Below are 57,671 nucleotides of genomic sequence, written 5' to 3'. Positions count from 1 at the left end.
AAAACATACAGGAACAGCAAATCACAAATCCCGCCATTATCGTCATCGGTGATATTGTAAACGTTCAAACACACAGCTGGTTTGAAAGCAAACCATTCATCGGGCAGCATATGATGGTAGTCACTCATAACGAAGATGAGCATACACTGGCAGACAAGCTGCGCGAATATGGAGCCGATGTCATCGAATGGCCGAAATGGCGAACTGAAAAAATGCCTGTCAACGGGGATATTCTAGAACAGATCAGCACCTTCGAGGATATTTTCTTCACATCACGCCGTGCGGTTTGCGAATTTTTTCAAGTCCTCGCATCCAAACGAATCGACATTCGCCAGCTGACCGCACGCCTGAGTGCAGCGTCAGAAGCAGGAAAGGCAGAGCTTGCAAAACGTGGCTTCATCATATCCGAGCACCATCACAATTCACCTAAAAAGTTGATTGTCGGCAGCCGTCATTCAGTAGAAGAAATGCTGAAATCAGAGTCCTGTTTGTGCTATATCACCCATGAAAACGTCATAGATGAGCGATTCACCCGCATGACCGAGCGTACGATCAGTGAGTCTCCTCTGCACATGATCATTTGCCCCAGCAAGCTGTCCGCTCAGCAATTGATCAGCGCGGGAGAAGAAATCGGCATTTCAACAGAACCGTCCGCAAGCCGCCCCCCTGTCATCTGTATAGGCGACGACACGCCCGCCGCTGCATACGGGTTTACTGCCGTACAAGACCATAAGCAATTATTTGCGTTTATACAAAATGAGCAAGTGGAGAAAAAGCTCCTCCACAGCTGATGAACAGCCTTTTTCCAAAAGGCTGTTTTTATTTATGAACCAATTTTTTGTGGTGGGTGGAATACATCGCCATATTTTCCGCCTGAGGGTCCAGATAAGATTTCGCACTGTTGACGGCAGTCGGGCCTTCTGTAAAACCGCCGGCAATCAATCTGAGCTTGCTTTCATAATAAGCCGCGTCCCCCGCAACAAACACGCCCGGAAGATTTGTCCGCATATGTCTGTCAGCTTTAATCCGGCCTTCTTCAATCTCGAGACCCCAATCCTTCATCGGGCCGAGATCAATTTTAAACCCGTGATTAATAATGAGCTCATCAAGCTCGATTTCCTCGGGATGTCCAGACGCCGCATGACAAACGGTGACGCTTTCGATGCGTTCATCTGTGCCGCTAAGATGTTCAAGCCGATAAGGAGTAAGCACCCGCACAGATGACTGCTTCATTTTCGTCACGCTGCTTTCCAGTCCGCCGAATTCCTCTCTGCGATGCACGACAGTAACAGACGCCGCAATCGGTTCCAGCTCATTAGCCCAATCGACCGCAGTATCTCCCCCGCCAGAAATCACGACCCGTTTGCCTTTAAACGCATCAAGCTTCTCCACTTTATAGTGAAGATTTTTTCCTGCATACCGGCTTGCATCCTGGCTGTCAAACTCATTGACCTCCAGCGTGCCCATGCCGACAGCCAAAATAACGGTTCTTGTATAGTGCTTCTCCCCCTCAGAGCTAGTCAGCACCATGGTTCCGTCATCCAGACGCTCAAATCCGGTCACTCGCTGATTCAGCACAATATCAGGGTCAAACGTCGCCGCCTGCTCCTTCAGCTGTTCGATCAGCTGCTCCCCGGCAATCCCCGGTATCCCGCCAATATCGCGAATCATCTTCTCAGGGAAAAATAAAGACACCTTTCCCCCGAGCCGCGGCAAAAACTCGATCACTTTCGTTTTCAGCTCCCGCATGCCGCAGTAAAAAGCCGTAAACAGCCCGATCGGTCCCCCGCCTATAATCGTGACGTCATACACCTCTTGATTTTCAGCCATCCGTCCTGCCTCCCGTTCCAAATCTATCATTAACGTTATAACGTTTAATTGAGAATGAATATCAATACAAAGTATATCATATTTCTAGAGTCCGTGTTCAACCATTTCGTCGGCCCTGAGTAATAATTCCCGCAGTTCACTACGTCACTGGATTTCTTAGAATCCTAAACAAGGTGAAACGATCCTTCCTCCTCTTCCGTCAAACAATCAGTGCCTTTTTTCGTGATATAATCAGAGGCAGCTTACCATGAGCGGAGGTTTTATTGTGACAGCACAATCGTCTTTTCTTCAGCTGAATTCTATTTTTATCAGTATTTTAATAGAAGCCATTCCGTTTATTCTGATTGGCGTCATTCTGTCCGGAATCATTCAAATGTTTGTTTCTGAAGAAATGATTGCAAGGATCATGCCGAAAAACCGGTTTCTCGCAGTCTTATTTGGTGCGCTTGCCGGCATCTTATTTCCCGCCTGCGAATGCGGCATTATCCCGATTACGAGGCGGCTTCTGCTAAAAGGGGTTCCCCTGCATGCGGGCGTTGCTTTTATGCTGACCGCTCCTATCATCAATCCCATTGTTTTGTTTTCTACGTATATTGCGTTCGGGAATAGATGGAGCGTGGTCTTTTACCGGGGCGGGCTGGCGCTGGCTGTCTCGGTGATTATTGGCATCATCTTATCCTATCAATTTAAGGATAACCAGCTGTTAAAGCCCGATGAAGCCGGGCATCACCATCATCATCACCACACCCTGTTTCAAAAGCTGGGAGGGACCTTGCGTCACGCCATTGATGAATTTTTCTCCGTGGGGAAATATTTAATTATCGGCGCCTTTATCGCAGCCGCGATGCAGACGTACGTCAAAACATCCACTCTGCTTGCGATCGGCCAGAATGATGTATCTTCTTCCCTCGTGATGATGGGTCTGGCGTTTGTCTTGTCGCTTTGTTCAGAAGTGGATGCATTTATTGCGTCTTCCTTCAGCAGCACATTTTCTTTAGGCTCGCTCATCGCCTTTCTCGTCTTCGGTGCGATGGTTGATATTAAGAATCTCTTGATGATGCTCGCGGCCTTCAAAAAACGATTTGTTTTCCTGCTGATTACGTATATTGTCGTGATCGTCTTAGCGGGATCACTACTTGTAAAGGGGTGATTGGATGTTTCGTCTATTGGTGCTGATGGGATTTACATTTTTCTTTTATCATCTGCATACCTCAGGAAATCTAACAAAATATATCAATATGAAATATTCCTATCTGTCCTTTATTGCGATCTTCCTGCTGGCCATTTTGACAGCTGTTCAAGCGTATTTGTTTGTCAAATCGCCTGAAAAAGGCGGGCATCATCATGACGATGATTGCGGCTGCGGCCATGATCACGAGCATGACCATGAACAAAACAAACCATTTTATCAGCGGTATTTTATTTACCTTGTTTTTCTTTTCCCTTTGGTGTCAGGCATCTTTTTTCCGATTGCGACGCTTGACTCATCTATCGTCAAAACAAAAGGGTTCTCGTTTAAGGCCATGGAAAGCGGAGACCACTACTCTCAAACCCAGTATCTGCGGCCTGATGCCAGCCTTTATTATGCGCAAGACAGCTATGACAAGCAGATGAAACAGCTGTATAAAAAATATTCTGGCAAAAAAGAGATTTCTCTGACCGATGATGATTTCTTAAAAGGCATGGAAACCATTTATAACTATCCAGGCGAATTTCTCGGACGGACGATTGAATTTCATGGATTTGCGTATAAAGGAAACGCGATAAACAAAAACCAGCTGTTCGTATTGCGGTTTGGCATTATTCACTGTATCGCTGATTCCGGCGTGTACGGGATGCTTGTGGAGTTTCCGAAGGACATAAACATCAAGGATGATGAATGGGTTCAAATTAAGGGCACTCTTGCCTCAGAATATTATCAGCCATTCAAATCCACCCTTCCTGTCGTGAAAGTGACAGACTGGAACACCATTAAAAAACCTGATGATCCGTATGTCTACAGAGGATTTTAATTGAAGACGAAACCAGTACAAGTACTGGTTTCTTTTTTATTTCTTTTTCATCAGCATCAAATCAAGATAGAGCTGGCATCGCGTTCTGAAATCGCTTAAATCGATGGATGTCATCTCAAGAATCTGCTTGATGCGGTAATTTAATGTGTTTTGGTGAATAAACAGCTGTTCCGCGGCTGGTTTTGTTTTGCAGTTGTTGAGGAGATAGATTTCCAGCGTCTTCAGCAGCTCGGTGCTGCTTTCTTGGTCTTTTGCTTTTAGTAAAGCTAAATCCTTATTCTCGTATTCCAAAAAGTCATTTTTCTGTTCAATGCTTTCTAAATAACGATAAATACCGAGCTTCTCATATTCATATGGAATGTTTTCCTGGTTGCCGGTTATTTCTGCGGCTTTAATGACTTCCAATGCTTCTGTATAGCTTTTGCCGAGCTTTAAGATGTGGTCATATTCGTTTCCGATACCGATATAGATAGGGGTAGGAATTTTTTGAAAGTGAAAATGTGTTAACAGCTTGTTAATGAATTCAACAGCTGCTGAGGAGGCGGAGCTTTTTTGGGAAAAACTCGCTACGACGATGACAATATTTGATTCTATCGTTAAGACATGACTGACTTTATCCCGCAAATTCAGGTAAGACCTGATATTTTCCTTTAAATCTTCCACCGCTTCCCCATCCCCATTCGCGGCGTGCAGGATGACAACTGAAAACACAGAAGGCAGCACGGTGTTAATTCTCTCAGCTTCCCGCCTGAGCTCCTTTTCAGAAATAAATTGCTGATAGATAGCCCGTTTGATGAGGTCCTCAGCTCTTTCTTCCTTTTCCTGTTTCAGCTTGTTCGCTTTATAAATAATTTTTCCGACATGGAAGGAGGTCTCGTACAAAAAGTCGAGCTCTTCGTCTGTCAGATCACGATCCAGTTCCTGAATCCAGATGTAGCCCATGACTTCCCCTTTATGCTTTGCACTCACGACTACCCTCTGATTTAACCCAATGCTCTCAATTTTATTGACGCGAAAAGGCTCAGGTTCTGTTTTCAGCTTTTCAATGATCCCGTCCTTCAAAAACCTCTCAAAAATCTGAACTGGACATTTTTTTGAAAAAATAGTCTGCTGGTTCGCAGAATCAAAATGGTTAATATAGTAAGAATTGTAGGCTAACAAAAAGAAATCCGCGCTTTCCAGTATCACTGGTTTTTGCAGCTCATAGCTGATAAAGTCAATCAGCTTATCAACATCTGAAAATGAAAAAACTCTCTCTAAAAGCTCTTCCATACCTTTTTCTCCTATACTTTTTTTTACTTTAATCATATCCATACGGGGTCTTTTTGTATAGAAAAAAATACGTTTGTTTCCAAAAGAAAAAACAGCGGTCTTAAAAGGAGAAAAGAGGAAAAAGGGACATCCCCTTCCTCCTCCTTTCGATCTTTATTGTGACATCGTATCTTGATAGTCTTTAAACTGTTCTGTAACATCTTGTGACGGAGCCTGCGTCAATACACTGACGATATAGACAGATAATAGACTCGCAGCAAAACCAGGTATGATTTCATACAGAAAGTCCGAAAGACCGGCATTCGCCCAAATGATTACAGTTGCTGCTCCCACAATCATGCCGGCGAGTGCCCCCCATTTGGTCATTCGTTTCCAAAACAGACTGAGCAGTACTACCGGCCCGAATGATGCACCGAAGCCCGCCCACGCGTAGCTGACCAACCCAAGGATGGTATTGTTTTTCTCCCAAGCCAGAACTAACGCGACAATTGAAACAGCCAGCACAGCCAGACGGCCCAAAAACACCAGTTCTTTATCAGAAGCTGAGCGCCGGAACATCGACTTATACAAATCCTCTACCAAGGAGCTTGACGTAACAAGCAGCTGTGAAGAAATTGTACTCATAATGGCCGCTAAAATCGCAGAAATTAGAAAGCCTGTAATAATTGGGTGGAATAAAATATTTCCTAATTGGATAAATATAGTCTCCGGGTCCTTCAATGACATGCCCCGCTGATGGTAATAAGCGATTCCGCCCAAACCTGTCAGCACTGCGCCGACTGCCGAAAGAATCATCCATCCCATTCCGATTCTGCGTGCTCTTTTTATCTCTTTGACAGATGTAATCGCCATAAAACGCACAATGATATGCGGCTGGCCAAAGTAGCCCAAGCCCCAGGCAAACAGTGAAATAATGCCAAGAACACTGGTTCCTTTAAAAATATTAAACATATCAGGGTCCACAGAGCGGATCTCAGCAGTTGTTTCACCTATTCCCCCGGTGTGGAAAAACGTAACGATAGGAACGAGAATAAGCGCTGCAAACATAATGATCCCTTGAACAAAATCTGTCCAGCTGACAGCCAGAAAGCCCCCAAACAGGGTATACGCCACAACAACACCTGTCACCACCCACAAGCCGGTGTGATAATTCATTCCCAGGATGCTGTTGAACAAGACACCGCCGGACACCATTCCGGACGATACATAAAATGTGAAAAAGACTAAAATGACAATTCCCGAAAACAATCTAAGGAGCTTTGTTTGATCTCCGAAACGATTTTCAAGGAATCCGGGAATCGTAATTGAATTCCCCGCTTTTTCAGTATATGTTCTCAGCCGCGGTGCGACGTAGAGCCAGTTCGCCCATGCACCAAGGCAAAGACCGAACACAATCCAAATACCGCTCAGCCCAGTTGAAAACATGGCGCCCGGAAGCCCCATCAGCAGCCAGCCGCTCATATCGGCAGCTCCCGCACTGAGAGCGGTTACAGCCGGACCTAAGGAACGTCCTCCCAGCATGTAATCCGTCAGGTTTGACGTACGTTTGTAGGCAAAGTAGCCGATCAGCAGCATCCCCGCCATATAAATACAAATCGAAATAATCAGCTGTGTGTTTTCTATAGCACTTCCTCCTCTTTTTTATAGTATATGGATGAAATGGACACCCCCGCAGGGAGGATGCCCATTTAGTCCCGCTTTAGAACATTTCACTGATTGTTTTTGCCTGCATGTGCAGTGCCAGGTAATCCGGACCGCCGGCTTTTGAATCCGTGCCGGACATTTTGAAGCCGCCGAATGGATGGTAGCCAACGATGGCTCCTGTACAGTTGCGGTTAAAGTACAGATTTCCAACATGGAATTCTTGTTTTGCACGCTCAATGTGCTTGCGGTTGTTTGTGATTACCGCTCCCGTTAAACCGTACTCAGTATTGTTCGCCACTTCTAATGCTTCATCAAAGCTTGATACTTTTGAGAAAGCGACAACAGGCCCGAAAATTTCTTCCTGCATGAGTCTTGCTTTCGGATCAAGGTCAGCGAAGATCGTCGGTTTGATGAAGAATCCTTTTGAATCGTCACCAGTACCGCCGCTTACTAATCGGCCTTCCTCTTTTCCGATCTCGATATAGCTCATAATTTTATCATAAGAACCCTGGTCAATGACAGGTCCCATGTAAACATCTGCGCTGTCAGGGCTTGCCGTTACTTTAGACTCTGTGATTTCAATAACGCGCTCTAATACTTGATCATACACTTTTTCATGAACAACAGCACGTGAACCTGCAGAACATTTTTGGCCCGCAAAGCCGAATGCAGATGTAAAGATGGATTGAGCCGCCAATTCAATGTCCGCATCCTCATCGACAACCACCGTATCCTTACCGCCCATTTCAGCGATAACACGCTTTAAGTGCTGCTGGCCTGGCTGAACTTTTGCCGCGCGTTCGAAGATTCTCGTACCGACTTCTCTTGATCCCGTAAACGTGATAAGGCTTGTTTTTGGATGGTCAACAAGGTAGTCACCGACTTCCGCTCCGCTTCCAGGAACAAAGTTGACAACGCCTTTTGGCAGGCCGGATTCTTCAAGAACCTCAACGAATTTCGCAGCAATGACAGGCGTTGCGCTCGCAGGTTTAAGAACAACTGTGTTACCGGTAACGATCGGCGCTACTGTTGTTCCCGCCATAATCGCGAACAAGAAGTTCCAAGGCGGAATAACGACTGTTACACCAGTCGGCGTGTATACATATTGGTTTTTCTCGCCTTCACGGCTGTTGACCGGTTTGCCTTTTGCCAGTTCAATCATTTGGCGTGCATAATATTCCATGAAGTCAATCGCTTCAGCAGTATCAGCATCTGCCTCGTTCCAAGGCTTCCCTGCTTCTTTCACGAGCAAAGCGGAAAATTCATGCTTTCTGTTGCGGACTTTGGCAGCCGCGCGGAACAGGACAGCCGCTCTTTCTTCCGGAGACGTGTATCTCCACTCTTCAAAGGCTTTAGCCGCCGCTTCAATGGCTTGCTCAGCGTGCTCTTGAGAAGCTTTTGAGACTCTGCCGACAACCTCTTCTTTATTAGCCGGGTTAATGGAAACGATCTTCGCTTCTGTTTCCACTCTTTCACCGTTGATGATAAGCGGATAGTCTTTTCCTAAATATTCGTTTACTGTCGCAAGCGCTTTTTTAAACGCTTCTACGTTGTTTTGGTCTTGGAAATTTGTGAATGGTTCATGTTTGTAAGGTGTTGTCATTGTAATCTCTCCTTTTTTACTTCTTCGTCATTCCTTTGAAAGCAAATGCAATATTTGACGGACGTTCTGCCAGGCGTCTCATAAAGTAGCCGTACCAATCCTCTCCGTAAGGCAGGTAGACTCTCATGTTATAACCTTCTTTTACGAGGCTGAGCTGGGTTTGCGACCGCATGCCGTACAGCATCTGGAATTCAAACATGTCATTGGAAATGCCGTTTTCCCTGGCAAGCTGCTTTGTATAATCGATCATTTTATCGTCATGTGTCGCAATCGCTGTGTAGTGACCATTTAAGAGCTGCTTTCGGATGATTTTTTTGTAGTTCTCATCGACATCGCTTTTTTCCGGAAAAGCCACTTTTTCTGATTCCTTATATGCTCCTTTTACAAGACGAAGGAACGGTTTCAAAGAATCCAAATCGTCAATATCGTTTTCCGTGCGGTACAGATAGGCCTGCAACACCGTGCTTACATACTCGTATTTCCTTCTGAAGTCCTTGAATATATCAAGCGTTTTCTGGCATCTGACCTCGTCTTCCATGTCTATGGTGACCATGACTTTATGCTTCTCGGCCGTCTGGACGATTTTCGTCATATTTTCATACACCAGATCCATATCTATATCGAGACCTAAAGACGTCATCTTTAAAGAAACGTGTGAGTTCAGCCGCTGATCCGCAATGGTCTCAATGGTTTGGATGCATTCTTCCGTGCGTTCCCTTGCGACCTCGGCGCTGTTCACAAACTCGCCTAAATGATCGACAGTAACTGACAAGCCTTGGCTGTTAAGCTGTCGAATTGTCGGGATTGAACTGTTAAAATCATTCCCGCCGATAATTTTACCCGCTGCTACCCGGCTTCCCCAGTTTCTCGCCATCTTATTGAGAAAGCCGCTTTTGGATAAAAACAAGAAAAAATCTCTTGTGATCACTTCCAACCTCAACACCCCGCAATCTAAGAAGTATTTGTATGAGTTTATTGTAAATGGACAAAACCTCCGTTCACAATATTCTCAAAATACAAAGATTCTGATTATTTTTGTGGGTTTCTCACAATCAGATAGTTAGAAAGTCGGGGGACTTCCTGTCGAAATATGGAGAGAGGAAGCGACATGAAACATCAGCTTCCTCCATCATTCCACACTTCTTCAACAGTATTCAAAAGCAACCGATTCAGCTCAGGCGTGATATCTTTTTTGATGATCTTCAGTGTTTTGGCCGCCTCCATAATTCTTTCAATCTCCGTTTCAATGAATTCGTGAATGACTTGAATTCTTGCTTCAAGATCAAGCTCTTCGCCTCTTCTTTTCCGTTCAAGCAAAGTTTCCATTTCTGCCTTTAGCTCAGGGTCAGTAACAAGTTCATTCATCAAAACAGTAAAATCCATCGGCGGAATGGTTCCGTGCTTTTCAATCCACTTGCACGCCAGTATCGGCCGCAGCACGTAAAAATACTTTTTGATTTTCACCTCTTGCCCCTGCAGGTAATCCTTGACGTTTCTTTTTGCCATATTGATATAGTGATACACATTGGCTTCAGGCTTAAACGCTGTGCTTCGCAGCTTTCTCAGCTGCTCTGCGGTCGTAAAGGCTTCGTAATACACAATGTCTGAGGACAGCCACTCAAGCAGCGGAGGGTTTGATTTTTTGAATAGACGCAGCGTTTTTCTCAGTTCCCAGCCGCTGATGTCCAACAAATCGTGGATCGGCTCTTCAATGACATCCCGCTCCTGCTCAATTGAAAAATACCACTCCTTTTTCGGCACATAAATAAAGCGGACATCATAATCGCTGTCTTGCGACGGGAATCCCCAAGCACGGCTCCCTGATTCAACGGCATACACAATTTTAACGCTGTACTCTTGCTCAATCCGTTTTAGTTCATCAATGATTCTTTGTTTCATATATATTCGTCTCCCGTCTTTTCTCATTCCGGCTGTTTGCAGAAAAAAACCGCCCGATGATGCGGCGGCTCTTCGCGTCTGTCAGCCTTTAAGATGCTGCTTAAAGAAGGCAAGCTTTTCCGTTTGAAAGGCAGGGATATACTCATGCCCAAAGTAGCGGTACACCTTCAGCTCTTTTTCTGTCTCCAGATGGTTATATGCCGCAAACACAGTAGAAGGCGGCGTAATCTTGTCAATCAGCCCGATCGACATCAGTACAGGCACCTTCACCCTGTCAGCCAGATTCATAATATCGAAATACGTTAGTGTATTCATGGCCCGCTCTTCTGTTTCCGGGCTGCCATTTCTTCTGAAAAAGGAATTGATTTCGAGATACGGCTGTTCAAGCGCCACATCGATGGCTCGCTCGAAATTGCTTAAATAAGGATAATCAGCAACAGCGGCTTTCGGAATATCTGACAGAGCAGCGGCCGCAATGGTTATGCCTCCGCCCTGGCTTCCGCCTGTCACGCCGATTCTCGTTTCGTCGACTTCATCAAAGCTGCTGATGACTTCAAGCGCGCGGACGGCGTCCAAATAAACTCCCCGGTAGTAGTATGTATCTTTATCAAGAATTCCTTTCGTCATCCAGCCCAATGCGTGTCCGTGCGGAGAAATACTGGTGTCCTCGCTGCCCTGCTGGCCGCGGACAAGCATGCCGAACGCAGCGTATCCGTGCAGCGCCCAATTGACCATTTCATGAATGTCTCCGTCATAGCTTGCATTGTAGCCGTGATATTTGACGATCGCCGGATGCGGGCCTTCTTTGTCAGGCACCGCATACCATCCGGCAATGCTGGCATTTCCAAAACTTTTATATGTAAGGCGGTATACCTTCACTCCATCAGCAGGATAATCAACCGGCTGTAAGTCAGGAACTGCTTGAACTTCGGCAAGCTCATTCAAAGAGGACTTCCAAAACTCAGAAAAATCTTTTTGGGCAGTTTTGTCAGGCTTATACGTTTGCAATTGGTCGAGCGGCATATCGAATAGTTGCATTTCCGATTATTCTCCTTTGTTTAATAAGATTTAGTTTATTCTATACTATCACGTTTTGAACCTATTTTCTAAATTTTTTAACATCTAATTTCTGATTCAATCCCTCGATGTGAATTCGTTCTTGTGATGAATAGGCTTCTATCCTTGAACACCATACTCACTCTTCTTGATCAAACGTTTGTTTAACCGATTCCCGGCTAAATTCCATAAAGGCCTGTGCGGTCAGACTGACATAGCGGTTTTTTAAAAATACAAAAACAAGAGTGCGTGAAGGCGCGGATTGAAGCGATAAATAGATGACACCCGGATCTTTGTCCCTTTTGACCATATTTGGGCCAGTGTTACCCCAAACCGTTTGCGACAAGGGATTGCGCGATTTTGATGTGCTCGTTTTAAACGCGGCGTTTGGCTTAAAGCCGCTTTCCGCACATAGGTCAAGTACCATCCGGCGAAAACCGTATGCCTCCATCTCAAGCAGCACGCACGGCTTCCGGCTCCCCTCACCTTCCAGCGCTTTATCAATCAGTGCAGTCATTTCGAGCGGCATCCACCTTTGTTTTTCCTTTGATACGGCAAGAACGATCGGCTCAGTCAGCAAGGGTTCAATGGAGAGCCTCACATCCTCAATCGGCAAGGATAACCTCTCCCTTTGCCGTTATCTCCTCTAAGGCAGCCGGGTCTTTTTCAATAAGCTGAACCTCCACATGGGGATAATGCGCCCAAAATTGCTTCAGAAGCGGGGGAAAGATATATCTCCCTGTTACTGCGGGAATCCCGATCGAAAGCTTGTCCCCCAGTCCTTGCCTGCATCTTCACCAGCAAATCACCCTTAATCGAATGATGTCCTCAGCCTTTTCAATGAAACGGCGGCCGTGCGGTGTCAGCGTAACAGAGCCGTGTGACCTGTGAAAAAGAGTAAGCCCCAGCTCCGTCTCCAGCTTTTTGATTTACTGGCTGAGAGAAGGCTGGGCGATTGGAAGGTGCTCCGCCGCTTCGTCCAAGATATAAAAATGATCATAACAGAAATTGCTAACATCATCCATATCATAACAAACAAAAATGAAGGAGCTGGTTCATTTGGCCAAACGAAACTCCGTTTTCGAAAAACACTGAGATGTATCGTGATAAGAAGGTATTTGCTGAGGGGAGATTTAGCGATGCTGATCAAATTTGCGGAATGCCGTGCAGAGCAACAAGTGCTTGATGCGGAGCGGGAGCGGGCCATACGGTGCTGGCATTTGCCCCTTATGTCCAAGAATGCATCGGCATTGATGCGACGCAGGAAATGGTTGACGTTGCTTCATCTTTTGCGGAAGAAAAAGCCGCTGCCAATATATATATACACTTTCAGAAAGGGACAGCGTCTGACGAAGGCCCATAGACACAAAACGGAAAGCCTAATCCTTTAGCTTAAAAGCGATATTCATCCAAGGTGTAAAGCGATAAAAAAAGCCGTGCATCCCGCACGGCTTCTACATTGGCTGATAAAGATCCCAGCCGATTTTTAGCGTCTCCACAATGTAATCTGCAATCTCTTCGGGAGCAAGGTTGTCTGTTTCCACTTTTGAATTGTGCTTATCATAAATGACTTTTCTCTCGTTAAACAGCTGCTCCATTTCGTCCATTGACCGATTATGCAGCACCGGGCGGCTTTCGATCAGCAAATTCGCGCGCTGCTTCCAGTTCTCCCAAGACAGATCAAGGTGAAGCACCAGACAATGTTCGAGACAGCACTTTCTGATTTCCTCTTGTTTAAAAGAGCCTCCGCCAAGTGAGACAATTTTAAATCTTGTATGATGGCATAAATTCAGGATATATTCTTTTTCTGTTTTCCGGAAAAAGTCTTCACCTTTTTTTTCAAACATCTCAGGGATCGACATGTTGAAATCCTTTTCGATTTCTTGGTCAATATCGATAAAATCTCTATATAATTTCTTAGCGACCAATTGGCCGATTGTCGTTTTTCCTACACCCATGAATCCAATCAGGACGATATTTCTTTCTCTTACTGGGATGGCTCGTTTAGCGTTCATCTTCGGCGAAATCCTCCTAAGGAATGAAAGTTTATCTTCATTATATGCTGATTTTGCGAATATTTATATAGGTACCGGCTCGGGCTTTCTCTATTTCATCGTCATCCGTTCAAGCTTTCCTACAATAAAACATGAGAAAACGCAATGGACGAAACGTCGTTTTTGAGCAGCCGGCTCCGTTTCTTTTTTGCGTCCAACCTTCTTGGTCGAATGTAATTCATTGTACAACATTTTCAGACATAATTTAATACTTCGACGCAAAAAAGCATTAAATGATTAAAAACGCCCTTCCTCTATCTGCGTTTATCCGTTTTTCATCAGGGAAAAAGATGACGGGAGGGATTGAGATGAAATTAAGCTTTTGTACAACCGGGTGTAAAAAGCAAAATATAATGGACGTCATTTCCTTTGCGAAGGAGCAGTCCTTTGACGGGATTGATTTGTGGTACGGCCACATCGAACAGTATGAACAAGACTTCGGGCCGCTGGACGGCCTTTATACACTGCTGCAGCAACATAATTTGAAGGTGCCCGCGGTCAGCTTATACACCGATTTTGTGACACAAGGAGAAGAAGAGACAAAAGAAGCAGTGAGAAAAGGGCTTCGGGCGGCGAGACAGCTTCACAGCCCGCTCATTCGCGTATTTGCCGGGAATCAGGCGTCAAACAGAACGTCGCCAGAAAAATGGCTGCGTGCGGTTGAGCAATTTCAGCAGGCTGTGCAAATAGCAGACGGCTATGAGGTAAATATCGGTCTGGAAATTCATTACGATACGTATGCCGATACACCTGAAGCTGCTTTAACATTTTTGAAGGATGTCGCCCATCCGAGACTCCGAACGATTTTTGACGGGTCAAATCTGCACGTGAACCGAATTGACCAGCTGCCGGCTTTAGAAAAAACCTTTCATACGATCAGCCATATCCATTTGAAAAACTATCGCTGGAATTTTGAGAACTGGTATCTAAGCGAACCCACTCCGATTTTTCAAGGAGATCTTGATCAAAAAGCATTTTTAAAAGAACTGATAAACAGACAATATGATGGTTTTGTTTCTCTTGAGTATTTTGGAGAACATGCCTTCACGCATATAAAAGAATCGCTCCGCGAATATACGGCTGTTTTTTCCCGCTGACTCTTCGATCGAAGGGTCTTTTTATGTATCATAAACAAAAAGGGGGAAATCACGATGATCGTGTGGATAAACGGGGCGTTCGGTTCCGGAAAAACACAAACGGCGTTTGAACTGCATAGAAGGCTGAAACCGTCATACGTATATGATCCTGAAAAGATGGGGTTCGCGATGCGTTCAATGATACCGCCGGATATCGCTGAAGACGACTTTCAAAGCTACTCGCTGTGGCGGGAATTCAATTACAGCATGCTTTCTTATTTGTCAGATACATATCAGGGCATCATCATTGTGCCTATGACCATTACGAACGATCAATACTTCGATGACATTATTGGAAGGCTGAGACAGGACGGCCGGACAATTCATCACTTTACCCTGCTGGCTTCAAAGGAAACATTGCTGAAACGCCTGCGCACCAGAGCGGAAGGAAAAAACTCCTGGGCCGCAAAGCAAATCGACCGCTGCATCAACAGCCTGTCTGATAGCCTTTTCACAGAACATCTCCACACAGACCAAATGTCTATTCAGCAGGTCGCAGAAACGATTGCTTCCCAAGCTAATCTGCCGCTTGAGCCTGATTCGAGAGGCAGCCTGCGAAGGTTCACTGACAGATTAATGGTGAAGCTGAATCATATCCGCATCAAATAAAAGACGTTTTGAAAATTGATACATGTAAAGGAATCAATAAATAAAAAGCCCACTCCGAGAGTGGGCTTTTTATCATGTTATTTCCACCAGTCATCAAACATAGAAGCTGGGACCTGACGCTTATGCTCCGTCATGCTGTAGCGTTTCTCCAGCGCTTCTGACGCTTTCGCCGATACTTCTTTTCCTTCGAGATAATCGTCAATTTCATCATAGGAAATGCCTAGCTCAGTTTCATCGGACTGCTGCGGCTTTTCATCCAGCAGATCGGCAGTCGGTTCTTTTAAGTATAAGCGTTCTGGTGCACCCAGCTCTTTCAGCAGGCTTCTTCCCTGACGCTTTGTTAAGCCTGTCAGCGGCAGAAGATCTGCGCCTCCGTCACCGTACTTCGTAAAGAAACCAGTCACGGCTTCGGCCGCATGGTCTGTTCCAATCACAAGAAGGCCTTCTTGCCCGCCGATCGCGTATTGAGCAATCATTCTCGTTCTCGCTTTTACGTTTCCTTTATTAAAGTCTGTCAGCTTATCGCCTGTCTCTTGCTGATATTGATCTGCAAAAGCGCTGACTGTTGATTGAATGTCAAATTTCCATGATTTATCCGGCTTGATAAACTTCAGAGCGAGCTGGGCATCATCTTCATCCTGCTGTGTGCCGTGCGGAAGACGGACCGCGATAAATTGAGCGTCTCCGCCCTCCTCGCGAATGCTTTCCACTGCAAGCTGAGCCAGTCTTCCCGCAAGTGTGGAATCCTGGCCGCCGCTGATGCCAAGCACAAGTCCTTTGGCGCCGGTTTTCTTTACATATTGTTTTAAAAAATTGACTCTGTCCTCAATTTCTTGCTTTGGATCAATTGAGGGCTTCACATGTAATTCACGCATAATCTTTTCCTGCATGCTCATCCCAATCATTCCTCCTGTACATTATTGCTTATTTACTGAATCATTTCCCTAAATCGATGAAAATGAATCATGACTGTTATGTATCCATATTAACTATAGCACAGGTCTTATTTCATAGTGAATAAGTGAGATCAGCTGACTTCAACCCGTATGGACGTCACACTGTCGCCATTGCACTTTCCTTTTTCAATCGGACACGAAGAAAACGCGACAATCAAATCCATCTCCGCCCTGAGTCTGACGTAATCCCCGGCATTTGACAGCGGCGTTTCCACAGACAGGTTCCCCTTTTCATCTAAAACAGTATTCATAAAAATCGCAAACGGATAATGCATATGCGGCTTCGGCACGCCGAACTGCTCAAGCGCCCGGTTCATATTGTCATAACACGTATCCTGGAACTCGTCCTTTTGTTTTCCGTATAACAGCCTGTTCATGTCAGGACGGCAGGCGGGCAGAAGCAGGTCATGCTTGCCGACCGTATCCTCAATGAGCGTCAGCATCGGTTTATACAAATTAGAGTAAATATGATCGTTGACCTTCACATGAATGGAATGATTGGCATCAATGGTCGCTCCCTGGTCAAGATGCTCATAAAAATCCTTTGCATGGTACGCCACAAAATCAGCAACCTGCTGCCCCTCTACATCAACCACCTTCAAAATCTGGCCCTTTTTCAGCTTCAGGCCGAGCCCTTTCTTCGGCTGAACGATATATTGCTTTGTCATCCGCTTCGCTCCTTTTTTTTATTAGTATGAACGTTTGCCATCGCCTCCATGTAAAAAGAGGCAAAAATCCGATGCATATAAGCCTTGCGCGGGTTGCAATCTAACCTTAGATAAAAGGGGTTGAATGTAAATGAGTCAAACAAAAAAAGACCAAGAAAAAGGAAATCTGGCTTGGTGGCAGCTTTCATTAATCGGGATTGGATGCACAATCGGAACAGGATTTTTTCTCGGTTCCAGCATCGCAATTGTAAAAAGCGGATTTTCCGTTCTATTATCATTTCTCATTGCGGCGATCGGCACGTATTTTGTATTCGAACAGCTTGCCAAACTATCGGCAAAACACCCTGAAAAGGGCTCATTCTGTTCATATGCGAGAAAAGCATTCGGAAGGTGGGCCGGCTTCAGCAACGGCTGGGTGTACTGGTCATCTGAAATGCTGATTACCGGAAGCCAGCTGACGGCCATTTCGTTATTTACGAAGCATTGGTTTCCCCAAGTGCCGCTGTGGGTATTTGCCTCCATCTATGCTGTACTTGGGCTTCTCATTATTTTTACCGGACTTTCTGTTTTTGAAAAAACAGAAAACGTGCTGGCTGTTATCAAAACTGCCGCTATCTTCATGTTTATCGTTATTGCCATTCTGGCTTTGTGCGGCATATTGTCAGGCGGAAAGCCGGAGGTGCAGATTCCGAATGAGACAAAAGAATTTTTCCCATTCGAAGCTATGGGGCTGTGGACAGGCCTTATTTATGCATTTTACGCGTTTGGCGGAATTGAAGTTATGGGGCTCATGACGGTTCATTTAAAGAAGCCGGAGGAAGCCTCAAAGTCAGGCAAGCTGATGCTGGCAACGCTGGCGATTATTTATATCATTTCAATCGGGCTCGCTTTGCTATTAGTTCCTTTACACAAGTTTACAGAACAGGACAGCCCATTTATTACGTCTTTAAAAGGATTTCATCTCGAAGTGATTCTTGATATTTTCAACGGCATTTTTATTATCGCGGGCTTCTCGACCCTTGTCGCTTCACTCTTTGCTGTGACAACATTGCTTTGTACGATGGCCGATGACGGCGACGCGCCGAAATGCTTTACTCTAAAAGAAGGCAAAAAAATATGCTGGCCCGCGCTCGGATTAACATTTGCGGGGCTTATCGTGTCTATCGTACTGTCTCTAGTGCTGCCTAAAAATATTTACGAGCACATGACAACAGCGGCCGGGCTGATGCTTTTATACACTTGGCTGTTTATCCTGTTCTCCAGCAAAAAGCTGACCGATCCGGCAGCCATGGCGAAAACGCAAATTCATTTGGCGACAATTCTGATCGCGGCGGCTGTGTCCGGCACGCTGTTTGAAAAATCAAGCCGACCCGGATTTTTTGTCAGCTTGGGATTTCTAGCCGTCATTGCCGTTGTCACCTTGATTTATCAAAAAAAGCAGGGACACAAAGACCGCCCTGCCAGCTCGTGAACTATTTCATTTTGTTAAACATGTTCTTTAAATATGAAAACGGGCATTTTGATACGTGTTTTTCATCATCCCGGAGAAAATACTGTTTCCATTCCCGATTATCCTTTCCTCCGTACCAGCCTAAATGCGGATGAATCGGAGCTTGATCGTAAGCCTGTAAACGGGATCGGATCAGCCTGCTCATGTTTCGGCCAAATGCGGTTGAATCATTTAGATTTTCAAACACCCATCTCGGCTGAAACGTGATCATAAAATAAGGGAAGCTTCGGCTTCTCCTCGCATCATGAGCCGGCGTTGCACACAGAATAAAATACGGCTCGCCGTTAAAACAAAACTCCCACTTATAATGCTCTGGATCGGCCGGCATATCTGCCGGCCACTCTTTTTCATCTTGTTCGCTCAGTCTATTTAAAAAGCTCCAAAACAGCTCTTCATACGCTTCAATCGAATAGTGCTCAGCCAAAACTTCCGGTGTATCAAACAACACAACGAGAGAGGCGTATTTTCCTGTGTCCCGCGATATTTTGCCGTACTCCGCAAGCAGTGGTGCCAGTTCCTCCGCTGTACGGTTTTCCCGCGGATCTCCGGCAAAAGCAATGCGAAGCTGATCAGTCAGAAATGCCTGGCGGCCGGGAATGCACGGAAACGTATCCGCGTCATCCGCCACAGTTTCTGCCAATAGCTCAAAAGCGATTCTTTGCCATTCCGGGAACTCAGTTTGATTCCGTTCCAGAAAACTTTTGGTGTAAATCCCTTTCACCATTGATCCACCTCCAGTATCATCTGGATACTATATTAAAATGGAAGGCGGCAGGTGACTGTCCTTTCATGAATCAGCCCAATAACTCTTTGATGCCCTGATAACCGAAGTAAAACCCGAATACAAGAAGAGATATGCCTGCGATTGCGGTCAAGCCCCTTAACAGCTTTTCATTAAGCAGGTTTCTGAAAGTGCTGGCTGCAATGGCCATGCAAAAATCCCAGATTAAGATACCGATCATAATGCCGGAACTATAAATGAGTAGCTGATTCATATTGTAAGTCTCAGCCGTTTTCGCAAGAATGCTCCCGTAAATCCCAAGCCAAAACAGGATACTCAGTGGATTGGACAGTGAAATGAGAAAACCCGATGCAAATGTTTTTCTGTAGGACGGCTTCCCCTTCGAGCTGCGTACATCCATCGCTTCCCTGATATTCTTCAGCGTTTCAATACCGGTATAGGTCAGTACAAAAAAGCCGAAGAGCCACAAAAACGTTTTTACGAATGGAGCGGTCAGAAACTGTGACAGTCCGAAATAGATGAATATCATATACAGTCCGTCAGCAGTCATGGCGCCTAAACCAAAAATCCACGCATGCCAAAATCCATTTTTAATGCCTTTATCGATTTGCGCCGCATTGACAGGTCCCACAGGCGCAGACAAGGACAGCCCCAGCACAATATAACTCAAAAAAGTGTTCACCGGCCCGTACTCCCCTCTCTTACTCAACTTGTACAATTTATTCGGGAACGGGCCAAGCTATGCACAAAAATCACCTATGGTTTCAACCGGTCAAGCTCTTCCTCCATAATATCGGAGGCTTTGCCGATAAAACCGAAAATCAGTTCCAATTCCTCCTCCGTATACTCGCGGCACAGATCCATCGTGGACTCTGACAGTGAACGGAACAAATCCTTCACATGCTGTTTAGAAGCGGTAAGAGGCACGATAATCACTCTTCTGCGGTCGTTCGGGTCCCTTTCACGAGCCACATACCCCGCTTTTTCCAGCCGGTCAACAAGCGCCGTAACGGAACCTGTGCTGAGTCCCGTTTTTTTCCCCAGTTCACCGGCCGTCATTGGTCCTGCTTCATTTAATATGTCAGCTGATTTCAAATCGGTAGGAAACAGACCGAGAGCTTGAGCAGCCGCCTGATGAAACAGAATGGTTCTAGTACCCAATTTCCGAAAAATCTGAATGGCGGCCTTTTCCAACTCACTTCTGGAATTTCTTGTTGACAACTGACAGTCCTCCCTATAAAATCAAATTTATCTTGATAATCGAGATAATTAATAATCAAACTATTATCATGATATCAAACCTTACTTAAAAAAGGTAGAGGAGGTAGAATAAATGGATACAACAGCCGCAAAAAATCCTTCCACTAAATTTGTGGTTCTTGGTCTTTTGCTGGGCATTTTAATGTCCGCGATGGACAATACAATTGTGGCCACCGCGATGGGCAGCATTGTAGCGGATCTTGGAAGCTTTGATAAATTCGCTTGGGTGACTGCATCCTATATGGTGGCAGTCATGGCTGGGATGCCGATTTACGGCAAGCTTTCCGATATGTACGGCCGAAAACGTTTTTTCCTGTTTGGACTTATTTTTTTCTTAATCGGTTCGGCATTATGCGGAATTGCACAAACCATGAACCAGCTAATCATCTACCGGGCCATTCAGGGGATTGGCGGCGGAGCGCTCCTGCCGATTGCCTTTACGATCATCTTTGATTTATTTCCGCCGGAAAAGCGCGGAAAAATGTCGGGCATGTTCGGCGCTGTATTTGGATTATCAAGTGTTCTCGGCCCGCTGTTAGGCGCTATTATCACAGACGCTATCAGCTGGCACTGGGTGTTTTACATCAATGTCCCTATCGGCGCACTGTCATTGTTTTTCATCATCCGGTATTACAAAGAATCGCTGGAGCATAAAAAGCAGAAAGTTGATTGGGGCGGCGCGATTACTTTAGTCGTATCCATTGTGTGCCTGATGTTTGCACTTGAGCTCGGCGGCAAAACATACGACTGGAATTCGATACAAATCATAGGCCTGTTTATCATTTTCGCGGTTTTCTTTATTGCCTTTTTTATTGTGGAGAGAAAAGCGGAAGAACCGATTATCTCCTTCTGGATGTTTAAGAACCGCTTGTTTGCCACAGCGCAGATTCTCGCTTTTCTTTATGGCGGAACATTCATTATTTTAGCAGTGTTTATTCCGATTTTCGTACAGGCAGTATACGGCAGCTCAGCGACGAGCGCAGGCTTTATTCTGACACCGATGATGATCGGATCAGTGATCGGAAGTATGATCGGCGGAATCTTCCAAACGAAGGCAAGCTTCCGCAATCTCATGCTGATTTCCGTCACAGCTTTCTTTATCGGCATGCTGCTGCTTTCCAATATGACGCCGGACACAGCGCGCGTATGGCTGACTGTCTTTATGATGATTTCAGGCTTCGGCGTAGGCTTTAACTTCTCGCTGCTCCCAGCAGCATCCATGAATGATTTAGAACCTCGTTTTCGGGGAACGGCCAACTCCACCAATTCATTTTTACGATCATTCGGCATGACGCTCGGTGTCACGATTTTCGGCACGGTTCAGACAAACGTGTTCACAAACCAGCTAAGCGACGCCTTCAGCGGGATGAAAGGCTCCGCCGGCTCAGGCGCGCCACAGAATATCGGTGATCCACAGGCGATTTTCCAAGCCGGCACACGATCACAGATCCCTGCAGCGATTCTGAACCGGATCATCGACGCCATGTCCTCAAGCATCACATATGTCTTTTTACTTGCTTTGATTCCAATTGTTCTCGCAGCGATTACCGTTTTGTTTATGGGAAAAACAAGAGTCAAAACAACTGAGGAAATGACGAAGAAAGCAAATTAATGAAAAAGCAGTACACCCTGGGTGTACTGCTTTTTTCTATTAAACACCTAATCTTGCTAGAATAAATGTCCATATGCAGATGATTAATAACAGAATCAGGCTGTACGCTACTGTCCGTTTAAACAGCTTTGATTCCTTCCCTGTCTGGCCGACCGCGGCAGCGGCAATGGCGATAGATTGCGGAGAAACGAGCTTCGCCATTACCCCGCCCGCCGTATTTGCGGCTAACAGCAAATCAGAACCGGCCCCGATCTGCGCACCGGTGACGACCTGCAAGTGACCGAACAGCGCATTATTGCTGACAACTGAGCCAGTGATGAACACGCCGATCCAGCCGAGAACAGGACTGACAAACGGGAACAAATCGCCTGTTTTCGCCAGTGCCAGCCCGATGGAAGAGCTAAGCCCCGCGAAGTTGGCCAGATTGGCAAACGCCATCACAAAGCAGATCGTGACAATCGGCATCCACAGTTCCTTCCCCGTCTCCTTCAAGCAACTGAAACCATCCCGATAAGAGAAATTTTTGCTGAACAGTCCCGTAACAATGACCGCCGCTAAAATCGCTGTACCGGTCGCTGACAGCAGATCAACTTTAAAGACTGCATCTAACGGCATGGCAGATGGGGCAATGGGCGGCATCTTCATAATTTGCTGATGCAGAAAAGGCATTTTCAAAAGAAGCGTTGTTTGATACAACAGTCCGCCTTCTTGGAAAAGCGCTTTGAAGGCAGGAAGGCTCCAGATGGTGATCGCCGCGGTTAAAATGTAGAAAGGTGACCACGCCTTGGCAATGTCTGCCGCGCTGTATCTTTTTTTCTCACTAGCTTCTCCGGCTCCCTGCTCACGGTAAATCTGTTTCGGCTGCCACTTACGCAGGAAGAGCGCAAGCCCGCCCATACTGAACAGCGCCGCCAAAATGTTAGCTAATTCCGGTCCGAGCACAGCCATTGTCAGCGTCTGAACCGCTGTATACATTCCGCTGACAACCAGCAAGGCAGGCCAGGTTTGTTTGATTCCCTTCATCCGGTCTAATATGAACACGAGTAAAAACGGAATCAGAAATGTAATGATCGGCAGTGTCCAGATCAATGCCCGTGACAATTCAAGAGCAGACAAGTTTCCAATTTGCGCGCCTGTAATCACCGGTATCCCGATCGCGCCGAAGGCTCCAGAGGCAGCGTTCGCAATTAAGCAGAGCGCCGCCGCCTTTAACGGTTTAAAGCCAAGTTCGACGAGCAGCGCCGCACTGATTGCAATCGGAACACCAAAGCCGGCCGCACCTTCCAAAAATGCGTTAAAACAAAAACCGATTAATAATAGCTGTAATCTTTGGTCAGGCGAGATGCCGGCAATGCTGGAACGAATAATGGTAAACTTCCCGGTTTTCACAGCGATTTTATAGAGCCACACTGCCATCAGGACAATGTAGCCGATCGGCCACAAACCGCTTCCGATGCCTAATAAAACAGAAGAAACGGCTTTTTCAACCGGCATATGAAATGCCAAAACGGCAACCAAAAAGCTGACGGCTAGGGTAAGAAATGCCGCAAGAATTCCTTTCATCTTAAAAACGGTTAAAGCTAAGAGAAAAAAGAGAATCGGAGTGAGCGCCACAAGTGCGCTCACATACTCGTTTCCAAACGGATCATACAACTGCTCCCACATTGACAATCAGCCCTTTACTCTATAGTTGCGATTAGTTGACCTTTTGTTCTGCAAAATGAGGTTTTAAAATATTTTTAAGGACGTCTGCGCTGTGAAGGAACTGTTCTTTTTCTTTCTCATTTAAGTTCAGCTCAGTGATGCCTGCGATACCTCCGCGGTTTACGACAGCCGGAACGCCGATGTATACGTCATCTGCGCCGTATTGTCCCTCCAAATAGGTGCTGACAGTTAAAATGCTGTTTTCATTATGAAGAATGGCTTTTGTAATGCGGGCAAGGCTCATCGCAACACCATAATAAGTCGCACCTTTTTTCTCAATGATATGGTAAGCGGCGTTTTTCACGTCATCTACGATCTGGTCCAGCTCCTCTAGTTTGTACGCATCGTTTTTCTCAACGAGTTCACCGACAGGCACACCGCCGACATTTGCGTGGCTCCAGACAGGAAGCTCAGTATCGCCGTGTTCACCGATAATATGCGCGTGCACGTTTTGAGGCGCTGCGCCAAAGTATTCGCTCAGCATGTAACGGAATCTCGCAGAATCAAGTGTTGTACCGCTTCCGATCACTCGCTCTTTTGGCAGGCCGCTGAATTTCCATGTTGCATAAGTCAGAATATCAACCGGATTTGTCGCGATTAAGAAAATGCCGTCAAATCCGCTCGCCATGACTTCACTGACGATACCTTTGAAGATCTTTAAGTTCTTTTCTACTAATTCAAGGCGTGTCTCACCAGGCTTTTGGTTTGCTCCGGCGCAAATGCAGACAATATCAGCATCCTTGCAGTCTTCATATGTTCCGAAAGATGTTTTGACCGGATGCGGCGCAAACGCCTTTCCGTGGTTTAAATCCATTACATCGCCCATTGCTTTTTCTTTATTTAAATCAATGACCACAAGTTCATCTGTGATCCCTTGGTTAATTAACGCAAATGCATAACTGCTTCCAACAAAACCCGCTCCGATTAAAGCTACTTTATTTACATGTTTATTCATCATTAATCATCCTTCCAGGGTATGTTTTTCTTCGATGACTGTTTGTGAAGTATTTCACATTTATATTGTGCAACATTTCACAAACTTTTGCAAGAGAAAAGATTTGTCTGATTTATGAACAAAAAAAGAAACCATCCTCTATGATGATTTCTTCTTAGACTCCTTTTTTACCGATCTTCTGTAAGACAGCTTCACGATCCCGAATCGTAGCAGAAACAGAACGCCGCCGCAGACGATAAATAAGAGAAACATTTTCAGCCAAGCGAAGAATGTATGGGGAATCCCCCTGTCATACATCGTAAGCACCACTACCGCAAAGGCGACAGCTATTGATTCTGTGAACTGCTGCTTCACCCGTTTATGCAGTTCTTTCTCGGTGTCTATTCTCGGCATCAGCATTCCAGAAGCAGATGCCCTGATGCAGTAATATAAGATGATAATGAACAAAAACACAAGGCTCGCGACCCATTCTTTAAACGGAAATTCAAACATAATGCCGCGGATGATCACATCCAGCAGCGCAATCGCCCCGGCTAACATGCCGATCTCCGACCAGATTTTTTGTTCTTTTTCTTTTACTCTCTTATTTTTCCCATTCACGCCTGAAAGTCTGTTATGCAGATTATTCATGACCTTCCTCCCGCACTTTTACGAATGGCTTATGGCTTACATGTTACAATAACAGCCTGCGCTTCTGCAACGAATAAATGAAAAGCCCGCCGTACAAGCCGGCGGGCAGCAATGTTTAATACGGCCCCCAATTGATCAAGACACCGATACAAATAAACACAAGCCCGATTAAGAACCAAATCAGAGCGAGCGGCAGCATAAACCGAAGCCACTTGACGTACGGAATTCCGCTGGCGGCAAGCACTGCCATCAAAACGCCGGACGTCGGGTTCACACAATTGACAACCCCTTCTCCAAGCATAACCGCTTCCACCGCGACCTGTCTCGTGATTCCCATCAAATCAGCGAGCGGCGCCAAAATCGGAATGAACACAACCGCTTCGCCCGATCCTGAAGAGATGAGAAAATGAAGCAAAGCACTGGCGATATACATGCCGATTGCGCCGGCCATCGGACTGAATCCGTCCAACACCGAAGCCAAAGCATTGACGACTGTATCCAGCAGCTTTCCATTTTCAAGAATGACAGAAATGCTCCGCGCCATCCCGACAATCAGCGCACCGTATACAAGACTCTGACAGCCGGTAATAAAAGTTTTGGCAATATCGTTTGCCGCAAGTCCTCCAATGAATCCGGCAAGGACCGAAATAAAAATAAATGTCGCAGCCATTTGGGAATCTGACCAGCCAAGCTTCAATGCGCCGTACAAAAATCCGATCAGTGACAAACCCGCGACTCCCAAAATCAGCTTATGGCGAACGGTAAAGGGGACAGACTTATCTTCTTCTTGATTCGCATCGCTCAATCCTGCCGCCGGGAACCAGTTTGTGCCTAGCACGCTGGCATCCTTTGATTTCTTTAATTTTCTTGTATACCAATAGATATAAATGATAGAAGACAGCAAAAAGCATATGTATATGACCACACGAAGGCCGATCCCCGAAAACAGAGGCAGCTCCGCAATCGATTGTGATAAGCCAAGCGGGGACGGTGATAAAACGGTAGAGTTAAACCCGGCATAGCAGCCTATATAAATAACAGCTGCACCCGCGACCGCGTCCCATTTTAAGGAGCGTGCGACAATAAGGCCGATGGGGATAAATCCGATCACTGAGTTCACGACAATTCCGGTCGTTCCAAGAACAGAAAACAACGCCCCGACAATACAAATAAATAATAATTGCTTTGTGCGGAACTTGCTGATGACATTGTAAATCAGTCCGTTGATGGCACCTGTTTTTTCTAAAATAGCGATCGTGCCGCCTGTGAATAAAATCAGAAAAATAATAGGGGCTGAGCCGACCATTCCATCCTGAAGAGAAGTGAAAAAGCTGATCAGGCTGACCGGAGACTGTTCAATTGAATGGTAGCTTCCCGGCACCGCAGTGGTAACCTCTCCCTTCGTCACACGGTCAAATTCTCCCGCCGGCACAATATACGAAGCAACGGCGCACATGAAAGCGATGATAAATAAGAGGACATAGGCGTCAGGCATGTTAAAGGCGGTACGTTTTTTCTTCGGCTGTGTTTCGGCTGCTGGCATACTCATATTTCGATCCATCCCCTCTTTTTAGAAAATACCTATTATTCTGAAAAATATAAATATGTGCTATATTATAAACAGCCTATCTACCTGTTTCAATATAAAAAAAGGAAAGAAGGAGGTTTTTCTCCCATGCAAAAACTCTCAGAAGAAATGAAACAAACCGTAATGGACATCTTTGAACATCTTCACGCCAATCCAGAAGTCAGCTGGAAAGAATATGAGACAACTGCATTTCTTAAACAAAAACTCGAAGATGCAGGGTGCCGCACGCGCACGTTTTCAGATTGCACCGGAGTTGTCGGTGAAATGGGTTCGGGCTCGCCTGTTGTAGCTGTCCGTGCTGATATTGATGCATTATGGCAGGAGGTCAACGGCACATTTCGCACCAATCATTCCTGCGGACATGATTCGCATATGACAATGGCTTTAGGTACGTTAATGCTGCTGAAAAAACAGCCGGAGCTTCCGAGCGGAACGATCCGTTTTATCTTTCAGCCCGCAGAAGAAAAAGGCGGCGGCGCTCTAAAAATGATAGAAGAAGGCGTGCTTGATAACGTCGACTATTTGTATGGCGTCCACGTCCGTCCAATTCAGGAAACCCAAAACGGACGCTGCGCCCCATCCATTCTGCACGGGTCAAGCCAGCACATCGAAGGCACAATCATTGGAGAGGAAGCTCATGGCGCACGGCCGCACCTTGGCAAAAACAGCATCGAAATCGCGGCATTCCTCGTCCATAAGCTAGGACTGATTCACATCGATCCGAAAATTCCGCACACTGTCAAAATGACAAAGCTTCAAGCCGGCGGCGACAGCTCTAACATCATTCCCGGAAAAGCGACCTTCAGCCTTGACCTGCGGGCGCAAACAAATGAAGCCATGGAGACGCTGATCGCAGAAACAGAAAGAGCCTGCGAAGCGGCTGCCGCGGCATTCGATGCGACAATTGAACTTCACAAAGAACACAGCCTTCCGGCGGCAACGCAAAATAAAGAAGCTGAAGGCATTATGGCTGAAGCGATCACAGACGTTATCGGAGCTGATCAGCTCGATGAACCGCTTGTGACAACCGGCGGTGAAGACTTTCATTTTTATGCCGTGAAAGTGCCGAACCTTAAAACGACCATGCTTGGCCTCGGCTGCGGACTTCAGCCAGGACTCCATCACCCGCATATGACCTTTGACAGAAACGCGATGTTTACCGGGATTCACATTTTAGCAAACGCTGTGTTAAAAACGTTCCAAAAAGCCGATACACTCGCATCAGCCAATGCTTCTTAAATCAAAAAAGCAGCCTGCGAACAGGCTGCTTTCTTCATTATTTCTTCAGATCTTCAATTGAGTTGACGTTTTTCATATATTGAGGCACAACAAGACCCATCTTCACGCCAGTGATACTGACGCCTACATCATCATATTTGCCTTTATATTTGACAGCGTATGGTTTATGGGTATTCGGCAGCCATGCGGAAAGGGATGCGTCCGCGCTTCCCGTCGCAATCGCCGTCCACATCGGACCAGCTTCTACCTGAGTGAGTTTCACGTCATAGCCCAAGTCTTCTAAGACTTTGCCCATAACGTTTGTACTTGCAATCTCACTGTCCCACGCCACATAGGCAAGGTTGATTTTGTCTCCCTTCACCTTTTGCACGCCTTTGGTCCACTCCGCGATTTGATCCTTGTGCTTCTTCACATAATCAGCAGCGGCTTTGGAAGGTTTCTCGCCTTCTTCCACCTTGATCATCACTTCACCCATGTCGTCTTGCGTCCATTTAAACTGGCTCAGAAGCTTAACGGCATTCGGCTGTTCTTTGCTAAAGCCTTTTCTGGTGATCGTATGAATCTCCTCGGCACTGCCGTAAGTTTTTTTCGGATCATCAAGATATTTTAATTTATATCTGGAGAACATCCAATGCGGAGTCCATCCTGTGATAATAATTGGTTTCTTCCGGTCGTATGACTTTTTGAGCGTAGCAGTCATAGCAGCGCTTGACGATGAAATCAGTGTCCAGTCGTTCAGGTTATAATCCTTCAACGCTTGATCAGTCAGGCTCATAATACCTGAACCGGGGTCAATCCCGATAATCGTCTTATTCACCTGTTCAGCCGCGGACGCATTTTCGTCGTTTTCTGATCCGCAAGCCGCAAGTGAGAGTGCCAGCATGGCGGAAACACCGATACCGATGATTTTTTTAAACATCAGGCATTCCCCCTGCTTTTCTTCTTCACTTTAATATTTTGTGTAATACGGTCGAGCGTAATCGCAACGATAACGATAGCGATACCTGCTTCTACACCGACCCCTGTTTTCAGCTGTGTAACGGCGCTGTATACTTCTGAACCTAGTCCAGGCGCACCGACCATTGCTGCGATAACAACCATTGATAATGCAAGCATGATACTTTGGTTGATCCCGGCAAGAATGGTTTTTGTTGCAAGCGGAAGCTGAACCTTAATCAAACGCTGAGCTGTTGTAGAACCAAACGCTTCAGTTGCTTCAATCAGATCCGCAGGCACTTGTTTAATACCGAGAACCGTCATACGGATTGTCGGCGGCATTGCGAAGATAACAGACGCAACAACACCCGGCACAACACCGATATTAAAGAAAAAAATTGCCGGCAAAAGATATACGAAAGCAGGCATTGTCTGCATTAAATCAAGGATAGGCGTTACGATACGGCGAACCGTTTCTTTCTGAGATGCCCAAATCCCGATCGGCACACCGACCACAATCGAAATAATGACGGACGTGACAACCAGCGCTAACGTTTGCAGCATTGGGTCCCAATATCCTAAATAGTCAATAACGAGAAAGCCAATTAAAGTAAACAGCGCAATTCCTCTCGTACTGATCCACCATGCAAGAGCTGCGAAAATAATCGTTAACAAAATAGAAGGAATAAATCCAAGCCCGGTTACAATCCCGTTTACAAAAATGGCCAAGCCATTTGCGATTCCATCGAGGAATCCGCCGAACGTTATCGTAATCCAGTCAACAAAACGGTCAATGATGTCTGCTAAAGGTATTCTAGGCAGTCTATCCAATTTACTTCACCTCCCGTACAGAAGGATCTTGTGTTTGCTCAGCAGTGCCTTCAACATTGATATAATCGTTATTGCCCGCAAGTGCGCCAATCAGCGCGCCTCTTACGACAATCCCTTTCATTCTTTGCTTTTCATCCACAACCGCAATTGGAATATTCGCGTCAGAAACAACGTCAAAAATCTCAGTCAGATACGTATTCTCTGGTACAGTCGTAAATTCCTTATTCAAGATATCCTGAAGGGATAAATCAGACTCGGCTGCTTTTTTCGCATCAGCCGCATAAATGACACCTAACAATTGTTTTTGTTTATCGACTGCATAAATAGATGAAATCCCTAGGTTTTTCATCAGTGTTAATGCAACGCGCGGCCCTTTATCAATCCGCACCGTTTCAGCGCGCTTCATAATGTGGCCGGCAGTTAATACTTTAGACAAATCAACGTCCTCAACGAATTTCTCAACATATTCGTTGGATGGATTCATAAGGATTTCTTCCGGCGTGCCGATCTGAACGATGTTTCCGTCCTTCATCAGCGCGATTCTGTCGCCGATGCGAAGCGCTTCATCCAGGTCGTGCGTAATAAAAATAATCGTTTTTCCGACATTATCATGCAGATCCAAAAGCTCATCCTGCATGTCTTTACGGATTAATGGATCAAGCGCACTAAACGCTTCGTCCATCAGAAGGATGTCCGGATTATTTGTCAAAGCGCGGGCAAGGCCGACACGCTGCTGCATCCCGCCCGAGAGCTGGTCAGGGTATTGGTGTTCAAATCCTTCAAGTCCGACAAGTTTAAGCGACTCAAGCGCTTTTTGCTGGCGCTCCTGTTTGTCTACACCTTGAAGCTCCAGTCCGTATTCTGTGTTTTCAAGTATCGTTCTGTGCGGGAACAAAGCGAACTTTTGGAAGACCATACTGATTTTTTTCCGGCGGACTTCCCGGAGCTGGTCTTTAGACATATTTGTTATCATGTCACCATCAATGTAAATTTTTCCGGCAGTCGGTTCAATAAGCCGGTTTAACAGCCGTACTAAAGTTGATTTACCGCTCCCTGATAGACCCATGATGACAAATATCTCACCATCATATACATCAAAATCTGCTTGGTTAACCCCAACGGTTGATCCGGTTGCTTTCAGGATCTCTTTTTTATTTTTTCCGTCGGCAAGCATTTGAACTGCTTTCTTGGTTTGTTTCCCAAAAATCTTAGAGACTTTCTCGACTTTTATCTTAATCGGTTTCTCATCTACACTCATATTTTCCCTCCATATTAAGCAATCTTTATTACCGTAACACTTATGTAACAACACACACAAACCGCATATTCTCTTTTATTCTGTACCATTTCATGATAAACATCCCTGTGACCCCAAGACCTTAATTATGCTTCTAAATACTCTGTAATCCTCCTTTATTATTATATTTTACAGGTAAAATTAAGCCTTTTTTATTGAAAACGCTTTTATTAAATCGAAAATCCTTCTTCCTCTTATGACTTCAAGCTCCTTTACTGGAAAAATAAGTTGCTTTTTCAAATCAAACAAGCAGAAAAAACAAACCGCAAGCTGCCGGTTTCCATGTAAAAAGCACCTCATGATAAGGTGCTTTTGTTTATTCAAGCTCAGTTTGTTTCGTTTCTTTCCCCATAATCAAAATACACACGACCGCCAGTAAAATGGCAATGCAAAAGATCGAAAAAATCACTGAAAACGAAATATGGCGGGCGGCGAGTGTTCCGACGAGCAGCGGGCCGAAAATGCCGCCGATTCTTCCAAACGCCGCTGTGGTTCCTGAGCCTGTCGCGCGAATTGCTGTTGGGTATTGCTCCGGTGTATAGGCATACAGAACGCCCCACGCGCCAAGATTAAAAAAGGATAACAGCATTCCAGCCGTCAGCAGCAGACCTAAGGAATCTGCCGTTCCGAAGAAATACGCGCTTCCCGCTGTTCCGATCAAATAAATGACCAGTATCCATTTCCGGCCCGCCTTCTCGATCAGCCACGCAGCCGAAAAATAGCCCGGAAGCTGAGCAAGCGTCATCAGCAGAACATATTCAAAGCTTTGAATCATACTGAATCCTTTTAACAGCATCACACTCGGCAGCCATAAAAACATGCCATAATAAGAAAAGACAACGCAGAACCAGACGATCGACAGCATCACCGTCGGCCGTACATACTGTTTCGCCCAAACGCTTTTCACGTTCTCCCACACCGATTTCTTTTTCATAGAAAGCGATTCGTACTTCGGCGAATCAGGCAATCCTGTCCGCAAGTACAGCGCATAAAACGCCGACAGTGCGGTTAAAAGCAAAGCCGCCTGCCAGCCGAAGCTTGGAATGACAAAATAGGAAATAAGCGCCGCTGCCAGCCAGCCCACAGCCCAAAAGCTTTCGAGAAGCACAATGACTCGGCCCCGCTTTTCAGGCACAACCGCTTCCGAAACAAGTGTTGAAGCGACAGGCAGTTCGCCGCCAAGTCCCATCCCAATCACAAAACGGAGAATGAGAAATGCCGATAAGCTTGTGACGAAAGCTGATATCCCGCTTCCGATTGAAAAGCATAAAAGGGTAATGATAAATACTTTTTTACGGCCGATTCGATCAGCCAGCAATCCAAACAAAAACGCACCCACAGCCATGCCGATGGAATTCACGCTTCCGATCCATTTCATTTCCTCGGGCGAAAGATTCCACTCCACGTGGAGCGCGGCGATAATAAACGATAATATTCCGACATCCATTGCATCAAACAGCCACCCTAAACCGGCGACACCCAGCAGCTTACGCTGGGATATAGGCTGTTGTTTTCCCATAGCCAACACCTCTGATATGCAAAATGATTACCGTTTAAGTTTACACCTGTCTTTACACATTGTCATTACCTAATTGATGTCAATCAAAAACCCCGCTTATGATTCACAAGCGGGGGTCTTTTTATTGCTGTAATGCTGCTTTTTTAATATTATCCTGCAGCTGGGCAATTCGTCTTGCGCCCTCTTCCCGGAGGCGTTTGTTTTCTTCTTCGATTTGTTTTGTTTCCTGCATGCCGCTGACAATCGTGTTCCAAGAGGATTCGATCGTTTCTATATCAATGCTCGGTCTGCCGGCCATTCTGGCAATTTCAACACTCTGATTCGAGATGTTCTCCGCATTGCGTTTCAGCATCTCGTTTGTCCGGCGGTCAAGCTCGCTCATAGAGTCAGCCACAAGCTTTTGGCGTTTCACTGTAACGGCCTGAATAATGCCGTTTTTGAAAATCGGAATCGTGATAATAAAAGCAGAGTTGATCTTGCCGATCAGCTTAGCATTACCGCGCTGAAGGAGACGGATCTGCGGTGCGGTTTGAAGCGCCACCATTCGCGCCATATCAAGATCATAAACACGTTCCTCAAGTGCCTGAATGCCGTTGCGCAGCGTATCAAGCTGCATTTGCGCAAGCTGGTTTCCGCTTGCCGCTTTTTCTTCATAGGAAGGAAGGATTGACTGCATCTCTTCCAGCTTCATTTGTCCGGCAACAACGTATTTTTCAAGCTCCATGTAGTAGTTGATATTGTTTTCATACATTTCATCGAGCGTGTAGTTTGTTTTTGTCATCTCATCTTTATACTTGGAAATCTCAACATTGATTTTTTCAATTTCTCCGCCAAGCGTCTGATACTTTTTAAAGATTTTCTCAATCATGCTGCCGCCGCGTTTGAAGATTTTGGCCATCAGTCCCTTTGGCTCGTCAAAATCATTTTTGTCAAAGCGGTCCATGATTTTTCCAAGCTGAGTCAGCATCGTGCCTGAATCTGTCACGCTTGTTGTTTTCATCATCCCCAAGATGCGGTCAGAGAACTTGGAAATTTCAACTGCCGGCTCCTTTCCGTACTCCAGCAGCTCCATTTGGTTTTTCACGTCAATTTGCTGAGCAAGGCGCTGCACCTCTGGTTCCTGGCGGAGCTGCAGGCGGATATCGTCTGCCTTTTGCTGAGAAATTTCTTCGTTTTTATCGAGAACAAGCGGATTTTGATTTTCTGTTGTCATGCTTTTTTTCTCTCCTTACTTTTGGGTAATCGTTCTGAACAGCCTTTTCACGAGCGAGGGCTCTTTATAGTCCTGCTGAAACACCATGTCGTCCAGCCAGTGAATATCATACTGATCCTCTTCGATATAATGCTCAATGTCTTGATGTCCGGGAGGATTATAAATGACGATATCAATGCCGATTTCATTCAAAAACAGCAGGGCTGCGGCGTCTGATCGTGTGAGCTCACCGTTCATTTCCGTATGATACAGCACCAGTTTCGGAACGGTCTGCGCATAGTCGAACATTTGAATCAATTTCAGCAGGTTAGCGGGAAGGTTTGTTGTTTGTTTAAACAAGTAGATCTGAACATCCTTGACCTGTTCCTGATGCAATGCCTTCAGCCGCGGGTGTCTGCACATTCTCGAGATCGTTTTGGCGATCGCGGTCTGAATGCCTGCCGGAAGCTGTTTGTACTGCCATACATTGCTTGCGATCAGCTTCTCCGGATCAATGTTTCCTTCATGATCAAGCGCGTGGCTGTAATGAAATTGATAGTTCGATCTGATTTCTTCTGTAAGCGGAAAGCTTCGAACCATTTCTGTTTCCGGATAATCCGCCATTGTATGAAGTCTGTTCCAATATTCTTTATTGTCCTTCGACACGCCCATAATTTTGGCAAACACATTCGGAATGTCGATTGAATGTTTATCGGCTTTGAAATTCGGGCGAATAAACGCACGTTCTTTTGCAATTAAAAACAATTCATCATAGGTCGTTTTCAGCGTCACGGAAACCGGTGTGTGATCTCTGAACTGCCAAGGCTTGTACAGCATGGATTCCTCATGATTCAGCACATGCTCAAATTCCTTTGTCGATCGATACGCCACCGTTGATTTACGGTCAGGTTTTTCTTTCGGGAATGGCTGAAGGTCTGAGACATCCGGAAGCTTTTCCGTGAAGCTTAGCTCCTGCTTAGGATCAACGAGCGTCAGCTGATCGGTTCCCGCGGGATGGAACAATAGGACATCACAGCCAACAAGCATCAAGTAATATAAGAAATACAGCTGGCTTTTCGTCGCGTCTCCATACCAGACCACCTTCGGCATCTCCCGCTCTATATCGGCTTTTTCCAGCCAAGGATTCAGGTGGTTCAAGGAAAACTTTGAAACATCAAGAAGCACTCTGCGAAAATCAGGATGATTCAGTCCCTGCTCATGATTTTCGGCAAAGGTATGTAACAGCGTCATCAGTGCTTTTCTTATATGGCGGTGCAACATGGAATTGGAATGTTTCGCAATCAGCTGTTCCCCGTCCAGAAAGGCGACAAAGCGGCTGACCGAAAGGCCTTTTTCCTGCTGATTGATGGAATGAATATGCTGAAGCGCCTGAAAAGTTTCGGGTGCAATTGTTTTATCAAGCGTTTCGCTCAGGACATAAATATGATCGTTTACAGAAAGATCATACAGCTCGTTAAAGTAGTCGGTCTCATCAATGGGCGTGCCCAGTATTTGCCCGGCAAGCCGCGAAAAAGAAAGACCTTGTTCATTCTCATAGTGATCCCGCTCCGGCAATGGCTGAAACAGCATGCTTTTCCAATCGCCATGAGCCGGAACAGCTTTATGGATGGTTAACTCTTCTTGTCTCATCATATCCTCCTTTCTGGTTTTTTTTGTGTTTTATACGTGTTTTAATTTGGATATTTGCGATAAAACTAACGCTGTGATTTCTTCTCCCGCCAGCATGCCGCTTGCAGCCGTTTTGTGAAGTTTCGGATCGTGACGCAATACCTCGCCGTGCGCGGGTGCGATGCCAAAATCGGCTTCCCGGATCAGTTCAAGATCAAGCAGAGAATCTCCAGCCGTATAAATTTCATCAAGAGAGAGCCTGGATTTCAGGTATTCGACCGCTTTCCACTTATTAAGCGGATTGGGAATAAAGTAAAGCTTTCGCCCCTGCAGGGATACTTGCCAACCCTTATCGGCTCCCCACTTTTTCACAGCGGATATATCGATGTACGGTATTTTTTCCTCATGTAAAATGAGATACACGAAATAGTGATGGGCGATTCGGGTTCTTTTTACCGCATCTGATAACGAGAGACCTGCAATTTCCCTCAGCATGGCCTCGATCGGCAGACACGACGCCAGCTCCTCTTTCATCAGCTCGTCCCACTCTTTCAGAGGCTCGCCGTCCTTTAAGATGCACCCGCCATTTGTTGTCACCGCATATTCCGGCACAATGTCCTGCTGGAAACATAGGAGTCTCTTATACTGTTCGTTTGTACGCGTGGTGACGGGAATAAAATAGTGATCCTTCTGAATCTGATTTATATGTTCTTTTACGGCTGAGGAAATATAAGAAAGCTCCCGCCCATTTAAGGTTTCAATCAGCTCAATCCCGGCTTCCTTATCGGGCGTGCCGATCATGCGCCTTGAATAAATTAATGTTCTGTCTAAATCGCTGGCAAACGCGTTCATAGGCTTTTCTCCGCCGGACGAATCAGCCCGCAGCAGCTGTAAGACATGTTCTCGTATTCTTCTACAGGCACTCCCCGATCCTTCGCCAGTAAAAGAATATGTTTCAGCGTTTCTTCAGCGCCAGGCTGAATTAGTATTTTCCAAGGCACTCTGCGAAGAAGCACACGGGTCGTTTCTCCGACTCCCGGTTTGATCAGGTTCGTATTGCTGATGCCAAATTGCTCTCGGATCGTCTCAATGGAAACCAAGCCGCTCCAATCCGGTTTCATACGTGTGCGCTGCAAGCCAATCGCCAGGCTTTCTGCTTCTTTAAAAATAGACGGAAATTGCTCGGCTATCGTTTCAATATAGAATACAGAAACATCCTCTTCGCTCAGCTCACGGTAATATTTCGCCCCGTGAAAATCATCCGGCCCGATCCATTTTTCATTTAAGACCGTGCGGCTGACAAGACCCGATACTGTAGAGTTCAAGCAGGCACTCGGAATCAGAAAATCCTCCTTCGTTCCGTAGATGTCCGCGCAATCACCCGGATCGGCAAGCACCGCAATTTCTGAGGAAAGTCTCGTATTCCAGCGCTGGTTAAACTGTTGGATGGATCGGTTCAGTTCTTTTGTAATAGCGCCTTTGCCTGTCCAGCCGTCGATAAAGGCGATCTTTCCGTCTGGATGATGCTCCAGCATATACTGCAAGGCGTTTTCATCAATTCCTCTGTCCCGAATAATCGATATGCTGTAGTGCGGAACTGAGATGTGATACTTCATTTTGATGTACCGTTTAATCAATACACCGATCGGCGTGCCCGCCCTTGCCAGGCTGCACAAAACCGTATCGTTGCCGTGTTTGGCGAAAAGCTGCTCCGCCACAGCTCCGGCCGCCAACGCAACCTTCTGTTTACTGTCTTCAAGCGAGGCATAAAACAGTTTCATATACTCATCTGTCGGCTTATATTCGATCGGCAGCATCTCAGAGTAATGGGTGCCGCTTTGAATCGACCGTTCCCGTTCTTCCGTGCTTTTTTCAATCGAAACGGCGGACAAATCTTTTAATAGAAAGGTGACATCCTCCTTCGGATAGCTTCCAATCCGGTCAATTATCTCTGTCAATTCAGATCACGCCTTTCCTGAAAGGGTTACAATGTGGATATACGGCACTTCTTTTTCTTTGAATATATGAAAAATCGGCTGTAACGCCTCATCCGAAACGGTCTTTTCAAGACAGAAAAAGACTTCGTCATACGCTCCGGCGGGGAGGTTATAGATAAAATGGCGAACCCCCTCATCTTCGGGATTCATAAATGAATATCCGTTTTGCACAGCATAGCCCTCTTTGGCAACAGGGTGAATCGGACTGCGGGTAGTAGAGTGATAAGAAATAGAGCCGTGAAGATGCGCTGCGATGTTCATAGGGATGTACATCAGCTCTCCCGTTCCGAGCACAAGCGTTCTTCTCCCCTTCCGATATTGTTCCACATGCTGCGCAGCTAGGCGGCAGGCCTCGTGAACGGCCTGCCTGTCACTCGCTTTTAAGCCAAATCGCCCTGTTTCCTTCACATAAAAATGCTCGTCTGCGAATGTGGCCGGCTGATAGGGTAAGGATGCAAAGAAGCCGGACAAGTCGATGTCTGTTCTGTTTATTGCTGATTCCTGCGGCTTCGGTTTGTAATCATAGGTGGACTCTGACAAAAGCTCTCCCTTAAAGGAAATGCGCCCAGACAGTAAAGCTGTTGTTGATATGGTAACCCCTAATTCCCGTTCCGCTTCAGCATAAGCTTGTTTGTGTTCCTCAGTCCGCCAATCCAATAAAGACAAAACAGCGTATTCTTTGCGGGGAAATTTCGATTGTATATCCCGAATGATATGCAATGCGGTTTTTCCTGTTGTGATTTCATCATCCACGAGAATCACAGGGCAATTGTTGTTGATCATATGAGGTTCCGCATAGCACAGCTGGTCGGTCGCATGGGAGTGCTCCTCGACAAATGTAATGGAAGGCTCGTTGTTTCGTATTTGTTCACGTGTTGTATGGACATACGACGCATTCTCAATACAGTCATAAACCGCGTGTCCAAGTGCTGTCGCCGTTTCCGCAAACCCGATCACAAGCGGCGCCTCCTCTAGTGCCACGCGCTGCTTTTGCAATGTTCGATAAGCATTACGAAGGCCGCTGTCCGTTCCTGAAAGAAACCCGTTCAGAATGTCAGCCTTCTCCTTCAGCTCACGCCCCGTTTTTCGTTCAGCGTACTCCAAAGCAAGCAGCCCTGACGCCAAAAGCGGCTTCAGCGGATGAACTGGAATATGCTTTCCCAGCACTTTGCTGACAAATAAAAAACCCCTTTTTTTGTTTACACGCGCCGCCATTTCAAATAAGACTTGCTCCGGAATAGAAAGCGGATTGTCAGTGACCGACAGATCAACCGCCATATTGTCCAATATTTGAAGTGTTTTGCTGTTCGTTGAGCAAATCGGAGAAAGATCGGTTTTCATGATACACCCCATAGATTTCTGATTTTATTATGATGTTCTCAGCCCATTTCATATGGGGCTTCATCTCATTCATTTTGTTGGAAAAATGGCTTTTCATCACACCGATTGAACCGTTTCCGTGATGAATAATGCTTAACGCATCCATATAGTCTTCCTTTGATACAACATACAGGCTGTTTACCGCTTTAAGCTGAGACGGGTGAATGACCGTTTTCCCGTGAATCCCGTTAGCGATATCAAGCTCTGTTTCCTTCACCAAACCTTTGACATGCTCATTCAGCTCAGCAGGCTGGTGTCCTGATAGAAGGTGAGGCTTTTGCGCTGCCTGGAAATATTCCCAGACCGGTCCAGAAACAACAAACGTCCGGCCGAAATAATTGATGACATCTGCCATAAAATCTGCAATCAGGCGAATATCATAGATGGTTTGCCCCGGCTTTCTCCGGATGCCGTATAACCCGCACAAATCAGTCGCACCGATTCGCACGTTTAAAATCAAGTCCTGATATTGATGCAGTACCGCACTCAGCTCTCCGAAAGCCTCTGTCCGCGTCTCTTTTGAAAGCAAATCGGGCGTTTCTAAAATCGGCATTCCATAAATCGGCGCTCTCCTATCGCGAGAGATGTTTTTCAGCGTTTCCGCATAGTCACGGGCGTTGACTCCTGAACATTTCGGAAACACAAAACCGGTTAACAAATGGAGAAGGTGCTTTAAGCGGCCAGCCAGCTCCTGCATCTGCTTCGGAGAACGCACCCTTATAAACATGAGCGGAAGATTTTCCGGTTCTATTTTGTTTTGCTGAATTGCCTGTTCTATGCGCTCAAGCTGAATGTTGAGATTATGTTCAGCCTGCTCGACTTCATGATCCCCAATCGCATCCTCTAAGCAGAAAACAACGGACGTTAGATCCTCGTACTTTTGTTCAGTAATCATAGCGGCTATGTCGTGGCGGGTTGCAGGCATATATAATAGGGCTCCCAGCGCTTGTTCAAGCCATTTTTTCGGCGCCTCTTTCGTGACCTGTTTCGGCACTTGGTAAAATACATGCTCTTCTTGACGCGCTGATAAATAGTGGAAATACCGCAAACCAGTCACCCTCTTTTCTGTAACAAAAAAGGAAGGACATGAAACTCCCTCCTTGTTTTGTTTTATTCTTCTTTTGACGCAGCTGTTTGTTCGCGCACCTGCTTTTGTTTGTTGATATAGTGAATGATAAATGTCACCGCAAATGCAGCGATAATGATAATGAAGAATACAGAATGCGGCATTTCATAATGGAAAGCGCTCCCTGCCATTTTCAGCGCGATAATTCCGATTAACACGAATGCTGTGTTTTCAAGCTCAGGGATTTTATCGATCAGCACAAGGAATACTTTTGCGACTGTACGCATCATTAAAATACCCAGCATACCGCCGATCAAAAGAACCCATACTTTTTCAGATACCGCAAACGCGGCTAAGATGCTGTCCACAGAAAAGGCAAGGTCCATCAGTTCAACTGAAATAACAGTTGCCCAGAAGATCCCGAATGTACGGACCATCCAAGAATTTTTCTTAATACCGTCTGCTTCCTCTTCTTTTTCTCCGATCCAAAAGTGCTTAATGACGAGCCAAGCCAGGTAAAGCGCGCCAAGCACCTTGATCCACCAGAATTTAATGAGAAGCATACCGAGTCCGATGAAAATAAATCGGAAAATATACGCTCCGAATAAACCATACGTTAACGCTTTTTTACGCTGTTTTTCCGGAAGGTGTTTCACCATTACCGCAAGAACTAACGCGTTATCGGCCGATAAAAGGCCTTCCAGCACAACAAGGGAACCGATCAGACCCCAAGAAACCGGATCAGTCAGAACTTCCCCCCACATTTCCCAATCGAAAAATGAAGCATACGTAGACATGATGTGATGTAAAAATTCCAAGTTTTTTCCTCCTATTAATTCAAAACGGTGACTGCTTTATTTGTCACTCGCTTACACCTGCAAACCGTAGTTCCGGCATAATGAAGCAAGGCCGCCGGAAAAACCGCTGCCGATCGCATTGAACTTCCACTCGTTTCCGTGTCTGTACAGCTCACATACGACAACGGCTGTTTCAATGGAGAAATCTTCCCCCAAATCGAAGCGAAGAAGCTCATTCTGAGTCTCTTCATCTGCAACGCGTACAAACGCGTTTGACACTTGTCCAAAGTTTTGGCTGCGTGCTTCCGCGTCATGAATGGTAACTGTGATGCCGATTTTCTCAATGTGAGCAGGGATTTTCGAAAAATCAACGATGATCTGCTCATCATCTCCGTCGCCTTCTCCGGTGCGGTTGTCACCCGTATGGATGACACCGCCGCTCGGGTGCTCAAGGTTATTATAGAAGACGAAATCGAGATCATTCACGCAGTTATCATGCGCATCCACTAAAAAGGCTGAAGCATCCAGGTCAAAATCGTGTCCGCCTGAGTACTTATTTGTATCCCAGCCTAAACCGATCACCGCTTTTGTGAGTCCCGGATTTGTTTTCGTTAAATCCACACGCTGTCCTTTTGCTAATTGAATGGCCATACTGCCTCTCTCCTTTCTGCTCTTCGTAATATGTCTTAACCGACTTGCAAGCCGTAATCTGTTGCGATGCGGGCAAGACCGCCTTGGTAGCCTGAGCCGATAGCGGAGAATTTCCATTCGCCGTTGTGTCTGTAAAGCTCTCCAGCGATAATTGCCGTTTCAATAGAGAAATCTTCCGCAAGATCGTAACGAATAAGCTCTTCATTTGTTTCTTCATTGACAATGCGTACAAACGCATTTGACACTTGTCCAAAGTTTTGGCTGCGCGCTTCCGCTTCGTGAATCGTGATAACAAATGAGATTTTGTCGATATTGGCAGGTACGGCGCTGAGATTGACTTTTACATTCTCGTCATCACCCTCGCCAAGGCCTGTCAGGTTATCGCCTGAATGAACGACTGAACCGTTTCCGCCTTCAAGCTGGTTATAGAAAATAAAATCATTTTGAGATGCGCATTTTCCAGACGCATCTAAAAGAAACACACTTGAGTCAAGATCAAAGTCATGTCCGCCGTCATACTTATTCGTATCCCAGCCCAAACCGACAACAACCTTTGAAAGACCCGGATTCGTTTTTGTTAAATCTACTTTTTGTCCTTTTGCCAATGAAATTGCCATGTTTCATCCACTCCTTTTTCTTTTATACGTATCGGTTGACAATATCTTCTAATCTTGTATCGTTTGTGCCTTCGCCGACCGCCGCGAATTTCCACTCACCGTCCTGGCGGTAGATTTCAGCCGTAATCAGGCTTGTTCTGCCGGCATAATTGTCTTTCAAGTTGTATTTGAGCATTTCTTCATGATTCGATTGATCAACAACACGGATAAAAGCATTTTGAATCATGCCGAAATCCTGTTTTCTTCTTACGCAATCATAAATATTCACAACAAATACAAGCTTATTAATGTTGGCAGGCACTTTCGCCAAATCAATTAAAATCTGCTCATCATCGCCCGCTCCGTCGCCTGTCAGGTTGTCACCTGTGTGCTTGACACTGCCGCAGCGGCTTTTCAGGTTTCCAAAATAAATGACATTTTTCTTATCAGTGAACTTGCCGTTTTCCAGCATCAGCACTGATGCGTCACAGTCAATATTTGGTCCGCCTCCGCCGAGCAGCTTTCCAAAAAAGCCGCCGCCTGATGAAACAGGGTCCCAGCCGAGACCGACCATCAATTTTGACAGACCCGCTTTTCCTTTTGTTAAATCAATTCGCTGACCTTTTTCTAAAGAAATTGCCACACGATTCACTCCTAATCATCGAAATGTGAATATAGTCACATTTATTTTTACGTACAAACGTAACTTGAATGCCGTAAATTATTAATATATACGTTTTTTATTATATCAAAGTTTCGTAAAAGTTTAGAATAATTGACGAAAATCCTCGAAAAAAATCTCCCATATTTGATATATCTTTAGCAAATCATATGAATGACGGATCTTAAACAAACCATTTGACGTGAGCGAGTCATTTTGCCTATTCTTGTATCACATTCTAAAAAGCAACGGAAAGGAAGCGGCCTTTTGATTCATTTAAGCATACTTGATCAGGCACCTGTTTCTAAAGGAGAAAGCCCCGTGACAGCCCTTCAGCATTCGGTTGAGCTGGCCGGACGAAGTGAAGAGTGGGGCTATAAGCGTTATTGGTTTGCCGAACACCACAGCACGAAAGGACTGGCAAGCACGGCACCGGAAATTATGATCGCACGCATCGCGGCTCACACCAACAAGATTCGTGTCGGGTCTGGCGGTGTGCTTCTGCCTCAGTACAGCCCGTTTAAGGTGGCCGAAACCTTTCGCCAGCTTGAGGCCTTGTATCCGAACCGGATTGACCTCGGCCTCGGGCGTTCGCCTGGCGGAACGACGAAAACCCGGCTCGCCTTAACCGACGGCATCAAAAAAAGCTTAACGGATTTTAACAGACAGCTTCAGGATGTCTCTTATTTCCTGACCGATTCGCTTCCCGCCGGGCATCCGTATGCCGGGATCAAAGCAGCGCCTCTTATTGATACAGTGCCGGAGCTTTGGGTGCTTGGATTGGGGGAAAACAGCGCAAGGCGAGCAGCCCATCAGGGAATCGGATATGTATTTGGACATTTTATCAACTCCGAACGAGGGGAAAGCGCGTTTCGCGTTTATCGTGAAAACTTTCAGCCATCAGCCCATTTCACATCTCCAGCCGCACTGTTTACGATCTTTGTCATTTGCGCAAAAACAGATGAAGAGGCAGAGGAGCTCGCGTTAAGCCAAGATTTGTGGCTTCTTCGCGTCGGGAAAGGCTTGGACAGCAGGGTGCCAAGCCTTGAGGAAGCGAAAGCATACCACTATACCGAATCAGATAAAAACCAAATACGAGAAAACAGAAAACGCATGGTCATCGGTTCTCCAAGCACTGTAAGACAGCAGCTTCTAGAGCTGGCTGACCGCTATGAAACATATGAAATGATGGTTCTTTGCAATGTGTTTGACTTTGAGGCGAAAAAAGAATCATATGAGCGTCTTGCAGAGTTATTTCTATAAAAAAAGCAGTTTTTCCTGAAGGAAAAACTGCTTTTTATTTTTACCTGCGCCCTTTTTTACGCTGGGTTTCTTTTTTGATAAACGTCCATATCCCTTGAACTGCAAACCCGATCAAGAGCAGAACAATTAACAGCAGAGTAATGGAAGGCCCTGGCGGTGTGCCGAGCTGATAAGATGATGTCAGCCCCATAAATACACTGAATAAGGAAATGAGGATGGCTGACATAAATACCATATTAAAGCCTTTTGCGATTCTAATGGCGAAAGCTGCCGGCAATACGAGCAGTGCCGATACGAGCAGTACGCCGATAATCGGAATAATAACTGAGATCGCAAGACCAGTGACAATACTGAATGACATCGACAGAATGTTTGTATTGATTCCGGACGTTTTGGCTGTTGCTTCATCAAATGTCAGCAGGTAGAGCGGCCTTTTTAATACGATAAAATAGAGCAGGATCAACAATGTAATGATGCCGATAATATAGACCTGCTGCTGGTTAACCGTCACGAGCGACCCGAATAAGTACTGGTCAATGCTCATAGTGGCCGCGCCTTTCGAAAGGCTGATTAAAAACATCGCGAAGGACAGACCCGCCGCCATTAAAATAGCAATCGATACTTCCGAGTATGTCCGATATGCCCGCCGCATGTATTCAATTCCGACCGCGCCGATGGTCACAACGACTATGCTCGCCGCGGTAATATTGGTGCTGAGGAAAAAGCCGATGGCCACACCCGACAGTGAAATATGCGAGAGTGTGTCAGCCATTAAGGCCTGCCTTCTAAGCACAAGGTATACCCCTAGAATCGGGGCCATGATGGCGATCATGCCGCCTGCTAGAAAAGCTCGTCGCATGAATTCCAAGTCAAACATTTCCATCCGCCTTTTTCTCCTCTCTCTAATCGAATCACTTTATCTAAAAACTGCTGTACTTCATTTTGTTCATGAGTGACCATCACAACTGTGCGATTGTGATTTTTCACCAAGTGGTGCATGAATTCGTAAAACCCTTTTCTGCTGTCATAATCAACCGCTGTGGTCGGTTCGTCCAGCATTAGGAGATCGGGATTGCTGGCAAGCATTCTGGCAATACAGATTTTCTGTTTCTGGCCGCCCGACAAGTCACCGATTTTCCGGTGGCGAAGCTCCCACATTTCCACCATTTTCAGGGCTTTTTCTACTTCGATATGATCTTCTTCATTCAAACGTTTAAACCATTTCCCTTTTGTGTACCGGCCGGATTGGACAAGCTCAAGCACGGTGCTCGGAAAACCTGCATTAAATGAAGAAATTTGCTGCGGGACATACCCTATAGTCAGACGTTTGCCGTCTGCATTCTTTTTACTGATTGTTACTGTGCCTTCCCACGGTTTCAGCATGCCGAGCATCACTTTTATCAGCGTTGATTTAGAAGCGCCGTTTGGACCTGTAATGCCGACAAACTCGCCGCTTTCAATATCAAGAGATACTTTATCCAACACAGGCGTGTGGGAATAGCCAAACACGATATCTTTCAATGAGACGAGATTCATGTCAATCTTCCTTTCTCACAAAGAAATAGTGTGCACCCTCCGGCGCACACTATCTTTTTATTTATCCAATAGTGAATCTTTCAGGGCATCGAGGTTTTGTTTCATGATGTCGATGTACCCTACACCTTTATCCTGTTCTTCTTTGCTTAAGCCTTCCAGCGTATTCAGCACTTCTGTTTTCGCGCCGATTTCACTGGCTAGCGTATCTGCAACCTTGGAGGATGCAACTTCTTCAAAATATATGATTTTCACGTCATGCTCTTTGGCATACGTTTTCAGTTTTGCTAAGTCAGCTGCACTCGGCTCTTGTTCAGGAGAAAGCCCCGCAATCGGAACCTGAGTCAGGCCGTATTCTTTTGCCAAATAGCCAAAAGCTGTGTGCTGTGTGATAAATTCTTTTTTCGCCGCTTTTTTTACGGTTGTACGATATAGTTTATCAAGATCCTGCAGTTTTGCAATATATTCTTTACTATTTTTCTCATAGTATTCTTTGTTATCCGGGTCTTGCTTCACGATTTGCGCAGTAATATTTTCAACTTCCTTTTGCGCTAAAACAGGGCTGAGCCATACATGGGGGTCCATTTCATGGCTGTGTTCATGCTCTTCGTGATCTCCATGTTCGTGTTCATGCTCATGTTCGTGTTCTTCTTCAGAGCCCTCCATTAAATCAATGCCTTTGCTCGCATTTACGAAAACCGCGTGATCTTGGCCCATGCTTTTTTCGGTTGAAGGAACCCAGGTTTCCATGTATTTGCTATTATAAACGAACAAATCTGCGTCCTGAATGCTTGCAATATCCTTCGGCGTCGGCTCCCAGTCGTGCGGTTCGACTGAAGATGGAATTAATAGATCCACATCGCCCTTATCTTTCACAATTTGTTTCGTAAATTCATACATCGGGTAGAACGTCGTGACAATGTGCAGTTTATCACTCTTTGAATCCGTTGACCCTTTTGTTGATGAGTTGCCGCATGCCGCGACCAATAAGAAGCACGCTGCAATCACAAACAAACCGCTCCATTTTTTAAACATAACGAATATCCCCTCTTTTTCACAATGACTTTAAATCAAAATGATAACGATTTTGTAATCCTATATAATAATAAACCGAAGTCATTACGTTTTGCAAGATTAATTTTATGTTAACGTTATGTTTTTATTATTTCCGTTTGCAGCGCAAATATATGTACTGAAAAACCCGGCAAACTGCGCCGGGTTGACTTCTTATTCTCTTTCATTCAAAAGATATACTCTGCTCTCGTAAGGCTGAAACACCATTTCATCAGCAATATCACCGTTTTTATAATTGCTGAGAAGAAGGGACGCCTGGTCCTTGCTGCAAAGCTCCGGCCAGTGGAATACAGCCTGCTCTTTTGAAAAATTATTTACCACCAAAAGCTGCTGGTTGCCATTCCCCCTAACGTATACAAACAGCTGCGGATCATCTGGGAGCAAGAGATCGTAGCTTCCTTTTATGAGATCTGCATACTGCTTTCTCAGGCTAATCACCTTTTTGTAATAGGCTAAAATGGAATCGGGGTCTGCCTCCGCTTCCTCAGCATTGACGGATGTATAGTTCGGATTGATCTTCAGCCATGGCGTACCATCCGTGAATCCGGCATTCTTCCCGCTGCTCCATTGCATCGGCGTCCGGGCATGATCCCGGCTTTTGGCCAAGATAGAAGCCATCACTTCTTCAGGATCATAGCCGTTTTCAAACACCCGTTTATGATACATATTGATCGTTTGGATATCTTTGTAGTCCTCAATTCTCATAAACGGCGCGTTTGTCATGCCGATTTCTTCTCCTTGATAAATATACGGCGTGCCTTTCATAAAATAAAGGACAGTAGCAAGCATTTTCGCGGACTCTTTGCGATATCTCCCTTCATCTCCGAAACGGGAAACGATCCGCGGCTGGTCGTGGTTGCACCAAAACAGTGTATTCCAGCCTTTATGTTCAAGCGTCTTCTGCCACTTTGATAATACGGATTTTAAATCAGATAGCTCCAGGGGCTTCAGATCCCAATGTTGTTTTCCCGGCTGCTGGTCAAGCTCCATATGCTGAAAGTGAAAAATCATATTCAGTTCATGCTTATCAGTTCCCGTATACGTCAAGCCTTCCTCCGGTGTGACAGAGCCAACCTCGCCGACCGACATGACATCGTATTGTGAAAATACTTCATCTGTCATCTCTTTTAAATAGTCATGGATACGTTCGCCGTTCGGCTGGAAGGGTTTCGGTTCTGCGCGCTGATTGACGTAGTCCTCATATGAAGGAAGGAACTCTTTCTTTGAGATCAGATGAAGCTGGTCTATGCGCAAGCCGTCGACCCCTTTATCGAGCCAAAACTTCATCATGTCATATACGGCTTGGCGAACGTAAGGATTTTCCCAGTTTAAGTCAGCTTGTTTGACGGCGTTCATGTGCAAATAATATTCGCCAGTGTGCTCCTCATATTGCCAAACCGGACGCCCGTAGTCTGACACCCAGTCCGTTGGCGGACCGTTCTTTGTGCCGGGGCGCCATAAGTAATAGCTGCGGTACTTGCTGTTTTTGTCCAGCTCCGCTTCTTTAAACCACGGATGCTCGACTGAAGTGTGGTTTAGGACAAAATCCATGACAAGCTTTAAGCCGCGCTGATGCACCTCGTCAAGCAGATCATGAAAATCCTCCATCGTGCCGTAAGAATCCATAATCGTCTTATGGTCAGTTACATCATAACCGTAATCAACATTTGGAGAAGGATAGATGGGACATATCCAAATCACATCTGCCCCAAGCTCCTTTATGTAGTCCAGCCGGGAAATTATTCCCCGCAAATCCCCGATCCCATCTCCATTACTGTCCTGAAAACTTCTTGGATATATTTGATAAACGACTGCATCCTTCCACCAGTCTTTTTTCATCCCGCACTCCCCCTGTTTTTCTTTCTACTCGAGCTGAGACGGATAGAGTGTCATTCCGCCGTCGACAAACAGTGTTGTACCGGTCACATAACTCGCTTCTCCTGATACGAGCCAAGCCGCTGCAGCCGCCACTTCTTCCGGTTGTCCAAAGGCTCTCATCGGAATTTTTTTCAATTGCTTTTGTCTGTTTTCTTCTTTTTTCGTGTCGACGTTGGACTCTGTGGCGATGGTGCCCGGTGCTATTGCGTTGACGCGAATTCCCTTGTCTGCATAGTTAAGCGCCAGCGTTTCCGTCATCATCTTGATGCCGCCTTTAGAAGTTGAGTATTGAATATTGACTGGGCGCGGAATCTGCTGATGAACACTTGAGATATTGAGCACGTTTCCTTTGATATTGTTCTTCATCATGTGATTGAGCGCGGCTTTTGCCCCCATAAAGGTTCCTGTTACGTTTACATCAATGACTCTTTGCCAATCTTCAAGGCTCATCTCATGCGGCATGGCTTCTGCACCGTTGAAGCCTGAATTGTTCACCATTACATCAAGCGTGCCAAAGTGCTCCAAAGCGGCATCCATTAGCGCCTGAATCCCTTCTTCCTTTGACACATCCGCTTCGACTACGACGGCTTTTCCTCCGTTTTGCTTAATGATGTCCACTGTTTCATTGGCTCCTGACGGGTCGCTGTGATAATTCACAACCACATTCATTTTCTCCTGTCCAAAGCGTTCCGCAATGGCTCTCCCGATTCCTTTTGAAGAGCCTGTTACGATGGCTGTTTTCCCGATTAAATCTTTATACATAAATGATTTCCTCCTCTGATTTTCCTTTGTGTACTGGAAAATACCCTGTTTTCCCGGGTTGAAAACAGCATAAAAAAAGCAGAGAACCTTATCGGTTCTCTGCCATCTCTTATTGGAAGCGCTGCTCGGCAAGTGTCTTTTTTATGTCCATCAGCCTGCGGTAAAAGAAAGCGGCGGACTCATAATTTTGCTGCTGATTGAAGCGTTCTGCCGCGTCCTGCATCAGCTCTTCTGCATCAGCGAAAAGCTGGCGGGATTCCAAAAGGTCAAAGCATTCTTCGAGCACCTTCCTGTCGCCGCTGCCAAGATAAAGCTCATGAATAAGGCGGAATTTTGTTAAGTACATGTCATCCGCCCATTCTGCCGCGCTTGTAACCCCGTGTTGATACGTCTCTATTGCTTTGTCGTATTTTCCTTCTTTACAGTAGATATGTGTCAGTGAAAATACAGCTTGAACGGTCTGCTGAAATTTGTGCTTTTCAAAAATGGCGGCGGCCTTCTTAAAATAGCCCTCCGCTTCGCTAAGATCTCCCAAGCTGTACTTACAGTGGCCTACGTTATAATGAGCCGCAGCAATCATGTATGCTTCCTCAAGCTGACTGGCATAATCCAAAGCGCTGCACAGGTGCTTGAGCGCCTTTTCGTGATGATAGACATCCGTCAAATTTCCGGCAATGATAAATTCACACTGCACGCGGCGGCGGCCGTACAGTTCGTATTTCGTATAGATATCAAGCGCCTGGCTTGCATAATTCATCGAAAAATACGTTTGTTTGATGTGATAATACACTTCTGCGACCTTAAAAAGAAATTCAGCTTTTTCAATCTCATCTTCCACATACTCCAGCTTTTCCTCGGCGTGCTTATAATGATCAATGGCTAAAATGAAATTTTTCTGCTTAAATTCGTACATCCCTCTGAAATAGTAAAAATAATATTCTAATAAGCCCGTCAGTTTTTGCTGATTGCTTTCAATTTCATTCAGCATGTCAGAGAACGGAGGCTCGGTGTCGCTGTCTTTCACCGGCATCAGCTTGTCCAGCATGATCCGATGCCGAAATTCCATCAAAGAAAAATATAATAGTAAATCCTGATTTTCTTCCATGTCTTCTAATTCGTACTCGATCTCCTGCTTTAATGCTTCTGCTTGATCTGCTTCAAACGCGCGAATGTGTTTATACCATTCGTTTAGTTTTACCGCCACTTCTTCAGATGGAATCTTTGCTCTCAATGATCTGCCTCCTTCCTCCTGCTACTATTTATGTTATATTTTATCATAGCTATTCTCTTTTAGAGAGAGTCAATGGCTTAAAACATAACATTCAGCAACTCATGAGAAAGTGAGACCGGTATGAAATTAATAGCAAAAACATCGTTCATCTTATGCCTCCTGTTTGTGGCGGACCTTTGTTTCTCATATGTGCGGCACGCATGGCACTCTCAAACCGCTCTGCAGGACAGGCCTGTTCCTTCCGCTCTTGATCCGATTGTGAAGCAGAATGCCGACACCCTCAAGGCTGCCGCATCAAATAAAGGCATCTCGATCGTGATTACTGAAGGATTCAGATCCTTCAAGGAACAAGACGAATTATATAAGCAAGGACGCACAAAAAAAGGGAATATTGTCACCTACGCAAAAGGAGGGGAATCGTATCATAATTATGGTTTGGCGATTGATTTCGCTCTTCAGAAAAAGGATGGCAGCATCTTATGGGATATGGATTACGACGGCAATCAAAACGGGAAATCAGATTGGCTGGAGGTCGTCACCATCGCTAAAAAACTCGGATTTGAATGGGGCGGGGATTGGGAACGGTTCAAAGATTATCCCCACTTGCAAATGATACCTGACTAGACACCCTCACAGCCTCTTCTTTTTTCTTTTATGCGCGTCAATATATGGAGGATAAATCGGCTTATACACAAGCTTATAATGCTGATGGCTGCCTGCTGAAAAATCAGGCTGCCACTCCAGCCTCACATCAAACGCAGATAAAAATGCTTCTCTCGCTTCGTCGGCTGAAACATCCGGTTTATGGTTGATTGTTTCTAATTGCTCTGGGTCTATATCCGGAGCCATAAAAGCGTCAATTTTTCCGGTTTCCGGGTTGACGATGATGCGGGCAGCACCGAACCGCAGCGGTATTCCTTTATACCAGACAGAAAAATGATTGCGGACCCTGCCTCTTTCATCGATTCGGATTGGGTTCACTCTGAAAAACTCATCTGCTCTTGGATAGAGCGCGTACAAAAACTGAAGCGCTGTCTCTTGGCATTCTTCCGTTGAGTATTGGCCGGAAACTTGATTGTCCATGAAGGAAATAGCTGCTTTTAATTTCCCTGTTTTTTTATCAGTCTTCATTTTGATTGTATTTTTATTTCTCGTTGCAAAATAGCTTCCTATGCTTAAATCCTTCCGCTCGGGTGCAGTACCTTTGCGCCAAGTGCTTCCAAGTTCATCTCCGAAGTCCCTTTCACCGACTTTTTTCATATCAGAAGTAAGTCCCAGCATTTCATATATATCGGTTTCTTCTTTTTTTTCAAGCGGCGGGAGAGGCGCCCCGTTTTCCGTTCTTTCATCCGATATGTGCTGGTCAGGCACAATTTCGTCTACATCCGCTGGATAGTTGTAACCCGGCAAAATCGGTTCATAGACGAGTCTGGGCAATTGTTCATCATCAATGACGTCATACATAAGCCGTAAAGACATTGTATTGACGTAATGGGAAATGACCTTCTCTTTCTCTACGAATTCCTTTGGGATGTCGGCTTTGTTCCCTTCTCCGTAATATAAAAAATGGACAATCTGTCCGCTGCGTGTGATATCTATTAAAAATCCTGAATTGGGGAGCGAGAGGCCCAGCTGTTTTTTTGTATAAACAAACCGGATGTGATGCCCTCGTTCTTCCTTGGCTTGAAAATGAAATTTCATAAATGTGGCCGGATGGTGGGCTGCGGCAAACTGAAGAGCTGTCAGCTTCAGCTCGGCATCTGGGAGCTTTTTGTCCTGCTCGAGGCCGGCGGCTGTTGAAAATGTGAGCAAAGCGCCGTCGCTCGCGAGTTCTACAATAATTTGCTTTTCCGGATCTTCAGGGTCCTTCCAAATGAAGTATGCATGCCCCTTCTTCTTTTGTTTTTGAGCATAATCTTCTATCTCAAGCTCATAGTGCGGCGGTACATTTCCGATCTCTTGCGCCTTCTTTTTCAGCTGTTTGTTTACCAATGAAGTCATCCTTTCAAAGAGTCTACGACAAAGAGAACCTTGTTTATTATATATAAAGACCCTTCTTCTTTTAAAGTGAAGAAAGGTCCTTTTCTATTAAGGAAACTGGATTTCCACATTCTCTCTATTACTTTTTTCATGCATCAGCCAGTACACACGCCGAAAATGTGTGACTTTTGACTGTTTTACAATGCACTTATGACAGCCTCACCAGTATGGGCATCAATCAATTTCGGATATACCGGCTTGTAGACGAGACGATAGCTGTTTTCTTCATCTTCTCCGTATTCGCTCTCCCAGCCAAGCTCCACTTTAAAATGGCGCCAAAAGATAGACTTGGCTTGTTCCGGTGAAATGGATGGAACTGGGTCAACAGCTTTGAGCACTTCAGGGTCAATGTCCGGTCCCATATAAACGGTAATGCGCCCAGTCTGGCGGCTGACGCAGATTCTCACCTGCCCAAACCGAAGCGGAACTCCGTTACAGTGCACGTCAAACGTAAAGCCGGCTGACGAACCTTCTTCACCCTGTTTATCGTATTTGATCTTAAAATATTGATCAGCATTCGGGAATAACGTGAACAGAAAACGAATGGCGATTTTTTCGCACTCTTCCTCGCTTACGGTATTCGGCCCTTTTTCGTCTATAAACGACATAACACCTTCGAGTTTTCCGGTTTCTTTGTTATGGATGGTTCCAATTACATTGTGAAGACGTCCTTCAAACCAGCTGTTAAGACTCTTGTCAGCTTTATCGAGTTCCTGCTCATCCTTGTCCCGCCATACAATCTTTTTTCTGCCGTCCCCTATATCTGCTTCCCTTACTTTTATCAGTCCGCTGTTCAAGCCGATCATGCTGCCAGGGTCTGCATTTTCGTGAATGTCTTCGAATAAGGGAAGGGGAAAGCTTTCTGACTCCACGTAATCATCATCAAATATTTCTTTCTCTTCACTTACATCTGCAGGTACAGCAATGCCCGCCTTTTCAAACTCATACACCAAATGCGGCTGATCGTCTCCGTTTTTGTAGACAGAGCGATGAAGGATCTCAAATAGGAGAGTGACATCTACATCTTTCTTGAAAGAAGCCATTGCTTCTTTTTCATCTGCGACCTGTTCCGGCTTGATTATATTGCACGCTTTCCCGTAATACCGAAAATACACCACCTCCCCTGATAAGGAGACATCAGCCATAAAACCGCTCATAGGAAGCGGCAGTCCGTCTTCCATTTGAACATATGAAAACCTTACTTTGTCATCAAATGCCTCATCATTTTCTTCACGGACAAACGCAGACGGAGCTTCAGGATAATAAGAGTTCACGAACTGAATCAAGATAGCCTCTATTTGGTCTTCGGACAGCTTCTCACTGCTTTCAGGCTCAACATCTCGAGAAAGCCCTTCCAGCTGTCCGTCCGGTCCAAGCTCTACGATGATCCCTTTGTTTTCATCCTGCGGATCTATCCAGCAAAAATACGACCTTTTCTGTTCATCTCCATAATCTTCAATTTCCAGCTTTAAGTGTGTCGGCACACGGCCGATTTCCAGTGCTTTTTGTTTCAATTCCTCTTTTTTCACCAAAGCAGCCCCTTTCTTCGTTCGAATGTCACCCTTCAACTGATTACAAAGTAGTAGTCTAATATACACAAATTTCTGTGTTTTCCAGTTTTACCAGAACATTTTTCACCAAAAATAGTAAGATGAACCTATTCAATATAAAAGCTAATAATCTTAAAATTAATTCCGTTGCAACTTTTTATAGGTCATCAATCGCAAAGAAGGACGGAGTTTCCAGAAATCTGGGTAAAACCATGAGAAAAGAACCGATTTTTTTGGCTGCATCATGTCAATCCATTCAAAAAGATTCAATTCTCAAAGACAAAAGACTCCCCTTTCCCAAAACCATTTGAGGAGGAAAAATGAATGTTTCAGAAAAAAACGTACGCTGTTTTCCTTGTTCTCCTGCTGATGCTGTTTACAGCTGCTTGTTCCGGAAGTAAAACAAGCGCGGAGAAGAAAAGTTCAGAAACAGAAAAAAGCGCAGATACAGCTCAAGTTAAGATCAAAGATGTCTCTTATACACTTCCGTCTCAGTATGATAAGTCAACTTCAGATGATCAGCTCGTGTTAAAGGTAAATGTCGCTGTGAAAAACACAGGGAAAGATCCGCTTAATGTAGACCATATGGATTTCACTTTGTATCAAGGTGATACCAAAATGTCTGACACAGATCCTGAAGACTATAACGAAAAGCTGCAGGGCAGCACGATTAACGCTGACAAATCAGTTGAAGGAAATCTTTTCTTCGTTGTAGATAAAGGCGAAAAATACGAGCTGAATTACACGCCGGAATCTTACGGTGATAAGAAGCCAAAATCAGTTACATTCAATATTGACGGAAAAGACAAAAAAATCCTTGCGACAGCAGATCAGCTCCAAGACTCTGCGAAAGCTTTATCGGCTTATATAGATGTCCTTCTTTTCGGTAAAGATAACAAAGATTTCGAAAAAATCACCGGCGCGAACAAAAATGAGATTGTGAACGACTTTAACGAGTCCGCAAAAGACGGCTACCTCTCAGCTTCAGGCCTTTCAAGCACATATGCGGACAGCAAAGCGCTTGATAATATCGTGAACGGCATTAAAGCAGGATTAAGCAAAAACTCATCGATTCAAGCGAAAACAACTTCCATCTCAAAAGATGAAGCCATTGTAGAAGCTACAATTAAACCAGTCGACGCTTCTTCTCTCTCCGACCGCATCGAGGACAGAATGAAAGACTACTACAGCAAGAATTCAGGTGCGAGCTATGAAGATGCTGTAAAATATGCGCTTCAAGTCTATCCAGAAGAGTTCAAAAAGCTTGGCCCGGCTTCAAGTGAAAAAACGGTTGAAGTGAAAATGAAGAAAAATGACATCGACCAGTGGCAGCTTGATATGGACGATTACAGAGCAGCAGAATTAGTTGAAGCATTCATTAAAGAATAAACATCAAAAGGAAATAGCCTCAGGGCTATTTCCTTTTTTATTTAAAAATCCCGCTGATGAAATCTGCTTCATCATCCGTCAGTTCAACATCTAAGGTTTTCAGGTTATCCTTCAGCTGTTCCGGGCGCTTAGCACCTGGAATGATGGCGTCTACAGCCGGTCTCGTTAACAGCCACGCCAAGGCGACATGAGCCGTCTCTGCTTTCTTTTCTTCAGCTACCGCTTTGAGCTTGTCTACTTTTTTCAGGTTTTGAATAAAGGTTTCTCCCTGGAATTGCGGGTTGTTCTTTCGATTGTCGTCAAAGGCATCATCTTTTGTAAACTTTCCGGTCAGCAGCCCGGATGCGAGCGGGAAATACGGAATAAAAGAAATTCCGTGTTTTTCACAGTATGGGAGCAGCTCCTTCTCAGCATCACGCTGAATTAAAGAGTATTCTGACTGAAAGACCTCCAAGTAGCCGTCCGCATTAAATTCCTGCAATTGCTGATAATTGAGGTTCGAGGCTCCAATCGCTTTGATTTTCCCTTCATCCTTCAGTTCCTTCAGCGTGCCCGCGACTTCCGCAAGAGGTGTCTTGCCATCCGGAAAATGAACATAATACAGATCGATGTAATCTGTCTTCAGCCGCTTCAGGCTCTTTTCCACCTCGCCGCGAAGAAAGTCCCGGCTGTTGTCTAATTCAATGCGGCCGTTTCCTTCTTTATGGGCTCCTTTAGAGGCGATCATGAGCTGATCCCGGACACCGCGTTCCTGAACGACCTCACCGATTAATTCTTCGGATCGCCCTAATCCATATATAAAGGCGGTATCGATAAAGTTCACGCCGCCGTCCAAAGCCGTGCGAACCAAGTCCTTGCCAGTTTCATCATTCAGATTCGGAAACAGATTATGCCCGCCGACCGCATTTGCGCCGAATCCGATCCGTTTCACCTGTAAATTCGTTTTCCCAAGTGCACGTGTTTGATCCATGTCCCTTCTCCTTCCGAAATGATTTGATGAAAAATAGCGCAGGTTCCACTTTTTGTATTAGATATCCTTTTTCTATTTTCCTTCTTTTTTCAGCATACACAAAAAGGAGAAAGTGTATTTCTCCTTTTGCAAGTTTATTTTGGCAAAACCCATTTGTCTTTTAAGAAGCAGGCTCTGGCCAGTAAAAAGAAAATGGCGATGAGCACGACGATGGTTCCGCACGTATATAGAATGGCAGCCGGATTTATCATCCCGAATAATAGCTGTTTAAATAAGGCGTGCAGGTTTAGGAACGGGATGAAAAAGTAAGATAGATCGATTTGATTCGGCGCCTTATTGAAGATGAAAAACATCGGGAATATAGGCAGAAAGACGACAAGAGACATATAGCTCTGCGCTTCTTTTACCGTGCCGGAAATGATGCTGATCAAAAGCTCCATTGCGGCGATCAGCATGGCAGAAAGCACGATGATCAAGGCTGAGGCTCCGATAATGACCCATAAGTGATCTCCCAGCTGAAAGGCTGTTCTTAACTTTTCCGTAAATAAGACGGTGCACAGAATTAAAAAGATCAGTGATAATACGCCAGAGGCTATTCCGAAGGTAGAAACCGCAAGCCACTTGCCGATTAACACTTTGTTTCTGCAGACCGGTGTCAGCAGCAGCGCTTCTATGGATTTCCGGTCCTTTTCTCCGGCAATAATATCAAGAGCGATCGGCATGGCACCGGAAACGATTGATGTTAGAAGCAGCATCGGAAGAATGGCAGAAAGCATGATCGCAGAAACGCCTTGCTCTTCATCTGCTTCTTTTTGTTGAACTGAAAACGGCTGGATCACCGAATGGTCAATATGTTTACTCGTTAAACGTTTTTGCACAATTTCATTTTTGTACTGCTCTAAGGCAGATTGCACAAGCTGCATAGCATTTGATGACCCTTGATCGACCGAGCTGCCGTAAACGTCAACCTTAAAAGTTGTCATACTGGTGATATAAGAATCAAACTCTTTCGGGATGTTCAGATACACATCCGCTTTCCCGTCATCGACCGCCTGTTCAGGTTTTGCGAATGTCTTTACACTGATTTCCTCAATCGCATTCAGCTTGTTTTCCAGCTCTGAAGGCAGGGAGTGGCCGACAGCAATCGTGTACTGCTCCCCTTTGTCCGAAAGCATGCTTTCGTAGAAAAACACAAGGCCCAGCATCGTAATCATCGGAACTAAGATCGTCAGTAAAATTGTTTTTCTGTCCCGTAAAGCGTCGATCATCTCTTTTTTATAAACCTGTCCTACCATTTATGAAATCCCCCTGACCAGCTTAGACATAAAGATGTAGTTCAAATCGTCACTGCGTTCACTCTCGTATAGTGTTTCAAGTGCTCCTCTGTAAATGACCTCTCCGCTGTGCATCATAATGACACTGTCACAGAGCGCCTGAACCTCCTCCATAA

56 protein-coding genes and 1 pseudogene (2 of these 57 running past the window's edge) are annotated in these 57,671 nt (G+C 45.4%); 12 read left to right on the top strand and 45 right to left on the bottom strand.

The genetic code is table 11. The annotated features are described in order from the left end of the window. Positions 1-791: the 3' portion of a uroporphyrinogen-III C-methyltransferase gene (cobA, locus tag LJF29_RS16545; RefSeq protein ID WP_229149705.1), read on the top strand. It extends 661 nt beyond the left edge of the window; 791 of the gene's 1,452 nt are visible here — the last part of the coding sequence; the start codon falls outside the window, past its left edge; it ends in the stop codon at positions 789-791. A 28-nt stretch (positions 792-819) separates the two neighbouring features. Here the strand turns inward: cobA and LJF29_RS16540 are convergent, their stop codons facing one another. Beyond that, positions 820-1,830, bottom strand: coding sequence for an NAD(P)/FAD-dependent oxidoreductase (locus LJF29_RS16540; protein ID WP_229149703.1), 1,011 nt, complete (start codon positions 1,828-1,830; stop codon positions 820-822). Between the two features lie 265 nt (positions 1,831-2,095). Between LJF29_RS16540 and LJF29_RS16535 the strand changes: the two genes are divergently transcribed. Beyond that, positions 2,096-2,980 (top strand): permease, encoded by an 885-nt coding sequence (locus tag LJF29_RS16535; RefSeq protein ID WP_168746890.1) that lies wholly within the window; start codon positions 2,096-2,098, stop codon positions 2,978-2,980. A gap of 4 nt (positions 2,981-2,984) precedes the next feature. Continuing rightward, on the top strand, positions 2,985-3,842 hold the full coding sequence (locus tag LJF29_RS16530; protein ID WP_229149700.1) for a TIGR03943 family putative permease subunit: 858 nt from the start codon (positions 2,985-2,987) through the stop codon (positions 3,840-3,842). A gap of 36 nt (positions 3,843-3,878) precedes the next feature. Here LJF29_RS16530 and putR read toward each other — a convergent pair whose 3' ends face one another. From putR to LJF29_RS21265, 9 genes are all read right to left on the bottom strand, one after another. After that, complete coding sequence (gene putR, locus LJF29_RS16525; protein ID WP_229149698.1) at positions 3,879-5,114, bottom strand: proline utilization transcriptional regulator PutR; 1,236 nt, start codon at positions 5,112-5,114, stop codon at positions 3,879-3,881. A gap of 153 nt (positions 5,115-5,267) precedes the next feature. Next, the gene (putP, locus tag LJF29_RS16520; RefSeq protein WP_411802061.1) at positions 5,268-6,722 is read right to left on the bottom strand and encodes a sodium/proline symporter PutP; all 1,455 of its coding nucleotides are present in this window, start codon (positions 6,720-6,722) and stop codon (positions 5,268-5,270) included. A gap of 91 nt (positions 6,723-6,813) precedes the next feature. Next, positions 6,814-8,361: an L-glutamate gamma-semialdehyde dehydrogenase gene (pruA, locus tag LJF29_RS16515; protein WP_168746888.1), complete on the bottom strand. Its 1,548-nt coding sequence runs from the start codon at positions 8,359-8,361 to the stop codon at positions 6,814-6,816. Between the two features lie 16 nt (positions 8,362-8,377). Then, positions 8,378-9,289, bottom strand: a complete 912-nt coding sequence (gene putB / locus LJF29_RS16510) for a proline dehydrogenase PutB (protein WP_229149737.1) — start codon at positions 9,287-9,289, stop codon at positions 8,378-8,380. A gap of 188 nt (positions 9,290-9,477) precedes the next feature. Next, positions 9,478-10,260 (bottom strand): nucleotidyltransferase domain-containing protein, encoded by a 783-nt coding sequence (locus LJF29_RS16505; protein ID WP_229149697.1) that lies wholly within the window; start codon positions 10,258-10,260, stop codon positions 9,478-9,480. Positions 10,261-10,341: 81 nt separating this feature from the next. Beyond that, entirely contained in the window at positions 10,342-11,298 is a 957-nt protein-coding gene (cah, locus tag LJF29_RS16500) for a cephalosporin C deacetylase (protein ID WP_010332956.1), read from the bottom strand. 157 nt (positions 11,299-11,455) lie between these two features. Next, positions 11,456-11,932, bottom strand: coding sequence for a LysR family transcriptional regulator substrate-binding protein (locus tag LJF29_RS16495; RefSeq protein ID WP_267496091.1), 477 nt, complete (start codon positions 11,930-11,932; stop codon positions 11,456-11,458). Then, a complete protein-coding gene (locus LJF29_RS21190; protein WP_324255129.1) occupies positions 11,922-12,047 on the bottom strand; it encodes a hypothetical protein in 126 nt (41 codons plus the stop codon). The genes LJF29_RS16495 and LJF29_RS21190 overlap by 11 nt, the downstream gene beginning before the upstream one ends. A gap of 63 nt (positions 12,048-12,110) precedes the next feature. Further along, entirely contained in the window at positions 12,111-12,224 is a 114-nt protein-coding gene (locus LJF29_RS21265) for a hypothetical protein (RefSeq protein WP_324255128.1), read from the bottom strand. A 188-nt stretch (positions 12,225-12,412) separates the two neighbouring features. Here LJF29_RS21265 and LJF29_RS16490 point away from each other — a divergent pair. Further along, positions 12,413-12,661, top strand: a pseudogene (locus tag LJF29_RS16490) (class I SAM-dependent methyltransferase); the annotation flags it as partial. Positions 12,662-12,770: 109 nt separating this feature from the next. Here the strand turns inward: LJF29_RS16490 and LJF29_RS16485 are convergent. Continuing rightward, complete coding sequence (locus LJF29_RS16485) at positions 12,771-13,331, bottom strand: shikimate kinase (protein ID WP_127696038.1); 561 nt, start codon at positions 13,329-13,331, stop codon at positions 12,771-12,773. Positions 13,332-13,678: 347 nt separating this feature from the next. Here LJF29_RS16485 and LJF29_RS16480 point away from each other — a divergent pair, with 347 nt between their 5' ends. After that, positions 13,679-14,467 carry a sugar phosphate isomerase/epimerase family protein gene (locus LJF29_RS16480; RefSeq protein ID WP_229149695.1) on the top strand — a complete coding sequence of 263 codons (789 nt, stop codon included), beginning with the start codon at positions 13,679-13,681 and terminating at the stop codon, positions 14,465-14,467. A gap of 54 nt (positions 14,468-14,521) precedes the next feature. Then, positions 14,522-15,115, top strand: a complete 594-nt coding sequence (gene tmrB / locus LJF29_RS16475; RefSeq protein ID WP_229149693.1) for a tunicamycin resistance ATP-binding TmrB — start codon at positions 14,522-14,524, stop codon at positions 15,113-15,115. 77 nt (positions 15,116-15,192) lie between these two features. On the opposite strand, the gene nadE is transcribed toward tmrB, so the two are convergent. Both nadE and LJF29_RS16465 read right to left on the bottom strand, forming a co-directional pair. Continuing rightward, positions 15,193-16,011 carry an ammonia-dependent NAD(+) synthetase gene (gene nadE, locus LJF29_RS16470; protein ID WP_010332951.1) on the bottom strand — a complete coding sequence of 273 codons (819 nt, stop codon included), beginning with the start codon at positions 16,009-16,011 and terminating at the stop codon, positions 15,193-15,195. A 131-nt stretch (positions 16,012-16,142) separates the two neighbouring features. Next, positions 16,143-16,739 (bottom strand): DUF1989 domain-containing protein, encoded by a 597-nt coding sequence (locus LJF29_RS16465; protein WP_010332950.1) that lies wholly within the window; start codon positions 16,737-16,739, stop codon positions 16,143-16,145. A gap of 130 nt (positions 16,740-16,869) precedes the next feature. Between LJF29_RS16465 and LJF29_RS16460 the strand changes: the two genes are divergently transcribed. Further along, on the top strand, positions 16,870-18,210 hold the full coding sequence (locus LJF29_RS16460; RefSeq protein WP_229149691.1) for an amino acid permease: 1,341 nt from the start codon (positions 16,870-16,872) through the stop codon (positions 18,208-18,210). Position 18,211: 1 nt separating this feature from the next. Here LJF29_RS16460 and LJF29_RS16455 read toward each other — a convergent pair whose 3' ends face one another. From LJF29_RS16455 to LJF29_RS16445, 3 genes are all read right to left on the bottom strand, one after another. Further along, on the bottom strand, positions 18,212-18,973 hold the full coding sequence (locus LJF29_RS16455) for a YqcI/YcgG family protein (protein WP_229149690.1): 762 nt from the start codon (positions 18,971-18,973) through the stop codon (positions 18,212-18,214). 70 nt (positions 18,974-19,043) lie between these two features. Further along, positions 19,044-19,673: a LysE family translocator gene (locus LJF29_RS16450; protein ID WP_229149688.1), complete on the bottom strand. Its 630-nt coding sequence runs from the start codon at positions 19,671-19,673 to the stop codon at positions 19,044-19,046. A 74-nt stretch (positions 19,674-19,747) separates the two neighbouring features. Then, the gene (locus LJF29_RS16445; RefSeq protein ID WP_229149686.1) at positions 19,748-20,212 is read right to left on the bottom strand and encodes a MarR family transcriptional regulator; all 465 of its coding nucleotides are present in this window, start codon (positions 20,210-20,212) and stop codon (positions 19,748-19,750) included. A 112-nt stretch (positions 20,213-20,324) separates the two neighbouring features. Here LJF29_RS16445 and bmr3 point away from each other — a divergent pair, with 112 nt between their 5' ends. Next, positions 20,325-21,863, top strand: a complete 1,539-nt coding sequence (gene bmr3, locus LJF29_RS16440; RefSeq protein WP_229149682.1) for a multidrug efflux MFS transporter Bmr3 — start codon at positions 20,325-20,327, stop codon at positions 21,861-21,863. A gap of 39 nt (positions 21,864-21,902) precedes the next feature. Here the strand turns inward: bmr3 and LJF29_RS16435 are convergent, their stop codons facing one another. From LJF29_RS16435 to LJF29_RS16420, 4 genes are all read right to left on the bottom strand, one after another. Next, positions 21,903-23,528 (bottom strand): L-lactate permease, encoded by a 1,626-nt coding sequence (locus tag LJF29_RS16435; protein ID WP_229149677.1) that lies wholly within the window; start codon positions 23,526-23,528, stop codon positions 21,903-21,905. A 31-nt stretch (positions 23,529-23,559) separates the two neighbouring features. Then, positions 23,560-24,525, bottom strand: a complete 966-nt coding sequence (locus LJF29_RS16430; protein ID WP_229149676.1) for an L-lactate dehydrogenase — start codon at positions 24,523-24,525, stop codon at positions 23,560-23,562. Positions 24,526-24,660: 135 nt separating this feature from the next. Continuing rightward, positions 24,661-25,152, bottom strand: coding sequence for a DUF6773 family protein (locus tag LJF29_RS16425; protein WP_168746880.1), 492 nt, complete (start codon positions 25,150-25,152; stop codon positions 24,661-24,663). A 115-nt stretch (positions 25,153-25,267) separates the two neighbouring features. Continuing rightward, positions 25,268-26,701 carry a YfcC family protein gene (locus LJF29_RS16420; RefSeq protein ID WP_168746879.1) on the bottom strand — a complete coding sequence of 478 codons (1,434 nt, stop codon included), beginning with the start codon at positions 26,699-26,701 and terminating at the stop codon, positions 25,268-25,270. A gap of 126 nt (positions 26,702-26,827) precedes the next feature. Between LJF29_RS16420 and LJF29_RS16415 the strand changes: the two genes are divergently transcribed. Continuing rightward, entirely contained in the window at positions 26,828-27,979 is a 1,152-nt protein-coding gene (locus LJF29_RS16415) for a M20 peptidase aminoacylase family protein (RefSeq protein ID WP_229149675.1), read from the top strand. A 37-nt stretch (positions 27,980-28,016) separates the two neighbouring features. Here the strand turns inward: LJF29_RS16415 and LJF29_RS16410 are convergent, their stop codons facing one another. The 14 genes from LJF29_RS16410 to LJF29_RS16345 form a co-directional block, all read right to left on the bottom strand. Beyond that, positions 28,017-28,898 (bottom strand): glycine betaine ABC transporter substrate-binding protein, encoded by an 882-nt coding sequence (locus LJF29_RS16410; RefSeq protein WP_010332939.1) that lies wholly within the window; start codon positions 28,896-28,898, stop codon positions 28,017-28,019. Beyond that, positions 28,898-29,746, bottom strand: a complete 849-nt coding sequence (opuAB, locus tag LJF29_RS16405) for a glycine/proline betaine ABC transporter permease subunit OpuAB (protein ID WP_010332937.1) — start codon at positions 29,744-29,746, stop codon at positions 28,898-28,900. Before opuAB ends, LJF29_RS16410 begins: the two co-directional genes overlap by 1 nt. Before the next feature lies 1 nt (position 29,747). Further along, positions 29,748-31,004 carry a glycine/proline betaine ABC transporter ATP-binding protein OpuAA gene (gene opuAA / locus LJF29_RS16400; protein ID WP_229149674.1) on the bottom strand — a complete coding sequence of 419 codons (1,257 nt, stop codon included), beginning with the start codon at positions 31,002-31,004 and terminating at the stop codon, positions 29,748-29,750. Between the two features lie 355 nt (positions 31,005-31,359). Continuing rightward, a complete protein-coding gene (gene niaP, locus LJF29_RS16395) occupies positions 31,360-32,562 on the bottom strand; it encodes a niacin permease NiaP (protein ID WP_229149673.1) in 1,203 nt (400 codons plus the stop codon). A gap of 121 nt (positions 32,563-32,683) precedes the next feature. Continuing rightward, positions 32,684-33,775 carry a toxic anion resistance protein gene (locus LJF29_RS16390; RefSeq protein ID WP_010332934.1) on the bottom strand — a complete coding sequence of 364 codons (1,092 nt, stop codon included), beginning with the start codon at positions 33,773-33,775 and terminating at the stop codon, positions 32,684-32,686. 15 nt (positions 33,776-33,790) lie between these two features. Then, positions 33,791-35,404: a YceG family protein gene (locus LJF29_RS16385; protein ID WP_229149672.1), complete on the bottom strand. Its 1,614-nt coding sequence runs from the start codon at positions 35,402-35,404 to the stop codon at positions 33,791-33,793. A 30-nt stretch (positions 35,405-35,434) separates the two neighbouring features. Beyond that, on the bottom strand, positions 35,435-36,235 hold the full coding sequence (locus LJF29_RS16380) for an HAD family hydrolase (protein ID WP_229149670.1): 801 nt from the start codon (positions 36,233-36,235) through the stop codon (positions 35,435-35,437). Further along, positions 36,232-37,341 (bottom strand): cysteine protease StiP family protein, encoded by a 1,110-nt coding sequence (locus tag LJF29_RS16375; protein ID WP_229149668.1) that lies wholly within the window; start codon positions 37,339-37,341, stop codon positions 36,232-36,234. Before LJF29_RS16375 ends, LJF29_RS16380 begins: the two co-directional genes overlap by 4 nt. A 6-nt stretch (positions 37,342-37,347) precedes the next feature. Then, a complete protein-coding gene (locus LJF29_RS16370; protein WP_229149735.1) occupies positions 37,348-38,658 on the bottom strand; it encodes a phosphoribosyltransferase family protein in 1,311 nt (436 codons plus the stop codon). Next, a complete protein-coding gene (locus tag LJF29_RS16365; RefSeq protein ID WP_229149666.1) occupies positions 38,648-39,808 on the bottom strand; it encodes an HpcH/HpaI aldolase/citrate lyase family protein in 1,161 nt (386 codons plus the stop codon). Before LJF29_RS16365 ends, LJF29_RS16370 begins: the two co-directional genes overlap by 11 nt. A 62-nt stretch (positions 39,809-39,870) precedes the next feature. Continuing rightward, positions 39,871-40,644 carry a TerC family protein gene (locus LJF29_RS16360; RefSeq protein ID WP_010332928.1) on the bottom strand — a complete coding sequence of 258 codons (774 nt, stop codon included), beginning with the start codon at positions 40,642-40,644 and terminating at the stop codon, positions 39,871-39,873. A 51-nt stretch (positions 40,645-40,695) separates the two neighbouring features. Beyond that, complete coding sequence (locus LJF29_RS16355) at positions 40,696-41,274, bottom strand: TerD family protein (protein WP_010332927.1); 579 nt, start codon at positions 41,272-41,274, stop codon at positions 40,696-40,698. A 35-nt stretch (positions 41,275-41,309) separates the two neighbouring features. Continuing rightward, positions 41,310-41,891 (bottom strand): TerD family protein, encoded by a 582-nt coding sequence (locus LJF29_RS16350; protein WP_010332926.1) that lies wholly within the window; start codon positions 41,889-41,891, stop codon positions 41,310-41,312. Positions 41,892-41,913: 22 nt separating this feature from the next. Next, entirely contained in the window at positions 41,914-42,513 is a 600-nt protein-coding gene (locus tag LJF29_RS16345) for a TerD family protein (protein WP_010332925.1), read from the bottom strand. A gap of 285 nt (positions 42,514-42,798) precedes the next feature. Here LJF29_RS16345 and LJF29_RS16340 point away from each other — a divergent pair, with 285 nt between their 5' ends. Beyond that, complete coding sequence (locus LJF29_RS16340) at positions 42,799-43,794, top strand: LLM class flavin-dependent oxidoreductase (RefSeq protein WP_229149660.1); 996 nt, start codon at positions 42,799-42,801, stop codon at positions 43,792-43,794. Between the two features lie 40 nt (positions 43,795-43,834). Here the strand turns inward: LJF29_RS16340 and znuB are convergent, their stop codons facing one another. The 6 genes from znuB to LJF29_RS16310 form a co-directional block, all read right to left on the bottom strand. After that, on the bottom strand, positions 43,835-44,677 hold the full coding sequence (znuB, locus tag LJF29_RS16335) for a zinc ABC transporter permease ZnuB (protein ID WP_229149659.1): 843 nt from the start codon (positions 44,675-44,677) through the stop codon (positions 43,835-43,837). Then, complete coding sequence (gene znuC, locus LJF29_RS16330) at positions 44,635-45,330, bottom strand: zinc ABC transporter ATP-binding protein ZnuC (RefSeq protein ID WP_010332922.1); 696 nt, start codon at positions 45,328-45,330, stop codon at positions 44,635-44,637. The genes znuB and znuC overlap by 43 nt, the downstream gene beginning before the upstream one ends. Before the next feature lie 57 nt (positions 45,331-45,387). Further along, positions 45,388-46,362, bottom strand: a complete 975-nt coding sequence (locus tag LJF29_RS16325) for a metal ABC transporter substrate-binding protein (protein WP_168746872.1) — start codon at positions 46,360-46,362, stop codon at positions 45,388-45,390. A gap of 192 nt (positions 46,363-46,554) precedes the next feature. Beyond that, positions 46,555-48,240: a glycoside hydrolase family 13 protein gene (locus LJF29_RS16320; protein WP_229149658.1), complete on the bottom strand. Its 1,686-nt coding sequence runs from the start codon at positions 48,238-48,240 to the stop codon at positions 46,555-46,557. Positions 48,241-48,264: 24 nt separating this feature from the next. Continuing rightward, complete coding sequence (locus LJF29_RS16315; RefSeq protein ID WP_229149657.1) at positions 48,265-49,041, bottom strand: SDR family oxidoreductase; 777 nt, start codon at positions 49,039-49,041, stop codon at positions 48,265-48,267. 109 nt (positions 49,042-49,150) lie between these two features. Next, a complete protein-coding gene (locus LJF29_RS16310; protein ID WP_010332918.1) occupies positions 49,151-50,272 on the bottom strand; it encodes a Rap family tetratricopeptide repeat protein in 1,122 nt (373 codons plus the stop codon). Positions 50,273-50,392: 120 nt separating this feature from the next. Here LJF29_RS16310 and LJF29_RS16305 point away from each other — a divergent pair, with 120 nt between their 5' ends. Continuing rightward, positions 50,393-50,896, top strand: a complete 504-nt coding sequence (locus tag LJF29_RS16305; RefSeq protein WP_168746869.1) for a M15 family metallopeptidase — start codon at positions 50,393-50,395, stop codon at positions 50,894-50,896. Positions 50,897-50,902: 6 nt separating this feature from the next. On the opposite strand, the gene LJF29_RS16300 is transcribed toward LJF29_RS16305, so the two are convergent. Next, entirely contained in the window at positions 50,903-52,264 is a 1,362-nt protein-coding gene (locus tag LJF29_RS16300; protein ID WP_229149656.1) for a YcdB/YcdC domain-containing protein, read from the bottom strand. A gap of 185 nt (positions 52,265-52,449) precedes the next feature. After that, complete coding sequence (locus tag LJF29_RS16295) at positions 52,450-53,841, bottom strand: YcdB/YcdC domain-containing protein (RefSeq protein WP_229149654.1); 1,392 nt, start codon at positions 53,839-53,841, stop codon at positions 52,450-52,452. Positions 53,842-54,186: 345 nt separating this feature from the next. Here LJF29_RS16295 and LJF29_RS16290 point away from each other — a divergent pair, with 345 nt between their 5' ends. Then, positions 54,187-55,251: a DUF4352 domain-containing protein gene (locus tag LJF29_RS16290; RefSeq protein WP_229149653.1), complete on the top strand. Its 1,065-nt coding sequence runs from the start codon at positions 54,187-54,189 to the stop codon at positions 55,249-55,251. Between the two features lie 37 nt (positions 55,252-55,288). On the opposite strand, the gene LJF29_RS16285 is transcribed toward LJF29_RS16290, so the two are convergent. The 3 genes from LJF29_RS16285 to natA form a co-directional block, all read right to left on the bottom strand. Beyond that, on the bottom strand, positions 55,289-56,221 hold the full coding sequence (locus LJF29_RS16285) for an aldo/keto reductase (protein WP_168746866.1): 933 nt from the start codon (positions 56,219-56,221) through the stop codon (positions 55,289-55,291). Between the two features lie 134 nt (positions 56,222-56,355). Next, positions 56,356-57,516 (bottom strand): ABC transporter permease, encoded by a 1,161-nt coding sequence (locus tag LJF29_RS16280; RefSeq protein ID WP_229149645.1) that lies wholly within the window; start codon positions 57,514-57,516, stop codon positions 56,356-56,358. Beyond that, positions 57,517-57,671 carry the final stretch of a sodium ABC transporter ATP-binding protein NatA gene (gene natA, locus LJF29_RS16275; RefSeq protein ID WP_010332911.1) on the bottom strand. 586 nt of this gene lie beyond the right edge of the window, so the window shows 155 of its 741 coding nt (coding positions 587-741); the start codon falls outside the window, past its right edge; its stop codon occupies positions 57,517-57,519.

It is taken from the genome of Bacillus sp. LBG-1-113 (assembly GCF_020708615.1).
Classification (GTDB): domain Bacteria; phylum Bacillota; class Bacilli; order Bacillales; family Bacillaceae; genus Bacillus; species Bacillus mojavensis.
The sequence above is the reverse complement of the archived record's forward strand: the minus strand, read 5'-3'. Positions and strand labels throughout refer to the sequence as shown.

Coding starts and splice junctions, on each gene's coding strand:
- LJF29_RS16540 (WP_229149703.1), bottom strand. CDS start 1,830: ATGGCTGAAAATCAAGAGGTGTATGACGTCACGATTATAGGCGGGGGA.
- LJF29_RS16530 (WP_229149700.1), top strand. CDS start 2,985: ATGTTTCGTCTATTGGTGCTGATGGGATTTACATTTTTCTTTTATCAT.
- putR (WP_229149698.1), bottom strand. CDS start 5,114: ATGGAAGAGCTTTTAGAGAGAGTTTTTTCATTTTCAGATGTTGATAAG.
- pruA (WP_168746888.1), bottom strand. CDS start 8,361: ATGACAACACCTTACAAACATGAACCATTCACAAATTTCCAAGACCAA.
- LJF29_RS16505 (WP_229149697.1), bottom strand. CDS start 10,260: ATGAAACAAAGAATCATTGATGAACTAAAACGGATTGAGCAAGAGTAC.
- cah (WP_010332956.1), bottom strand. CDS start 11,298: ATGCAACTATTCGATATGCCGCTCGACCAATTGCAAACGTATAAGCCT.
- LJF29_RS16485 (WP_127696038.1), bottom strand. CDS start 13,331: ATGAACGCTAAACGAGCCATCCCAGTAAGAGAAAGAAATATCGTCCTG.
- LJF29_RS16480 (WP_229149695.1), top strand. CDS start 13,679: ATGAAATTAAGCTTTTGTACAACCGGGTGTAAAAAGCAAAATATAATG.
- tmrB (WP_229149693.1), top strand. CDS start 14,522: ATGATCGTGTGGATAAACGGGGCGTTCGGTTCCGGAAAAACACAAACG.
- nadE (WP_010332951.1), bottom strand. CDS start 16,011: ATGAGCATGCAGGAAAAGATTATGCGTGAATTACATGTGAAGCCCTCA.
- LJF29_RS16465 (WP_010332950.1), bottom strand. CDS start 16,739: ATGACAAAGCAATATATCGTTCAGCCGAAGAAAGGGCTCGGCCTGAAG.
- LJF29_RS16460 (WP_229149691.1), top strand. CDS start 16,870: ATGAGTCAAACAAAAAAAGACCAAGAAAAAGGAAATCTGGCTTGGTGG.
- LJF29_RS16455 (WP_229149690.1), bottom strand. CDS start 18,973: ATGGTGAAAGGGATTTACACCAAAAGTTTTCTGGAACGGAATCAAACT.
- bmr3 (WP_229149682.1), top strand. CDS start 20,325: ATGGATACAACAGCCGCAAAAAATCCTTCCACTAAATTTGTGGTTCTT.
- LJF29_RS16435 (WP_229149677.1), bottom strand. CDS start 23,528: ATGTGGGAGCAGTTGTATGATCCGTTTGGAAACGAGTATGTGAGCGCA.
- LJF29_RS16430 (WP_229149676.1), bottom strand. CDS start 24,525: ATGATGAATAAACATGTAAATAAAGTAGCTTTAATCGGAGCGGGTTTT.
- LJF29_RS16425 (WP_168746880.1), bottom strand. CDS start 25,152: ATGAATAATCTGCATAACAGACTTTCAGGCGTGAATGGGAAAAATAAG.
- LJF29_RS16420 (WP_168746879.1), bottom strand. CDS start 26,701: ATGAGTATGCCAGCAGCCGAAACACAGCCGAAGAAAAAACGTACCGCC.
- LJF29_RS16415 (WP_229149675.1), top strand. CDS start 26,828: ATGCAAAAACTCTCAGAAGAAATGAAACAAACCGTAATGGACATCTTT.
- LJF29_RS16410 (WP_010332939.1), bottom strand. CDS start 28,898: ATGTTTAAAAAAATCATCGGTATCGGTGTTTCCGCCATGCTGGCACTC.
- opuAA (WP_229149674.1), bottom strand. CDS start 31,004: ATGAGTGTAGATGAGAAACCGATTAAGATAAAAGTCGAGAAAGTCTCT.
- niaP (WP_229149673.1), bottom strand. CDS start 32,562: ATGGGAAAACAACAGCCTATATCCCAGCGTAAGCTGCTGGGTGTCGCC.
- LJF29_RS16390 (WP_010332934.1), bottom strand. CDS start 33,775: ATGACAACAGAAAATCAAAATCCGCTTGTTCTCGATAAAAACGAAGAA.
- LJF29_RS16385 (WP_229149672.1), bottom strand. CDS start 35,404: ATGAGACAAGAAGAGTTAACCATCCATAAAGCTGTTCCGGCTCATGGC.
- LJF29_RS16380 (WP_229149670.1), bottom strand. CDS start 36,235: ATGAACGCGTTTGCCAGCGATTTAGACAGAACATTAATTTATTCAAGG.
- LJF29_RS16370 (WP_229149735.1), bottom strand. CDS start 38,658: ATGGCGGTTGATCTGTCGGTCACTGACAATCCGCTTTCTATTCCGGAG.
- LJF29_RS16355 (WP_010332927.1), bottom strand. CDS start 41,274: ATGGCCATTCAATTAGCAAAAGGACAGCGTGTGGATTTAACGAAAACA.
- LJF29_RS16350 (WP_010332926.1), bottom strand. CDS start 41,891: ATGGCAATTTCATTGGCAAAAGGACAAAAAGTAGATTTAACAAAAACG.
- znuB (WP_229149659.1), bottom strand. CDS start 44,677: ATGGAAATGTTTGACTTGGAATTCATGCGACGAGCTTTTCTAGCAGGC.
- znuC (WP_010332922.1), bottom strand. CDS start 45,330: ATGAATCTCGTCTCATTGAAAGATATCGTGTTTGGCTATTCCCACACG.
- LJF29_RS16325 (WP_168746872.1), bottom strand. CDS start 46,362: ATGTTTAAAAAATGGAGCGGTTTGTTTGTGATTGCAGCGTGCTTCTTA.
- LJF29_RS16320 (WP_229149658.1), bottom strand. CDS start 48,240: ATGAAAAAAGACTGGTGGAAGGATGCAGTCGTTTATCAAATATATCCA.
- LJF29_RS16315 (WP_229149657.1), bottom strand. CDS start 49,041: ATGTATAAAGATTTAATCGGGAAAACAGCCATCGTAACAGGCTCTTCA.
- LJF29_RS16305 (WP_168746869.1), top strand. CDS start 50,393: ATGAAATTAATAGCAAAAACATCGTTCATCTTATGCCTCCTGTTTGTG.
- LJF29_RS16290 (WP_229149653.1), top strand. CDS start 54,187: ATGTTTCAGAAAAAAACGTACGCTGTTTTCCTTGTTCTCCTGCTGATG.
- LJF29_RS16285 (WP_168746866.1), bottom strand. CDS start 56,221: ATGGATCAAACACGTGCACTTGGGAAAACGAATTTACAGGTGAAACGG.
- LJF29_RS16280 (WP_229149645.1), bottom strand. CDS start 57,516: ATGGTAGGACAGGTTTATAAAAAAGAGATGATCGACGCTTTACGGGAC.